The organism is Achromobacter sp. EG18 (assembly GCF_059759395.1).
In genome coordinates this window covers 2,533,128-2,588,783 of record NZ_CM186213.1, presented here as the reverse complement: position 1 = coordinate 2,588,783, position 55,656 = coordinate 2,533,128, and the positions used below count along the sequence as shown (strand labels likewise).

At 68.9% G+C, this 55,656-nt stretch carries 49 protein-coding genes (2 of these 49 running past the window's edge); 22 read left to right on the top strand and 27 right to left on the bottom strand.

The features are described 5' to 3' along the window. Positions 1-577, bottom strand: partial view of an elongation factor P maturation arginine rhamnosyltransferase EarP gene (earP, locus tag AC6CR5_RS11665; protein ID WP_498085648.1) — the 5' portion only. Its footprint begins 539 nt before the window's first position; the window shows 577 of its 1,116 coding nt (coding positions 1-577); the start codon lies at positions 575-577; the stop codon falls past the left edge of the window. A 9-nt stretch (positions 578-586) separates the two neighbouring features. Further along, complete coding sequence (locus AC6CR5_RS11660; protein WP_026383342.1) at positions 587-1,789, bottom strand: DUF2863 family protein; 1,203 nt, start codon at positions 1,787-1,789, stop codon at positions 587-589. A 244-nt stretch (positions 1,790-2,033) separates the two neighbouring features. On the opposite strand from AC6CR5_RS11660, the gene AC6CR5_RS11655 reads away from it, so the two are divergent. Beyond that, positions 2,034-2,807: a DODA-type extradiol aromatic ring-opening family dioxygenase gene (locus AC6CR5_RS11655; protein ID WP_498085647.1), complete on the top strand. Its 774-nt coding sequence runs from the start codon at positions 2,034-2,036 to the stop codon at positions 2,805-2,807. A 168-nt stretch (positions 2,808-2,975) separates the two neighbouring features. After that, positions 2,976-3,926 carry an OmpA family protein gene (locus AC6CR5_RS11650; RefSeq protein WP_498085646.1) on the top strand — a complete coding sequence of 317 codons (951 nt, stop codon included), beginning with the start codon at positions 2,976-2,978 and terminating at the stop codon, positions 3,924-3,926. Positions 3,927-4,027: 101 nt separating this feature from the next. Here the strand turns inward: AC6CR5_RS11650 and acnA are convergent, their stop codons facing one another. Further along, entirely contained in the window at positions 4,028-6,733 is a 2,706-nt protein-coding gene (gene acnA, locus AC6CR5_RS11645; RefSeq protein ID WP_498085645.1) for an aconitate hydratase AcnA, read from the bottom strand. A gap of 306 nt (positions 6,734-7,039) precedes the next feature. After that, positions 7,040-7,969 (bottom strand): LysR family transcriptional regulator, encoded by a 930-nt coding sequence (locus AC6CR5_RS11640; protein WP_498085644.1) that lies wholly within the window; start codon positions 7,967-7,969, stop codon positions 7,040-7,042. 117 nt (positions 7,970-8,086) lie between these two features. On the opposite strand from AC6CR5_RS11640, the gene AC6CR5_RS11635 reads away from it, so the two are divergent. From AC6CR5_RS11635 to AC6CR5_RS11625, 3 genes are all read left to right on the top strand, one after another. Beyond that, entirely contained in the window at positions 8,087-8,974 is an 888-nt protein-coding gene (locus tag AC6CR5_RS11635) for an SDR family oxidoreductase (protein ID WP_054507374.1), read from the top strand. After that, positions 8,971-10,482, top strand: coding sequence for an AMP-binding protein (locus AC6CR5_RS11630; protein WP_324613686.1), 1,512 nt, complete (start codon positions 8,971-8,973; stop codon positions 10,480-10,482). Before AC6CR5_RS11635 ends, AC6CR5_RS11630 begins: the two co-directional genes overlap by 4 nt. Positions 10,483-10,545: 63 nt before the next feature. Continuing rightward, positions 10,546-11,523, top strand: coding sequence for a Bug family tripartite tricarboxylate transporter substrate binding protein (locus AC6CR5_RS11625; RefSeq protein ID WP_188323901.1), 978 nt, complete (start codon positions 10,546-10,548; stop codon positions 11,521-11,523). A 10-nt stretch (positions 11,524-11,533) separates the two neighbouring features. Here the strand turns inward: AC6CR5_RS11625 and AC6CR5_RS11620 are convergent, their stop codons facing one another. Then, positions 11,534-12,442 (bottom strand): LysR substrate-binding domain-containing protein, encoded by a 909-nt coding sequence (locus tag AC6CR5_RS11620; protein WP_026383334.1) that lies wholly within the window; start codon positions 12,440-12,442, stop codon positions 11,534-11,536. Positions 12,443-12,560: 118 nt separating this feature from the next. Between AC6CR5_RS11620 and AC6CR5_RS11615 the strand changes: the two genes are divergently transcribed. Further along, the gene (locus AC6CR5_RS11615) at positions 12,561-13,535 is read left to right on the top strand and encodes a pirin family protein (protein ID WP_498085643.1); all 975 of its coding nucleotides are present in this window, start codon (positions 12,561-12,563) and stop codon (positions 13,533-13,535) included. Between the two features lie 284 nt (positions 13,536-13,819). After that, entirely contained in the window at positions 13,820-16,021 is a 2,202-nt protein-coding gene (locus tag AC6CR5_RS11610; RefSeq protein ID WP_437263388.1) for a TonB-dependent receptor, read from the top strand. Between the two features lie 61 nt (positions 16,022-16,082). Here the strand turns inward: AC6CR5_RS11610 and AC6CR5_RS11605 are convergent, their stop codons facing one another. The 6 genes from AC6CR5_RS11605 to AC6CR5_RS11580 form a co-directional block, all read right to left on the bottom strand. Further along, positions 16,083-16,850: an SDR family oxidoreductase gene (locus AC6CR5_RS11605; protein WP_498085642.1), complete on the bottom strand. Its 768-nt coding sequence runs from the start codon at positions 16,848-16,850 to the stop codon at positions 16,083-16,085. Then, the gene (locus AC6CR5_RS11600; RefSeq protein ID WP_058664931.1) at positions 16,847-17,842 is read right to left on the bottom strand and encodes an NAD(P)H-quinone oxidoreductase; all 996 of its coding nucleotides are present in this window, start codon (positions 17,840-17,842) and stop codon (positions 16,847-16,849) included. The genes AC6CR5_RS11605 and AC6CR5_RS11600 overlap by 4 nt, the downstream gene beginning before the upstream one ends. A gap of 19 nt (positions 17,843-17,861) precedes the next feature. Then, the gene (locus AC6CR5_RS11595; RefSeq protein WP_006387150.1) at positions 17,862-18,566 is read right to left on the bottom strand and encodes an ABC transporter ATP-binding protein; all 705 of its coding nucleotides are present in this window, start codon (positions 18,564-18,566) and stop codon (positions 17,862-17,864) included. Then, positions 18,559-20,340, bottom strand: a complete 1,782-nt coding sequence (locus AC6CR5_RS11590; RefSeq protein ID WP_148318502.1) for a branched-chain amino acid ABC transporter ATP-binding protein/permease — start codon at positions 20,338-20,340, stop codon at positions 18,559-18,561. Before AC6CR5_RS11590 ends, AC6CR5_RS11595 begins: the two co-directional genes overlap by 8 nt. A 22-nt stretch (positions 20,341-20,362) precedes the next feature. Further along, positions 20,363-21,229 carry a branched-chain amino acid ABC transporter permease gene (locus tag AC6CR5_RS11585; protein WP_006387153.1) on the bottom strand — a complete coding sequence of 289 codons (867 nt, stop codon included), beginning with the start codon at positions 21,227-21,229 and terminating at the stop codon, positions 20,363-20,365. A gap of 149 nt (positions 21,230-21,378) precedes the next feature. Then, positions 21,379-22,530 (bottom strand): ABC transporter substrate-binding protein, encoded by a 1,152-nt coding sequence (locus tag AC6CR5_RS11580; protein WP_211485570.1) that lies wholly within the window; start codon positions 22,528-22,530, stop codon positions 21,379-21,381. 380 nt (positions 22,531-22,910) lie between these two features. On the opposite strand from AC6CR5_RS11580, the gene AC6CR5_RS11575 reads away from it, so the two are divergent. From AC6CR5_RS11575 to kce, 3 genes are read left to right on the top strand one after another with little or no spacing between them, the layout of a single operon-like run. After that, positions 22,911-23,693: an SDR family oxidoreductase gene (locus tag AC6CR5_RS11575; protein ID WP_026383327.1), complete on the top strand. Its 783-nt coding sequence runs from the start codon at positions 22,911-22,913 to the stop codon at positions 23,691-23,693. Further along, positions 23,693-24,655: a 3-hydroxyacyl-CoA dehydrogenase gene (locus AC6CR5_RS11570; RefSeq protein WP_498085641.1), complete on the top strand. Its 963-nt coding sequence runs from the start codon at positions 23,693-23,695 to the stop codon at positions 24,653-24,655. Before AC6CR5_RS11575 ends, AC6CR5_RS11570 begins: the two co-directional genes overlap by 1 nt. Beyond that, positions 24,648-25,583, top strand: coding sequence for a 3,5-dioxohexanoate:acetyl-CoA acetone transferase (kce, locus tag AC6CR5_RS11565; protein ID WP_024069782.1), 936 nt, complete (start codon positions 24,648-24,650; stop codon positions 25,581-25,583). The genes AC6CR5_RS11570 and kce overlap by 8 nt, the downstream gene beginning before the upstream one ends. 124 nt (positions 25,584-25,707) lie before the next feature. Here the strand turns inward: kce and AC6CR5_RS11560 are convergent, their stop codons facing one another. Beyond that, positions 25,708-26,775 carry a glycerol dehydrogenase gene (locus AC6CR5_RS11560; RefSeq protein ID WP_200221646.1) on the bottom strand — a complete coding sequence of 356 codons (1,068 nt, stop codon included), beginning with the start codon at positions 26,773-26,775 and terminating at the stop codon, positions 25,708-25,710. A 9-nt stretch (positions 26,776-26,784) separates the two neighbouring features. Further along, on the bottom strand, positions 26,785-27,489 hold the full coding sequence (locus tag AC6CR5_RS11555) for a GntR family transcriptional regulator (RefSeq protein ID WP_006387160.1): 705 nt from the start codon (positions 27,487-27,489) through the stop codon (positions 26,785-26,787). Positions 27,490-27,666: 177 nt separating this feature from the next. Here AC6CR5_RS11555 and AC6CR5_RS11550 point away from each other — a divergent pair, with 177 nt between their 5' ends. From AC6CR5_RS11550 to AC6CR5_RS11520, 7 genes are all read left to right on the top strand, one after another. After that, complete coding sequence (locus AC6CR5_RS11550; RefSeq protein WP_269887554.1) at positions 27,667-28,482, top strand: transketolase; 816 nt, start codon at positions 27,667-27,669, stop codon at positions 28,480-28,482. Beyond that, positions 28,483-29,469 (top strand): transketolase family protein, encoded by a 987-nt coding sequence (locus AC6CR5_RS11545; protein WP_047991386.1) that lies wholly within the window; start codon positions 28,483-28,485, stop codon positions 29,467-29,469. A 56-nt stretch (positions 29,470-29,525) separates the two neighbouring features. Continuing rightward, positions 29,526-30,335 carry a shikimate dehydrogenase family protein gene (locus tag AC6CR5_RS11540; RefSeq protein WP_047991385.1) on the top strand — a complete coding sequence of 270 codons (810 nt, stop codon included), beginning with the start codon at positions 29,526-29,528 and terminating at the stop codon, positions 30,333-30,335. 19 nt (positions 30,336-30,354) lie between these two features. Further along, a complete protein-coding gene (locus tag AC6CR5_RS11535) occupies positions 30,355-31,953 on the top strand; it encodes a GMC family oxidoreductase (protein WP_498085640.1) in 1,599 nt (532 codons plus the stop codon). Positions 31,954-32,211: 258 nt separating this feature from the next. Next, on the top strand, positions 32,212-32,982 hold the full coding sequence (locus AC6CR5_RS11530; RefSeq protein ID WP_020928760.1) for an SDR family oxidoreductase: 771 nt from the start codon (positions 32,212-32,214) through the stop codon (positions 32,980-32,982). Between the two features lie 37 nt (positions 32,983-33,019). Further along, positions 33,020-33,874, top strand: a complete 855-nt coding sequence (locus tag AC6CR5_RS11525; protein WP_006387177.1) for a fumarylacetoacetate hydrolase family protein — start codon at positions 33,020-33,022, stop codon at positions 33,872-33,874. Between the two features lie 28 nt (positions 33,875-33,902). Then, positions 33,903-34,751, top strand: a complete 849-nt coding sequence (locus AC6CR5_RS11520; RefSeq protein ID WP_498085639.1) for an IclR family transcriptional regulator — start codon at positions 33,903-33,905, stop codon at positions 34,749-34,751. 58 nt (positions 34,752-34,809) lie between these two features. On the opposite strand, the gene AC6CR5_RS11515 is transcribed toward AC6CR5_RS11520, so the two are convergent. From AC6CR5_RS11515 to AC6CR5_RS11505, 3 genes are all read right to left on the bottom strand, one after another. After that, positions 34,810-35,946, bottom strand: a complete 1,137-nt coding sequence (locus tag AC6CR5_RS11515) for an AAA family ATPase (protein ID WP_026383313.1) — start codon at positions 35,944-35,946, stop codon at positions 34,810-34,812. Next, the gene (locus tag AC6CR5_RS11510) at positions 35,943-36,812 is read right to left on the bottom strand and encodes an RNA ligase family protein (RefSeq protein ID WP_054516179.1); all 870 of its coding nucleotides are present in this window, start codon (positions 36,810-36,812) and stop codon (positions 35,943-35,945) included. Before AC6CR5_RS11510 ends, AC6CR5_RS11515 begins: the two co-directional genes overlap by 4 nt. Positions 36,813-37,177: 365 nt before the next feature. Beyond that, complete coding sequence (locus tag AC6CR5_RS11505; RefSeq protein WP_498085638.1) at positions 37,178-38,224, bottom strand: alpha/beta hydrolase; 1,047 nt, start codon at positions 38,222-38,224, stop codon at positions 37,178-37,180. Between the two features lie 205 nt (positions 38,225-38,429). Between AC6CR5_RS11505 and AC6CR5_RS11500 the strand changes: the two genes are divergently transcribed. Next, positions 38,430-39,617: a serine hydrolase domain-containing protein gene (locus AC6CR5_RS11500; protein WP_498085637.1), complete on the top strand. Its 1,188-nt coding sequence runs from the start codon at positions 38,430-38,432 to the stop codon at positions 39,615-39,617. Between the two features lie 39 nt (positions 39,618-39,656). Here the strand turns inward: AC6CR5_RS11500 and AC6CR5_RS11495 are convergent, their stop codons facing one another. Continuing rightward, on the bottom strand, positions 39,657-41,102 hold the full coding sequence (locus AC6CR5_RS11495) for an HD domain-containing phosphohydrolase (RefSeq protein ID WP_045953642.1): 1,446 nt from the start codon (positions 41,100-41,102) through the stop codon (positions 39,657-39,659). A 149-nt stretch (positions 41,103-41,251) separates the two neighbouring features. Here AC6CR5_RS11495 and AC6CR5_RS11490 point away from each other — a divergent pair, with 149 nt between their 5' ends. Next, positions 41,252-42,025, top strand: a complete 774-nt coding sequence (locus AC6CR5_RS11490; RefSeq protein ID WP_047991378.1) for an alpha/beta fold hydrolase — start codon at positions 41,252-41,254, stop codon at positions 42,023-42,025. Positions 42,026-42,130: 105 nt separating this feature from the next. On the opposite strand, the gene AC6CR5_RS11485 is transcribed toward AC6CR5_RS11490, so the two are convergent. Beyond that, a complete protein-coding gene (locus tag AC6CR5_RS11485) occupies positions 42,131-43,462 on the bottom strand; it encodes an MFS transporter (RefSeq protein WP_498085636.1) in 1,332 nt (443 codons plus the stop codon). Between the two features lie 120 nt (positions 43,463-43,582). On the opposite strand from AC6CR5_RS11485, the gene pdxR reads away from it, so the two are divergent. After that, positions 43,583-45,085 carry a MocR-like pyridoxine biosynthesis transcription factor PdxR gene (gene pdxR, locus AC6CR5_RS11480; RefSeq protein WP_498085635.1) on the top strand — a complete coding sequence of 501 codons (1,503 nt, stop codon included), beginning with the start codon at positions 43,583-43,585 and terminating at the stop codon, positions 45,083-45,085. A 109-nt stretch (positions 45,086-45,194) separates the two neighbouring features. Here the strand turns inward: pdxR and AC6CR5_RS11475 are convergent, their stop codons facing one another. From AC6CR5_RS11475 to AC6CR5_RS11435, 9 genes are all read right to left on the bottom strand, one after another. Beyond that, complete coding sequence (locus tag AC6CR5_RS11475) at positions 45,195-46,523, bottom strand: aspartate aminotransferase family protein (RefSeq protein ID WP_026383307.1); 1,329 nt, start codon at positions 46,521-46,523, stop codon at positions 45,195-45,197. Beyond that, a complete protein-coding gene (locus AC6CR5_RS11470) occupies positions 46,520-47,599 on the bottom strand; it encodes a phosphotransferase (RefSeq protein WP_020928748.1) in 1,080 nt (359 codons plus the stop codon). Before AC6CR5_RS11470 ends, AC6CR5_RS11475 begins: the two co-directional genes overlap by 4 nt. Next, a complete protein-coding gene (locus AC6CR5_RS11465) occupies positions 47,596-48,894 on the bottom strand; it encodes an ArgE/DapE family deacylase (protein WP_020928747.1) in 1,299 nt (432 codons plus the stop codon). Before AC6CR5_RS11465 ends, AC6CR5_RS11470 begins: the two co-directional genes overlap by 4 nt. A gap of 160 nt (positions 48,895-49,054) precedes the next feature. Beyond that, positions 49,055-49,657, bottom strand: coding sequence for a DUF4304 domain-containing protein (locus tag AC6CR5_RS11460; RefSeq protein ID WP_047991374.1), 603 nt, complete (start codon positions 49,655-49,657; stop codon positions 49,055-49,057). A gap of 115 nt (positions 49,658-49,772) precedes the next feature. Beyond that, entirely contained in the window at positions 49,773-51,032 is a 1,260-nt protein-coding gene (locus AC6CR5_RS11455; protein ID WP_026383303.1) for a putative Na+/H+ antiporter, read from the bottom strand. After that, on the bottom strand, positions 51,029-51,538 hold the full coding sequence (locus AC6CR5_RS11450; protein WP_047991373.1) for a hypothetical protein: 510 nt from the start codon (positions 51,536-51,538) through the stop codon (positions 51,029-51,031). Before AC6CR5_RS11450 ends, AC6CR5_RS11455 begins: the two co-directional genes overlap by 4 nt. 66 nt (positions 51,539-51,604) lie before the next feature. Next, on the bottom strand, positions 51,605-53,119 hold the full coding sequence (locus AC6CR5_RS11445; protein ID WP_026383301.1) for a tripartite tricarboxylate transporter permease: 1,515 nt from the start codon (positions 53,117-53,119) through the stop codon (positions 51,605-51,607). 3 nt (positions 53,120-53,122) lie between these two features. Beyond that, on the bottom strand, positions 53,123-53,608 hold the full coding sequence (locus tag AC6CR5_RS11440; protein ID WP_020928744.1) for a tripartite tricarboxylate transporter TctB family protein: 486 nt from the start codon (positions 53,606-53,608) through the stop codon (positions 53,123-53,125). Positions 53,609-53,801: 193 nt separating this feature from the next. Then, a complete protein-coding gene (locus tag AC6CR5_RS11435) occupies positions 53,802-53,954 on the bottom strand; it encodes a hypothetical protein (RefSeq protein WP_200221629.1) in 153 nt (50 codons plus the stop codon). On the opposite strand from AC6CR5_RS11435, the gene AC6CR5_RS11430 reads away from it, so the two are divergent. Continuing rightward, positions 53,953-55,338: a sensor histidine kinase gene (locus tag AC6CR5_RS11430; protein ID WP_024069750.1), complete on the top strand. Its 1,386-nt coding sequence runs from the start codon at positions 53,953-53,955 to the stop codon at positions 55,336-55,338. The two genes, AC6CR5_RS11435 and AC6CR5_RS11430, sit on opposite strands and share 2 nt — an antisense overlap. Further along, on the top strand, positions 55,335-55,656 hold the 5' portion of the coding sequence (locus AC6CR5_RS11425; protein ID WP_026383300.1) for a sigma-54-dependent transcriptional regulator. The gene runs 974 nt beyond the window's last position; the window shows 322 of its 1,296 coding nt (coding positions 1-322); the start codon lies at positions 55,335-55,337; its stop codon lies off the right edge, out of view. Before AC6CR5_RS11430 ends, AC6CR5_RS11425 begins: the two co-directional genes overlap by 4 nt.

Sequence of the window (55,656 nt, the reverse complement as noted above, 5' to 3'; positions counted from 1 at the left end):
GGGACATGGTACGGGCGCCGTTGTGCCGCAGCGACAGATGCGCTTCGGTCACGCCCAGGCCGCGCAGGAAAGTGTCCTGGGCCGCCGTGTCGGCCTGGAACGCGTCGCGTTCGGCCGACAGGCCCGGTTCGCGCAGCAGGCCGCCGGTGGCCGGCGTGAAGCCCGGGAAGTAGAAGTGCTTGACCAGCCCGTCGGGCCGCTGCGACGGCAGGCCGTGGCAGCTTTCCACCCAGGCTTCGGCGCTCAGGTATTCCAGGTTGATCCAGGCCGGATGGCGCTGGCGCATGCTATCCAGGAAGGGTTCGGGCGGGTCGCAGGCGAAGGCTTCGATCACCACGTCGCGCGCGCCCAGCGCCGGGTCGGGCGTGTCCGACCAGCGCACGATATCCACGCCATTGAAGGCCTGGCGCGCCAGGCCGGCGTCGATGCCGGGCTGGATGCGCGCGAAGCTGGCCAGGTCGTCGACCCACAGGCGCACCTCCCAGCCATGGCCGTGCGCCAGCCGCCGCGCCAAGCGCCAGCAGACGCCGATGTCGCCGTAGTTGTCGACCACGCGGCAGAAGATGTCCGCTTGCATCGGCGCGGCTCAGTGGAACTTGGCGGGCGCGGCCTCGGCGTCCTCGGGCAGCTCGGCGTGCACCAGTTCGCCCAGCGGATTGGGGAAGTAGGGCGCGCCGCAATCCTCGCAGTATTCGGGCGGCAGCACGCCGGGAATGCGGCGCACGTCGCTCACGCCGTATTCCTTGAGCAGCGCGGCGATTTCATCGACCACGTCGGGCTGGCCCTCGTCGGCCGGCAGGTCTTCCTCGCGGCCGTACAACGGCCAGACGCAGCCGTAATAGACGTCGTTGCTGTTGCGCGCGGTGAAGCTGACGCGGTACTCGTCGACGCGGCTTTCGCCACAGCCGGCGATCACGGCGCGCAGCTGCGAGGCATCGAGGCTGACCGCGCCTTCGAGCCAGCTGATGGCGGCGCGCAGCGACAGCGGCCGCACGCGGCGGTCGGCCTCGCGGTTGCTGACGTAGTAGGCGTCCGGCAGCAGGGCCTCGAAACCGCAGCCCGGCAGCAGGCCGGCCAGCGTCGGCTGGGCCTGCGCGGCCCATTGCGCCAGGCAGGCGTCGCGGCTGGCGTCGGCCTCGCCGATCTGTTCCTGCCAGCGGAACACGGGCGCGAACTCGGGCACCGCCACGGCCGCCACGATGTAGCGCGTGTCGGCCAGCATGTTGGCGGTTTCGACTTCGGTGTTCAGCGCCGGCTTGGTGGTCTCGGCGCCCAGCGCCTGCGAGCCCAGCCGTTGCAGCCATTGCCAGGTTTCGGAGAACGTGCGCGGCATCTGGTCGACGCTGACCAGGTGCGGCATCAGCGCGCTGCGCGCCTGGCTCGACAGCACATGGCCATGCAGCTGCGCCAGCAGCGCCTGCTGGGCGCCGGCCGGGACCGGGCCGGTGGGGATGGCGTAGCGCGTCCAGGCGACGACGGGCGCGACGATCAGGAGGATGTCGTAGCGCACGCCGTTCTTGTCGATCTTCATCGACTCGGACAGCGTCTCGGCCTGCTCGATCAGGACTTCATACGCGCCCACGTCGCCCTGGGCCAGGTGGTCCAGCGCGGCTTCCAGCGGGGCATCCTGGCCTGCCTTGAGCAGCTTCGGAATCGCTTCGCCAAGCTGATTCTCCCAGTACACGTCTTCGACGCGGCTGCCCGAGCGGTTCAGCGATTGGGCAAGCGTGATGAGGCGGGTGGCGTCGCGGGTCAAGCGGGGAGCGGATTGGCTGCGGGATCGGGCCATAACTTCGGAGGGCGTCCAGTAAGTGTGCAACGACGTAGTTTAACGCCCGCCACGCTTGCGGTCGCCGTCGCCTGCCGGCGTGCGCGGGTCCGGCCGCTGGCGCGGTCCGTCGCCATCGGGCCGCTGTTGCGCGGCGTGCCTGCATTGGTGCTTATCTGGCAACAGACCATCCCTTTTGAAAGGGTTTATTGCCGATTGGAATCGCCCGACAATCAAGGCATCGATATTTCCTGGAGGCGCCGCCATGCGCTGGCCCACGCTTTTCGTTTCCCACGGTTCTCCCATGCTGGCCGTCGAGCCCGGCGCGACGGGCGCGGCGCTGGCCGCCTGGAGTCGCTCCCTGGGCCGCAAGCCCGGCGCGATTCTGGTGGTGTCGCCGCACTGGATGGGCCACGGCCTTGCCCTGTCCACCCGAGACCGGCAGGTGGCCTGGCACGACTTCGGCGGCTTTCCGCCCGAGCTCTACACGCTGCAATACGCCGCGCCCGGCTCGCCCGAGCTGGCGGCGCGCGTCCAGGCCCTGCTGGCCGAGGGCGGCATCGCCGCCGACCGCGATCCGCGCCGGCCGCTGGACCATGGCGCCTGGGTGCCGCTGCGCTACCTGTATCCCGAAGTCGACGTGCCGGTGGTGCAACTGTCGCTGGACATGGGCCGCGATGCCGCCGGCCAGCTGGAACTGGGCCGCGCCCTGGCGCCGCTGCGCGACGAGGACGTCCTGATCATCGGCTCGGGCTCGCTGACGCACAACCTGCGCGACGTGCGCATGCCGCAGGATGCGCCGCCCGCGCCGTACGTGCCGGCCTTCCAGGCGTGGTATGCCGATCGCCTTGCGGCCCACGACGTGCCGGCGCTGCTCGACTGGCAGGCGCGGGCGCCGGGCGCGGCGCAGGCCCATCCGCACGACGACCACCTGATGCCGCTGTACGTGGCGCTGGGCGCGGGCGGCCCGCAGGTCACGCGGCTCACGGATGAGATTTCGTATGGCGCATTGGCGATGGACGCCTATGCGTTCCACTAAGGCCTGTTGACGCCCCTCACCGCCGCCAACGTTTGGTTACCCCATGCGGTACCAAACCCCGCTGCGTCTATGCATAATGGCTGCCGCCCGCAATGCGGGCGTTTTCCTGTTCTGGACGCATGCCGGAGCCATCCGGCCGGGAGTGTAGAGATCGTGAATGCGCATATCGTGAAAGCCGCGAGTCTGGCCATCGTCGCCGCCACGCTGACGGCGGCTTCGCCCGCCTGGGCCGAGGACGTCGAGGGCTCCCGCGACCATCCCGCCCTGACCCGTTTCGCGGGTGCCGAGATCCGTGCCTACGAATTCAAGGATTACGACGAAGCCCTGATGCCCAACCAGCCCATCACCCGCGAAAGCGAGGCCAAGGGCCTGACGCTGGAAGGCAAGCTGACGCGCATCGCCTATCGCATCGACGGCAAGAAGTCGGCGCTGGAGGTCTATCGCAACTACCAGGGCGCGCTGCAGGCCGGCGGCTTCAAGACCGTGTTCGAATGCAGGGGCGACGAGCAGTGCGGCAGCGACTTCCAGTCGTTCGTCCTGAACAGCGGCAAGGTCAGCCAGCCCGGCCAGGGCGACGCCGCGTTCGGCGGCAAGTACTACGCGGTGCTGGCAAAGAAAGAGGCGCCCACTGGCGACATCTACGTGTTCCTGGACGTGATGGAAGACAGCTCCAACAACATCACGCCGGTGTTCCAGCAGGTGATCGAGACCAAGCCTATGCAGACCGGCCAGGTCAAGGTGCTGGACATGGCCGCCATGCAGAAATCGCTGGCCGAATCGGGCCGCGTCGCGGTCTACGGCGTGTACTTCGATACCGACAAGGCCGAGGTCAAGGCCGAATCGAAGGCGGCGCTGGACGAGATGGGCAAGCTGCTCAACGCCAACCCCAAGCTGAAGGTCTACGTGCTCGGCCACACCGACAACCAGGGCACGCTTGCCGGCAACCTGGAGCTGTCGCAAAAGCGCGCCGACGCCGTGGTCAAGGCGCTGGAGTCGGGCTACAAGATCCCGGCCGCGCGCCTGTCGGCGCGCGGCGTGGCCTCGCTGGCGCCGGTGGCGGCCAACGACGCCGAGGCCGGCCGCGCCAAGAACCGCCGGGTCGAACTGGTCGCGCAATGATGGGGTGAGCCTGCCACGCGCCGCGATGGCAGGCGGCGCGCGGCCATGAAAAAAGCCCCTGGAACCTCGGTTCCAGGGGCTTTGCCTTTGCGGCCCGGGCGTTACGCGGCCAGCAGCTGGCGCAGCACGAAGGGCAGGATGCCGCCGTGCTGGTAGTAGTCGACCTCGATCGGGGTGTCGATGCGCAGCAGCAGCGTCACGTCCTGCTTCGAACCATCCTTGCGGGTGATCGTCAGCGTCACGTCCTGCATCGGCTTGATGCCGTTCTCCAGGCCCGAGATGTCGTAGGTTTCCTCGCCGGTGATGCCCAGCGACTGCACGCTGTCGTTGCCCTTGAACTGCAGCGGCAGCACGCCCATGCCCACCAGGTTGCTGCGGTGGATGCGCTCGAAGCTGCGCGTGATGACGGCCTTGACGCCCAGCAGCTGGGTGCCCTTGGCGGCCCAGTCGCGCGACGAGCCGGTGCCGTATTCTTCGCCGCCGAACACCACGGTAGGCGTGCCGGCCGCCACGTACTTCATGGCCGCGTCGTAGATCGACATCTGTTCGCCGCTCGGCTGGAACAGGGTTTCACCGCCTTCGAAGCGGCTGCCGTCGGGACGCGCCGGGATCATCAGGTTCTTGATGCGCACGTTGGCGAAGGTGCCGCGCATCATGATTTCATGGTTGCCGCGGCGCGAGCCGTAGCTGTTGAAATCGGCCTTCATGACGCCGTGTTCCTTGAGCCACTTGCCCGCGGGCGAGGTTTCCTTGATGGAACCGGCCGGCGAGATGTGGTCGGTGGTGACCGAGTCGCCGAACACGCCCAGCGCGCGGGCGTTCTTGACGGTCGGCATCGCGCCCGGGGTCATGCCGAAGCCCTCGAAGAAAGGCGGCTCGGCGATGTAGGTGGAATCGGGCCAGTTGTAGGTCTCGCCCGTGACGCCCTTGATGTTCTCCCACAGCTTGCCGGGGTTGCTCTTGACCTGGCCGTAGTTGGCCTCGAAGGCCTTCGGGTCCAGCGCGTACTTGAGCAGCGCCTCGACTTCCTCGGTGGTCGGCCAGATGTCGCCCAGCCAGATGTCGCCGTTCTTGCCGCGGCCGACCGGTTCGGTCATCAGGTCGCGCGTCACGGTGCCGGCCAGCGCGTAGGCCACCACCAGCGGCGGCGAGGCCAGGAAGTTGGCCTTGATGTTCGGGTGGATGCGCGCCTCGAAGTTGCGGTTGCCGGACAGCACCGCCGAGCACACCAGGTCGTTGCTGGTGATGACCTCGTTCAGGTCGGGCGTCAGGTCGCCGGCGTTGCCGATGCAGGTGGTGCAGCCGTAGGCGGCCACGTCGAAGCCCAGCTTCTCCAGGTAGGGCAGCAGGCCGGTCTTGGTCAGGTATTCGGTGACCACGCGCGATCCGGGGGCCAGCGAGGTCTTGATGTGCTTGGGCACCTTCAGGCCGGCTTCGACGGCCTTCTTGGCCAGCAGGCCCGCCGCCAGCAGCACGCTGGGGTTGGAGGTGTTGGTGCACGAGGTGATGGCGGCGATCAGGATGTCGCCGTTCTTGACCTTGGTGCCGGTGCTGGTGGTGAAGGTCTGCTGCAGCTTCTCGGCCGGCTGGTTGAAGCCGTTCTCGGCGACCGGCTTGGAGAACAGGTCGATGAAGGTGCTCTTGACGTTGCCGATCTCGATGCGGTCCTGCGGGCGCTTGGGGCCGGCCAGGGACGGCGCCACGGTGGACAGGTCCAGCGTCAGCAGCTTGGTGTAGTTGATGTCCTGGGCGGCGGGCACGCCAAACATGTCCTGGGCCTTGAAATAGGCCTCGAACGCGGCGATTTCGTCTTCGGTGCGGCCGGTGCCGCGGAAGTAGTCGATGGTGCGTCCGTCGACCGGGAAGAAGCCCATGGTAGCGCCGTATTCGGGCGCCATGTTGCCGATGGTGGCGCGTTCGGCCACCGACAGGCTGGCCGTGCCTTCGCCACAGAACTCGACAAACTTGCCGACCACTTTTTCACGGCGCAGCATTTCGGTGATGGTCAGCACCAGGTCGGTGGCGGTGACGCCGCCGCGCAGCTTGCCCTTGAGTTCCACGCCGACCACGTCGGGGGTCAGGAAGTACACCGGCTGGCCCAGCATGCCGGCCTCGGCCTCGATGCCGCCCACGCCCCAGCCGACCACGCCGATGCCGTTGATCATGGTGGTGTGGCTGTCGGTGCCCACCAGCGAATCCGGGTAGTAGACGTTGTTCTTCTTGTCCTGGTGCACGCCGCGCGCCAGGTATTCCAGGTTGACCTGGTGGACGATGCCGAAGCCCGGGGGCACCACGCCGAAGGTGTCGAAGGCCTGCATGCCCCACTTCATGAACTGGTAGCGCTCCTGGTTGCGCTTGAATTCCAGCTTCATGTTCAGGTCCAGCGCATTCTTGGTGCCGAAGTAGTCGATCATGACCGAGTGGTCCACCACCAGGTCCACCGGCACCAGCGGTTCGATGCTCTTGGGGCTCTTGCCCATCTTGTCGGCCACCGAGCGCATGGCGGCGATGTCCGCCAGCAGCGGCACGCCGGTGAAGTCCTGCAGCACCACGCGCGCCACCACGAACGGGATTTCATCCTCGCGCTTGGCGTTGGCCTGCCAGTTGGCGAGCTGGCGCACGTGTTCCTCGGTCACCTTCTTGCCATCGCAATTGCGCAGCACGGATTCCAGCACGATGCGGATGGAGACCGGCAGCCGCTGCACGTCCACGCCCAGCGCCTTGCCCAGCGCCGGCAGCGAATAGTACTGACAGGACTTGTTGCCGATCTTGAAACTCTTGAGTGTATCGAGGGTGTTGTGCGGCATGATGGACTCCGTGGTTTTGCCCGCGTAAAGCCGGCATTTTCAGGCGTTTCGGCGCGTTTGTCATTCCGGGCGACAGCGGCGCGGGTTCGGTCTATGTCTTATATCTTATATAAGACTTGAGGGGCGCGTCAAAGTTCCCGCCCGCGCCGGCCTGCGGGTTGCGCGGCGGCCGCGCAAACCCCTACTGTGCGGCAGCCGAGCCATCCCTGCAAGTCCCCCGTTTTTTAACAAAGAAGTCCTACAAGCGCATGGCGGGGGGACCGGGGGGCCGCCGCCATGCGCGCCACCGGGTGGCAGCCCCCCCGCTCAGGCCAGGAAGGTGCGCAGCAGGGGTTCCAGTTCCCGTTTCAGGAAATCGACCAGAGCGCGTTGGGCGCTTGAGGGATAGGGGGTTGGCGAGGTCAGGATATAGAGCTTGTCGCCGGGGCCTTCGGCCTGGTAGGCGGGCAGCACCTGCAGCAGGCGCCCGGCCTCCAGGTCGGGACGCACGATGTAGGCCGGCAACAGCGCCACGCCCGCGCCTTCGCGGGCGGCCTGGGCGAGGAACGGGAAATACTCGGATTGCAGGCGAGTGGCCAGCTTGACTTCGTGCGGTTGGCCCTTGCCGCGCAGGCGCAGCGTGGCCTGCGGGCGGGGGCCGGGCGGCCCGAGGAAATCGAAGCGGCCCAGGTCGCGGGGATGGGCCGGCATGCCCATGCGCGCCAGGTACTCGGGCGCGGCGCACAGGTGCCACTTGATGCGGCCGAGTTCGCGCGCCACATAGTCTTGCGGCGGCACCGAGATGGCCCGCAGCGCCACGTCGATCTCCGAAGAAATCAGGTCGCTGACGCGGTTCGAGAACAGCACCCGCAGGCTCAGGCTGGGGTGTTCCAGGGCGAAGCGCACCAGCAGGGGCCGCAGCATGTCCAGTTCGCCCAGGCCGGTGGGCAGGCTCAGCCGCACGTGGCCGGTGGGTTCGGCGCCCAGCTTCTGCAGCGCATGGCGCGCGGATTCGACCTCGCGCGCCATGCGAGCGCCATGGTCGTACAGGACGCTGCCTTCGTGCGTCAGTTCCAGCCGCCGGGTGGTGCGGCGGATCAACTGCGCGCCGAAGGCCCGCTCCAGCTTTTGAAGGTTGCGGCTCACATGCGAGCGCGTCACGCCCTGGCGCAGCGCCGCCTCGCTCAGCGTGCCGGCCTCGACGATCGTCACGAACAGCTGGATCAGGTTCAGGTCGAGCGCGGGCGGGGTGTTCATGGGCAGTCTTCATTGTTGCCTGTGAGGAAACAGAGTTTACCCATCCTGAAGGATTGTCGCGGCAAGGGTTCGTGGATATTCTGAAAAAAACCAAGGAGACACCCCATGCGGCAAACCATGTTCCGCGCCGACCTGTTCCAGGGCCAGCGCATCCTGATCACCGGCGGCGGCACCGGCCTGGGCTATGCCATGGCCCGCCAACTGGCGGCGCTGGGCGCCACCGTGCATCTGTGCGGACGCCGCCTGGCGGTGCTGGAGCAGGCCGCCCAGGCGCTGCGGGGCGAGGCCGGCGGCCAGGTCCACGTCCATCCGGTCGACATTCGCGACGCCGGCGCGGTGGACGCGATGGTGGCGCGCATCTGGGACCAGCATGGCGGGCTGGATGCGCTGGTGAACAATGCCGCCGGCAATTTCATCAGCCCCACCGAAAAACTGTCCGAACGGGGCTTCAATGCCATCGCCGACACGGTCTTTCGTGGCACGTTCTACATGACCCAGGCCGTGGGCAAGCGCTGGATCGGCAGCGGCGCGTCCGGGGCGGTGGTGTCCATCGTCGTGACCTGGGTCTGGACCGGCTCGCCGTTCGTGGTGCCGTCCGCCATGTCCAAGGCCGGCATCGACGCCATGACCAAATCGCTGGCTGTCGAATGGGGCCGGCACGGCATCCGCCTGAATGCCATTGCGCCGGGCGTCATCCCGACCGAGGGCGCATCGGCGCGGCTGCGGCCCAACGACAGCGGCACCGACGCGCTGGTCAAGCAGAATCCGATGCAGCGGCTGGGGCAGGGCCAGGATATCGGCGAACTGGCCGCGTTCCTGCTGGCGCCGGGCAACGATTGGATCAACGGCCAGACCATCGCCCTGGACGGTGGCGACTACCTGGCCAATGGCGCGTACTTCAAGCAGTATTTCGATTGGTCGGACGACGATTGGGCCGCCGCGCGCGCCGCCATCGAGGCGCGCACCGCCGCCGACAAGGCGCAACGCTCGGCGGGCCAGGCATGAGCGCATCCGTCACGCAAGGGGCCGGCCGCATCATCGCCGGCGACTGCCAGTTGGACCGCGCGGCCCTGATGCGTCGCGGCGAGCAGGTCGCGGCGGGCCTGGCGGCCATGGGGATCGGGGAGGGCGACGTGGTGGCGGTGCTGCTGCGCAACGGCATGCCCTACCTGGAGATCATCCAGGCCTGCAAGCGCCTGGGCTGCTATTACTGCCCGATCAACTGGCATTACACGCCCGACGAGGTTGCCTACCTGGTGCGCGACAGCGGCGCGCGCCTGCTGATCGCCGAGGAAGACTTGTGGCAGGCCGCCAGAGCGGCGCTGCCGGCGGACCTGCCGTCGCGTCGCGTGGGCGCGGCTGCCGTGTCCGAGGATTACGCCAGCTGGCGCGAGGCGCAGGCGCCCTACGACGGCCCGGTGGTGGCGCCGCGCGGCCACATGGCCTATACCTCCGGCACCACCGGCCGGCCGAAGGGCGTGGTGCGCGCGCCGTTTCCGCTGGACCAGTTGGCGCAGCGGCTGGCGGCGGTCGAGGCGGTGGTGGAGCAGGCGTACGGCTTGCGGCCCGGCTGCCGCGCATTGCTGCCCGCGCCGGTCTACCATAGCGCGCCCAGCGTGTTCGCCCAGGTGGCGCTGCGGGTCTGCGAGACCCTGGTGCTGGCGCCGCGGTTCGATCCGCTGGAGGTGTTGCGCCTGATCGAGCGCCATCGCATCGACACGGTCTACCTGGTGCCCATCATGTACGTGCGCCTGCTCAAGCTGGATCCGGCCCAGCGTGCCGCCTTCGACCTGTCTTCGCTGCGCTTCGTGGCCTCGACCGGGGCCCCCTGCGCGCCGGCGCTCAAGCGCGCCATGATCGATTGGCTGGGGCCGGTGATCCACGAGACCTATGCCTCCAGCGAGGCCGGCATGGTGACGGTCATCGATTCGCACGAAGCGCTGGCCCGGCCGGGCAGCGCCGGCCGGCCGATCGGCGGCGCGCAGATTCGGATCTACGGCGACGACGGCGCGCTCTGCGCGCCCGGCCAGATCGGCCGCATCCATGTGCGCCAGCCGGCCTACGCCGACTTCACCTACCGCAACAACCCGCAAGCGCGCAGCCGGATCGAACGCGATGGATTGATCGGCCTCGGCGACCTGGGCTACCTGGACGACGACGGCTACCTGTTCGTGTGCGACCGCGAATCGGACATGGTGATCTCCGGCGGCGTGAACATCTATCCCGCGGAAATCGAACACCACCTGACGCAGTACCCGGGCGTGGCCGATTGCGCGGTGTTCGGCGTGCCTGACGACGAGTTCGGCGAACGCTTGCTGGCACTGGTTCAGCCGGCGGCGGACACCGCGCTGGCGCCCGAGGAAGTGCTGCGCTGGCTGTCCACGAGGGTGGCGCGCTACAAGGTGCCGCGCGAATTGCGGTTGCGGCAGACCCTGCCGCGCGATGACAACGGCAAGATCGCCAAGCGCCGCCTGCGCGACGCGTTCTGGGCCGAGCGCGACAGGAAGGTCTAGGAATACCAAGGCGGCGCGCATCCCGGGCCGTACGCCATCACCACAGGGGAGACAAGCATGTTCATGAAGAATTCTGGGATAGGCCGCGCCGCGGCCGCGCTGCTGTTGTGCATGGCCGCCGCATCGCCCGCCCTGGCGGCGTTTCCGGAACGGCCGGTCAAGCTGGTCGTGCCGTATACGCCGGGCGGCGCGGCCGACCTGTTGTCGCGGGTGCTGGCCGAAAGGCTGTCTCAGGAACTGGCGCAACCGGTGGTGGTGGAAAACAAGCCGGGCGCCAACACGATGATCGCGGCCACGCAAGTGGCGCGGGCCCAGCCCGATGGCTACACGCTGTTCCTGGCCAGCAATGCCAGCATGGTGCTCAACCCCATGCTCTATCGCAAGATCTCGTACGACGCGCAGCGGGACTTCCGGGTGCTGTCGGTGGTGGCGGAATTGCCGCTGGTGGTGGTCGCCAACAACAGCGTGCCGGCCTCGACGCTGGCGCAATTCGTCGACTACGCCCGCGCCCGCCCGGGCAAGTTGAACTATGCCTCCGTGGGTATCGGCAATCCGCTGCAACTGGCGACCGAACTGTTGAAGTCGCGCACCGGCATCGACGTGGCGCATGTTCCCTACAACGGCAGCGCGCCGGCATTGAGTTCGCTGATGGCCAACGACACCCAGCTGATGGTGGACGTCATCAGCACGTCATTGCCGCTGGTTCGCGAGAACAAGATCAAGGCCCTGGCCGTGACCGGCGCCCAGCGGTTGCCGGTGCTGCCTGACGTGCCCACCGTGGCCGAGAGTGGGTTTGCCGGCTTTCGCGCCGCGACGTGGTTCGGCGTGGCCGTGCCGCGCGGCACGCCGCCGGCCGAGGCGGACAGGCTGCGCGAGGCCGTGGCCGCGGTGATGCGCCAGGCGGATTTCCGCGACCGCTTCCAGGCGCAAGGCCTGGTGATCCAGGCGCCGCGCGGCCAGGCCGAGGTCGATGCCTATCTGGCCGAGGATCGCGAGCGCTGGAATGGGGTGATCCAGGCCAACCATATCCGCCTGGATTGAGCGGCGCGCGTCAGGCCAGCAGCGCCGGCATTTCGGCGGCCGCGAAATCCAGGAAGCGCCGCAAGGCCAAGGGCGCGCCGCGGCGGGCGGGCATGACGGCGTAGATGCGTGCCGGCGCGGCGCGCCAGGCGGGCAGCAATTGCGCCAGATCGCCTTTGGCCAGGGAGCCGGCGCATAGGTAGTGCGGCAGCAGCGCCACCCCCAGTCCGGCGCGCGCCATTTCGCGCAGCGCCGCCAGGTTGCTGCTGAGGCAGCGGGGGCGGAATTCGATCGATTCGGCCTCGCCCGCCGGGCCGACGAAGTGCCAGCTCTGCGGGCTGTCCTGGGTCGCATGGGCCAGCAGGGGCAGCGCGTTCAGGTCGCGCGGATGGCGCGGCGCGGCCCGGGCCATGGCGGGGGCTGCGACCAGGATCAGCGGCACCGGCGCCAGTTCGCGCGCCACCAGCCGCGAGTCGGTGAGCGAGGCGCCCTGGGCGCGGAAGGCCAGGTCGTAGCCTTCGCCCACCAGGTCGATGACCTGGTCGCGGGTGTCCAGCAGCACCCGCACGCCGGGATGCTGCAGGCAAAAGCGAGCCACCAGTTCGCCCAGGAGCGTCACCGCCAGCGCCGAGGGCGCCGTCATGCGCAGCAGGCCGCTGGGCGTGTCGCCCATGGCGGCCGCCAGGTCGAAGGCGCTGCGGGCCTCGCGCGCCATCGCCAGCGCATGCACGTAGATCTGTTCACCCATGGGCGTGAGCGAAACCCGCCGCGTGTTGCGCTGGAGCAGCCGCAGGCCCAGGCGGGCTTCCAGCTCGGCCACGCGCCGGCTGAGCTTGGAGCGCTGCATGTTGAGCACGCGGGCGGCGGCGGAAAAGCCGCCTTTTTCCACCACCTCGGTGAAAAGCAGCAGATCGTCGAGGTGATGGATATGGGAATGCATGGGGGTGGGGCGAGTGATTGTCCTGTGGGGCAGGACAATTATTCCTGAAATTTGGCTCTACTGTGCCGGTGGCGGAACCCATAAGCTCTGCGCCAATTTGTCATCAGGCCATACATCCTTGACCATCCGCCTCAGCCCGCCCGTCGCCCGCCCGTTCGAACCCGAGGGCGACATCTGTTCGTACCGGCATTTTCGGCATTCCGATTTCCCCCAGGGCATGTCGCCGCTGGTGCTGGTGGACCACTTCATCATGACCGGGCCGGCGGTCGCGCCGCACCCTCACGCCGGCATATCGACGGTGACGCTGCTGCTGGAAGACACCCAAGGCGGCCTGCGCATCCGCGACAGCCTGGACAACGAACACGAAGCCCGGGCGGGCGACCTGCACTGGACAGTGGCAGGCCGCGGCATCGTGCACGGCCACGAATTGGTGGGCGCGGCGCGGCTCAATGGCCTGCGGTTGTACGTCAACCTGCCGGCGCGGCTGAAATCGATGCCACCATCGGCAACGCTGGTGCGGGGCTGGGAAATGCCGGTGCTGCAAAGCGATGCGAGCCGGGTGCGGGTGGTGTCGGGCCGCTACGACGGCTGGGACGCGCCGCTGGCGACGCCCGAGCCGCTGCTCATCCTGGACGGCTGGCTGCGGCCGGGAGCGTCGCGCCTGGTGCCGCTGCCTGCGGGCTGGAACGCCTGGTTGTACGCGGCGCAGGGGGAATTGGGCGTGCGGGCACGGCATGAGACCACGCCGCCGCCGCGACCGCCGGTAGAAGCGGCGCCGGTCATTCCGGTGGCACGGTTCCGCCCCGCCGGGCGCGCGGCGACGACCGGTCGGCGCGCGGCCGATCCCGATTTCGCCGTGCTGCCCCCGGGCGCGGCGCTGACCGCCACGGCGGACCGCGACGGCTTTCTTCAACTCCTGGCCGCGGGCGCGCCGGCGCACTTCATCCTGGTGGCCGGAGCGGCCATCGACGAGCCGGTGATCCAGCGCGGCCCCTTCGTCATGACGGACGCGCGCGCCCTGGCGCAGGCCGTCGCGGCCTACGAAGCGGGCGACTTCGGCCAGCTGCGCCAGGAGAGCGGCGTGCCGGGCTGAGCAAGGCGCCGCCGGGTGACAGCGGGCTGTCAGGATAGGGGACAGATCTGTTGTGTGATGGCAACAAAATGGCTTTCTATATAAGGGACGCAATGAGAATGATTTCTCTTTATATAGAATTCAAAACGCACGATCTCAATCCCTCCCATGGTGAACGGGCTCGACAAGGCCGGCACGACCGGCCCTGCCGCAGTTCGAGTGGCAAGCCGTTACCCGCGTGACCCCCCATCGGGATTTTTGCGATTCCCAGCTTCTCGCGAAGCGCCCGCCTACTGACTCCCGATATGAAAATACGAACTCTTGCGTGCGTGGTTGCGGCCCTGCCGTACACCGCCGTCGTCCACGCCCAGTCCGCCGCGCCCGCCGCCGACGGTTCCGTCGTCTCGATGGAAGCGATCAAAGTCGAGGCCAGCGCCGACGCCTCGGCCGGCGGCCTGGCCCAGCCCTATGCCGGCGGCCAGGTGGCCCGCGGCGGCCGCGTCGGCGTGCTGGGCACGCAAGACATCATGAGCACGCCGTTCAGCGTCACCAGCTACACCAACGAGCTGATCCAGGATAAGCAGGCGCGCAGCGTCGGCGACGTGTTGCAGAACGATGCCGGCGTGCGCGTGGCGCGCGGCTTCGGCAACTTCCAGGAGTCGTACTTCATCCGCGGCTTCATCCTGAGCTCCGATGATGTGGCCTACAACGGCCTGTACAGCCTGCTGCCGCGCCAGTACATCGCCACCGAACTGTTCGAGCGCGTCGAAGTGCTGCGCGGCGCGTCGGCCTTCCTGACGGGGGCGGCGCCCAGTGGCGGCGGCATCGGCGGCGTCATCAACCTGGTGCCCAAGCGCGCGCCCAACGAGCCGCTCACCCGCTTCACCACCGGCGTGTCCAGCGGCGGCCAGTTCTCCGTGTCGACCGACATCGCGCGCCGTTTCGGGCCGGACGACAGCACCGGCATCCGCCTGAACGTGGCCAACCGCAGCGGCGACACCGGCATCGATGACGAACATTCCCGCACCAGCCTGGTGTCGCTGGGCCTGGACTGGCGCTCGGCCGACACGCGGTTGTCGGCGGATATCGGCTGGCAGGAAAACAAGCTCAAGCGCGCGCGGCCGAACGTCACGCTGCGCGGCGTGACCAGCGTGCCGGACGCTCCGGATGCCAGTTCCAACTACGCCCAACCCTGGTCGTACTCGAACGAACGCGATGTGTTCGGCACGGTGCGCGCCGAGCACGATTTCAGCGACAAGCTGACCGGCTGGGCCGCCTTCGGCATGCGCCGCAGCGACGAGGCCAATTCGCTCGGCAACGTCACCGTGACCAATGGCAGCACGGGCGACGGCAACTTCTACCGTTTCGACAATACCCGTGAAGACAGCGTGAACACGGGCGAACTGGGCCTGCGCGCCAAGGTGCGCACCGGCCCGGTCGGCCACGAATTCGTCGCGTCCGCGTCCTTCTTCGATCTCAAGAAGAAGAACGCGTACGTCATGGACTACCTGAACACCTTCCCGACCAACATCTACGACCCGATCAGCTACGACCGTCCCGCCTACGGCTCCAAGGCGCTGTTCGGCAACGACCTGGACGATCCGGCGCTGCAGGGCCGCACCCGTCTGAGCAGCTATGCGTTCGGCGACACCATGTCGTTCCTGGACGACAAGGTGCTGCTCACGCTGGGCATCCGCCACCAGCGCCTGTCGCAGCGTGACTACGCCTACAACACCGGCAAGGAGCAAAGCGCCTACGACGCCAGCCGCAACTCGCCGGCCGCCGGCATCGTCTTCAAGGTGGCGCCGAGCGTGTCGCTGTACGCCAACTACATTGAAGCCCTGGTGGCCGGCGATACGGCGCCGCAGACGGCCAACGGCAAGCCCGTGCCCAACGCCGGCCAGAGTCTGCAGCCCTACGTGTCCAAGCAGAAGGAGATCGGCGTCAAGTACGATGGCGGCGGCCTGGGCGCGGGCCTGGCGCTGTTCTCCACCGACAAGCCGCGCGCGGCCTACAACGCCAGCAACGCATTCACCGCCTCCGGCAAGGACCGCCACCAGGGCATCGAACTGACGGTGTTCGGCGAACCCGTCAACCGCGTGCGCGTGCTGGGCGGCATGACCTTCCTGGACGCCAAGCAGCGCTCCACCGGCAACAGCGCCATCGACGGCAACCGGGTCATCGGCGTGCCACGCTTCCAGGCCAACCTGGGCGCGGAATGGGACATTCCCGGCGTGCAGGGCCTGACGGTGGATGGGCGCGTGGTCTACACCGGCGCCTCCTATGCGGATGACGCCAACACCCTCAAGGTGCCCGGCTGGACCCGCTTCGACGCCGGCCTGCGCTACATGATGGACGTCGACGGCCACGTGGTGACGCTGCGCGCCCGTGTCGAGAACATCGCCAACCGCAACTACTGGTCGTCGGTGGGCGGCTACCCGGGCAACGGCTACCTGGTGCTGGGCGGCCCGCGCACGTTCTCGCTGAGCGCCAGCATGGACTTCTGAGCGCGGATGCCCGCCGCCAGGCGGGCGCCGCGCAGGCCAGGAAAGGCAACGCCCCGGCGGTCTAGGTCATCAGCCAGCCGCCGGCCACGTCCAGCACCTGCCCGGTCACGAACCGCGCCTGGTCCGAGGCGAAGAACAGGCAGGCGTCGGCCACTTCCTCGGGGGTGCCGAGCCGGCGCAGCGCGGTGACCTCGGCCACCGCGTCGTTGATCTCCTTGGGCACGCTTTTCAGCAGCGGCGTGCTGATGCGCCCCGGCGCCAGGCCGTTGACGGTGACGTCGTGCTCGCCCAGTTCCGCGGCCCAGTGGCGCGTCAGGCCCAGCAGCGCCGCCTTGGTGGCGGCGTAGTGCGCGGCGACGATGTCGCAATAGGCCTTGCCCGCCACCGACGACATGTTGATCACGCGCCCCTGGCGCTGGCGCACCATGTGCGGCGTGGCCAGGTGGGTCATGTAGAACACGCTGTTCAGGTTGACCGCGACCACCTTGTCCCATTCGCCCGGCGTCATCTCCCACACCTTCAGCGCGCGGCCGTCGGTCTTGGGCGAGATGCCGACGTTGTTGACCAGGATGGTGGCCGGCCCCAGGTCGCGCGTGATGCGCTCGTAGGCGGCCTGGCACTGGTCGAAATGCGAGACGTCGGCGTGCACGAAGCTCACGGCGTGGCGGCGCTTCTTCAGTTCCTTCTCGTAGGCCTGGCCGCCCTGCGAATTGAAGTCGATCAGCCCGACCTTGCCGCCTTCGGCCAGGAAGCCCTCGACGATGGCCGAACCGATGCCGCCGACGGCGCCGGTGACGATGATGACCTGATCCTGGAAGCGCGCGCTCATGCCCGCACCTTCAACATGATCTTGCCGATGTGCCGGCTGCTTTCCATCAGCGCGTGGGCCTGGGCCGCCTGTTCCAGCGGGAACACCTGGTGGATCAGCGGCAGGCAGCGCCCCTGTTCCATCAGCGGCAGCACCTTGTCGGCCAGCGCCTGGGCGATGGCGCCCTTGTCTTCGTCGGAACGCGGACGCAGGGTGGAGCCGGTGAACGACAGCCGCTTGGTCATGATGGGCAGGGCGTCGATTTCGGCCTTGCTGCCTTCCAGAAAGGCGATCTGCACCAGCCGGCCATTCACCGCCAGCAGGCGGAGATTCTTGTTGATGTAGGCGCCGCCAACCATGTCGAGGATCACGTCCACGCCCTGGCCGCCGGTGGCCTGGCGGATGTCGGCCTCGAAGTCGGTGTCGCGGTAGATCACGGCGTGGTGCGCGCCGGCCTTCAGGCAGGCCTCGGCCTTCTCCTGGTTGCCCACCGTGGTCCAGACCTCGGCGCCGAAGGCGCGCGCCAGCTGGATCGCGGTCAGGCCGATGCCGCTGGAGCCGCCATGCACCAGGAACTTCTCGCCGGCCGCGAGGCGGGCGCGCTCGAACACGTTGGTCCAGACGGTGAAATAGTTTTCCGGGATGGCGGCGGCCGACAGCAGGTCCAGGCCGCGCGGCACCGGCAGGCAATGGCGCTCGTCGGCCAGGCAGTACTGGGCGTAGCCGCCGCCGGGCGTCAGCGCGCAGACCCGGTCGCCGACCTGCCAGCGCGTGGCGTCGGGACCGACGGCGATGACGGTGCCCGCGACCTCCAGCCCCAGGTAGGGCGAGGCGCCGGGCGGCGGCGGATACGAGCCCGAGCGTTGCAGCACGTCGGGGCGGTTGACGCCGGCGTAGGCCACTTCGATCAGCACCTGGCGGCCAGCGGGCGCGGCCATCTCGCGCTCGGCCAGGCGCAGGCAATCGGGCGCGCCGCCGGTGCCGTGGTCGATGAATGTGCAGCGTAGAGACATGAATGCGGTCCTTCGGATTTCAGTGGCCCAGATAGGCCTTCTTGACATGGGGATCGGCCAGCAGCTCTGCGCCGGTGCCCGTGCGCACGATGGCGCCGTTCTCCAGCACGTAGCCGCGGTCGGCCAGGCGCAGCGTGCGGAACACGTTCTGCTCCACCAGCAGCACCGTGACGCCGTGGGAGGTGACGTCGCGGATGATGTCGAACATCTGCTGCACCAGCAGCGGCGACAGGCCCAGCGAAGGCTCGTCGAACACCAGCAGCTTGGGATCGGCCATCATGCCGCGCGCGATCGCCACCATCTGCTGCTCGCCGCCGGACAGCGAGCCGGCGTACTGGCCCAGGCGCTCGCGCACCCGCGGGAAGATCTGCAGCACTTCCTCCAGCTTGCGCTGCACGATGGGGCGGGCGGCGCGCTTGTACGAGCCCATCAGCAGGTTGTCGCGCACCGTGAAGTGCGGGAACAGCTGGCGGCCTTCGGGAATCATGGTGATCCCGGCGTCGACGATGTCGTAGGGCGTGCGGTTGGTCAGGTCGCGGCCCTCGAACTCGACCCGGCCGGCGGTGGCGGGAACCACGCCGCACAGCGTCTTCAGGGTGGTGGTCTTGCCGGCGCCGTTGGCGCCGATCAGCGTCACGATCTCGCCGGCATTGACCTCGAAGTTCAGGCCGTTGAGCACCTGGCTCTTGCCGTAGCCCGACGACAGATCCGAAACCTTAAGCATCCTGGTACTCCTTGCCCAAATAGGCCTCGATGACGGCGGGGTTCTCGACCACGTCCTTCGGCGCGCCGCTCACCAGCACCGCGCCTTCGTTCAGCACGATGATGCGGTCAGACAGCGCCATGGTGGCCTGCATCATGTGCTCGATCAGCAGCACCGACACGCCCGAATCGCGGATGCGGCGGATCATCTTGATCGACTTCTCGATGTCGGTGGGGTTCAGCCCCGCCATCACCTCGTCCAGCAGCAGGATGCGCGGCCGGATCGCCAGGGCGCGGGCGATCTCCAGCCGCTTCATGCCGCCCACCGTCAGGCTGCGGGCCTCGGTGTTCAGGTACTTGAGCAGGTCGGTTTCCTCGGCCACCTTGAGCGCGATCTGCTCGGCCTCTTCGCGGTCGGCGGTGCGGATGAAGGCGCCCAGCATGATGTTCTCCAGCACCGTCAGGCCGGTGAACGGCTTGGCGATCTGGAAGGTGCGGCCCAGGCCCTGATGCGCGAACTCGTCCGGCGTGCTGCACGAGACCCAGTTGCCCTTGGCGTCGACCATCGACACCGCGCCCTTGTCGGGCGACAGGAAGCCGGACAGCAGGTTGAACACCGTGGTCTTGCCGGCGCCGTTGGGGCCGATCATGCCCAGGATCTCGTACTGGTTCAGCGTCAGCGACACGTCGTTGGTGGCGCGCAGGCCGCCAAAGCTCTTGAACAGGTTCTCGGCCCTGAGCACCGGCTGCTCGCGCCGCGCCGCGTCGGTCGGACGGGCTGGTTCGACCAGTTGGCGCCGGGCGCGCGGCGTGCCCAGGTAGGGCAGGCGCGCCAGGGCGCGCTCGATGGCCGGACCGAAGGCGCCGGCCAGGCCGCGCGGGATGGTCAGCACCACCGCCACCAGGATCAGGCCGTAGATCAGCCCGTGCATGCCGTTGCCCACGCTGGACAGCCAGCCGCGCGCCAGCTCGGCGATCGGCAGCACCAGGAAGGTGCCGGCGATGGGGCCGGCCACCGTGCCCAGGCCGCCGATCAGCGCGAACATCGCCACCTGGATCGACAGTTCCAGCGAGAAGGCCGAGCTGGGATCGACGAACGTCAGGTAGGTGATGTGGAAGGTGCCGATGATGCTGGTCAGCATGGCCGACACCACCGCGGCGATGATCTTGACGCGCACCGTGTGGATGCCCACGGCCAGCGCCGCGTCCTCGCGTTCGCGGATGGCGATCAGGTAATGGCCGATGCGCGACTTGCGGATGTACCACGACACCCAGGTCACCAGCAGGAACAGCCCGAAGGCGATGATCACGTAGTTGATCTTCTCGCGGAACACGATCCAGCCCCAGCCGATGTTCAGCGGCAGGCTGATGCCGCTGGAGCCGCCGGTCCAGCTTTCCTCGTGGATCACCAGCAGCCGCACCACTTCGAGGATGGCGATGGTGGCCAGCGCGAAGAACGGCCCGCGCAGCCGCAGCGTGGGATAGCTGATGATGATGGCCACGGCCGCCGAGATCGCCGCGCCCGCCAGCATGCCGAACCACGGCGAGATGCCGAAGTTCTGCGTCAGCAGGGTGGCGGTGTAGCCGCCGATGCCATAGAACACCGCGTGGCCCAGCGACAGCTGGCCGGCGTAGCCGCCGACGATGTTCCAGGCCACCGACAGCGCGGAAAAGACGAACAGCAGGACGAACAGGTTGGTCCAGAACGGCGTGCCCGTGACGACGGGCACGATGAACATGACGATCAGCAGAATCAGGCTGACGTAGGCTTTGGGGCTTCGAAAGTCGGGAAACACGTCTCGCTCCTTGTGGTTCTGATCACTCTGTGCCGACGCCGAACAGGCCGGTCGGACGCAGGACAAGGATCAAGAGGAAGATCCCGAAATAGACGACCTCTTTGAGGTCGGGGGCGATGTAGTAGCCGGCCAGCGTATCGACGATGCCGATGATCATCGACCCGGCCACCGCGCCGTACAGGCTGCCCAGGCCGCCCAGCACCACGATCACGAAGGCGGTCAGCACGAAGTACGTGCCCACCGTCGGGAACACCGGATACTGCGGCGCCAGGAGGCCCGCGGCGATGCCGACGAAGGCGGTGCCCAGGCCGAAGGCGATGGCGTAGACGTTGTTGACGTTCACCCCCATCAGCGTGGCGGCGTAGCGGTGCTGCGCCACCGCCCGCAGCGCGCGGCCGAGATAGGTGCGGTGCATGAACAGGTGCAGCAGCACGGCCAGGCTCAGGCCGACCACGAAGGTCACCAACTGGCCGGTGACCATGGAGTAGTTGCCGACGTCCAGGGTGCTGGTGCCCAGTTGCACCGGGGCGCGGAACACGTTGGCGCCGAAGATCACCAGCGCCAGGTTCAGCAGGATGGTGGACACGCCCACCGTGGCGAAGATCTGGATGTGCTGGTCGGCGTTGAGCAGCGGCTGGATGATGCCTTTCTGCGTCAGCGCGCCCAGCGCGAACAGGATGACCGCCACCGGCACCAGGCCGATGTACGGGTGCACGCCGAACTGCGCCGCGATCAGGTAGACCGCGTACATGCCGATCATCAGGAATTCGCCATGCGCGAAGTTGACGACGCGGACCACGCCGAAGATCAGCGTCAGCCCCAGGCTGATGATGGTGTAGGCGCCGCCCAGCAACAGGCCATTGATGACCAGTTGAATGAAGATATCCATGGTGCAACCTCTTGGAACGGGGCGCGTCCCGGCCGCGCGCCGTCGCCGGCGGGGCCGGGGCCGCTGGCCCCAGTGAAACGCCGGACGCCCCCGAGCGTCCGGTTTGCTGGCTTGCCGTGCCGGGCCTGCCGGGGGGCGGCCCCGGCGTTCTATTTCTTGAAGACGGGCTTGCCCAGCGCGAGGTTGTCAGGCGCGATGGTGACCAGCTTGCCATCCTGCCACTGCATCACGTAGAAGGTCGAGGCGTTGTTCTGGCCGTCCTCGCCGAAGTCGAAGGCCCAGCCGTTGGCGGTCTGGCCGGCCGGCTTCTTGTACGCCAGCACGGCCGCGCGGATCTTGTCCTTGTCGGTCGACTTGGCGTTGGCGATGGCTTCGAAGAAGGCCTTGGCGCCGACGTAATTGGTCAGGCTGTGGCCGGACTGCGGGTCGCTCTTGTAGGTGGTCTTGTAGGCTTCCAGGAACTTGTCCAGACCGGGCGCGCCGGCCGGATTGATGGACGCCTGCGGGAAGTCCAGGTCGAACACGCCGTTCATGTCGGCGCCCACGGCCTTGGCGGTGTCGGCCAGCGAATAGCCGCCGCCGGCGCCGATCACCACCTTGGGCTTGAAGCCGGCGGCGCGCGCCTGGCTGAAGTACAGGATGGCGTCGTTCTGGTAGGCGGTCTGCAGCACCACGTCGACCTTGGCGCCCTTCAGGCGCAGGATCAGCGAGGACAGGTCGACCGTCTTGGCCGAATAGGGCAGCACCTCGGCCACGGTGTAGCCGAGCTCCTGGGCGCGCTTTTTCTCGGTGGCGGCCACGTCGGTGCCGTAGGGGCCGTCCTCGTGGATGATGCCGATGCGCACTTCCTTCGGGTTCAGGCCCATGCCCGGCCCGATGATGTCGTGCAGCGCGTTGACCACCGACACGCCGTACAGCGCGGTGTTGGGGTTGCTGCGGAACAGGTACTTGTAGCCGCGCGTGGTGATCTTGTGAGCGGTGGCGCCCAGCTCGAAGTAGGGCACGCCGGCCAGCTCGGTCACGGGCGAGGCCGCGTACGAGATGCCCGAGGCGTAGCTGCCGAACACGCCGACCACGTTCGAAGAGATCAATCGCTTGGTCTCGGACACCGCCTGGGTCGGGTCGACCGCGTCGGCCTTGATGATCTGGATCTTCTCGCCGTTGATCCCGCCGGCGGCATTGATTTCGTTGACGGCCAGTTCCAGGCCGCGATAGCTCTCCTGCCCCAGCAGCGCCAGCGCGCCGCTGAACGGGAAGAGGGCGCCCACCTTGATGTCGGCCGCCGCGGTGCCGCTGGCCATGGCGCCGCACAGGCCCAGCGCGATGGCGAATTGTTTGATCTTGAACACTGTCTACGCTCCTTTGTGGGTTTGGATGCGGACTGTTGTCTGAGTCGTCCGTCTGTTTTTGAATATATGATATATGCGCCGGCGGGGTGTGAGAACCTCGTCCTGGATTCTAGTGCCGGACTTGGCCGGCTGAATCGGGGATTTCCCTCAAGCCGCATGAATAAAGCGTTTGCGGGCGGTTTTTCGCTGCGTGGCAGGTCAAATTCCGCTGTCCGGGGGCTGTTTCACAGACCTTTTCATGGCCGCCTTGCTGGCAAGAAAGTTCCCCTTTGAATCATATATCCTATATGATCAAAAGGCGTTTGAGCATAAGAATCCAGGAGACAAAGAGCATGTTCGAGGAAGTGGATTTCGCCGGAAAAAAGGTACTGATCACCGCCGGCGCCGATGGGCTGGGCCTGGAAATGGCGCAGGTGTTCCACCGGGCCGGGGCGTCGGTGCTGGTGTGCGACGTCAACCGCGAGCGGCTGGCCGCGCTGCCGGCCGAATTGCCCGGCGTGCGCGCGGTGCACGCCGACGTGTCGGATGAAGACAGCGTGGCCGCTCTGTTCGACGCCGTGCGCCAGCAGCTGGGCGGCCTGGACATCCTGGTCAACAACGCCGGCGTGGCCGGCCCCACCGGTTTCGTCGAGACGCTCTCCAAGGCCGACTGGGATCGCACCCTGGCGGTCAACATCACCGGCCAGTTCCTGTGCGCGCGCCAGGCCATCCCGCTGCTCAAGCAGTCGCGCGCCGGCGTCATGATCAACCTGTCGTCGGCCGCCGGGCACCTGGGCTTTGCCGGGCGCTCGGTCTATTCGGCCTCGAAGTGGGCGGTGATCGGCTTCACCAAGTCGCTGGCGATCGAGCTGGGCGGCCACGGCATCCGCGTCAACGCCATCCTGCCGGGCGCGGTCGAAGGCCCGCGCATCCGCGCTGTGATCGAGGCCAAGGCCAGGACGCTGGACAAGCCGGTCGAGGAAATCGCCGCGCTCTACGAAAACCAGGCGGCGCTGGGCCGCATGGTCACGGCGCGCGACATCGCCAACATGGTGCTGTTCAACGCCAGCGAGGCCGCCCGCAGCGTCACCGGGCAGGCCATCGTGGTGGACGGCTTCACGCAGAAGCTCTACTGATGGCGGCCGATCCGCAGCGGCGCCACGCCGCCATCATCGGCACCGGCCTGATCGGCCAGGCCTGGGCCATCGTGTTCGCGCGCCAGGGCTGGCAGGTGCGGCTGTACGACGTCAACGCCGCCATGCTGGCCGAGGCCGGCGCGCTGATCCGGCGCCAGCTGGATGAACTGCAGGCGCATGGCCTGCTGCGCGACGCGGCGGCGGCCGCCGCCCGCATCGAGGTGGCCGCCAGCCTGCCCGAGGCGCTGGCCGGCGCCCGCTACATCCAGGAGAACTCGCCCGAACGTCGGGATCTGAAGCGCGATCTGTTCGCGCAGCTGGACGCGGCGGCCGATCCCGACGCCATCATCGGCAGTTCCACGTCCAGCATTCCCGCCAGCGAATTCACCGAAGGCCTGCCCGGCCGCCACCGCTGCCTGGTGGCGCATCCGGTCAATCCGCCTTACCTGATCCCGGTGGTGGAGCTGTGTCCGGCGCCCTGGACCAGCGAGGCCGCCATGCAGGCGGCGCGCGACATCATGCTGGACATCGGCCAGAAGCCGGTGACGATGCGGCGCGAGATCGAAGGCTTCATCCTCAACCGCCTGCAGGGCGCGCTGCTGCACGAGGCCTTCCGCCTGGCCGCCGCCGGCATCGCCAGCGCCGAGGACATCGACACCACGGTCAAGGACGGCCTGGGCCTGCGCTGGTCGTTCATGGGGCCGTTCGAGACCATCGACCTGAACGCGCCCGGCGGCCTTGCCGACTACTGCGCGCGCTACGGCGGGCTGTACCAATCCATCGGCGCCAGCCAGCGCGAACCCGTGCCCTGGGACGGCGCGCTGGTCGAGGCCCTGGCGGCCGAGCGGCGCGGTCTGCTGCCCGCCGAAGACCTGACGGCGCGCCGCTACTGGCGCGACGAACAACTGATGCGCCTGATGCGCCACAAGCAACAGCAAGACAACGGAGACGAAAATGGCTAAAGCCAAGCAGAAAGTCGTGATCACCTGCGCCGTGACGGGCGCCATCCACACGCCCAGCATGTCGCCGCACCTGCCGGTGACGGCCGACGAGATCGCCGAGGCCGCCATCGGCGCGGCCCGCGCCGGCGCCGCCGTGCTGCACCTGCATGCGCGCGACCCGCAGACCGGCAAGCCGTCGCAGGACCCGGCGCTGTTCGAGCCGTTCCTCAAGCGCATCAAGGCCGAGACCGACGCCATCATCAACATCACCACCGGCGGCAGCCCGCACATGACGGTGCAGGAACGCATGCGGCCGGCCACCACCTTCAAGCCGGAGCTGGCGTCGCTGAACATGGGCTCGATGAACTTCGGCCTGTTCCCGATGCTGGGCCGCTTCCAGGACTTCAAGCACGAGTGGGAGCGCGAGCACCTGGAGAACAGCCGCTCGCTGATCTTCCGCAACACCTACCAGGACATCGAGTCGATCCTGGAGCTGGGCAACGCCAACGGCACGCGCTTCGAGTTCGAGTGCTACGACATCAGCCACCTGTACAACCTGGCGCATTTCGTCGACCGCGGCCTGGTGAAGTCGCCGCCGTTCATCCAGTCGGTGTTCGGCATCCTGGGCGGCATTGGGCCGCACCCCGAAGACCTGATGCACATGAAGCGCACCGCCGACCGCCTGTTCGGCAATGAATACGAATGGTCGATCCTGGGCGCCGGCCGCAACCAGATGCCGCTGGCCACCATCGGCGCGGCCATGGGCTCGAACGTGCGGGTGGGGCTGGAGGATTCGCTGTGGATCGGGCCGGGCCAGCTGGCCGAGTCGAACCGCTCGCAGGTCGAGCGCATCCGCACCATCCTGGAGGCGCTCAACCTGGAAGTGGCCACGCCCGCCGATACCCGCGCCAAGCTGGGCCTGAAGGGCGGCGACAACGTGGCGTTCTGACGCCAGGCCGGGCAAGGGCGTGCGCGCCGCCGCCGGATTGATGCCCCCGCCGATGGGGAGGCGCGCGGCCCGCCGGATGCGGGTCGCGGCGCTCCCGGGCGCCGCCAGCGCGAGCGGCGGGGCATCAGGCGTGGCGGCGCAGGGCGGCGACGAGGGTCTTGATGTCCAGGGGACGATCGAAATTGGCGGCATGGCGCGCGGCCAGGGTCAGCTCGGCCGCCCGCGCCAGTTCGGCGTCGGACGGCGCGGCCGCGCCCAGCGCCGCCAGCGTGGTGGGCAGCCCCACCTGTTCGTACCACTGCGTCAGCGTGGCCAGCATGCCGTCCTGGCGCGCCTCCAGGTCCAGCTGCACCAGCAGGCCGACGGCCACCTGCAGGCCATGCGGCGCGCTGGCCAGCCCGGCGATCTTCGGCAGGCCGCGCGTCAGGGCGTGGGCGATCGACAGGCCGCCGCTCTCGAAGCCCAGGCCGCTCATCAGGATCATGGCTTCCACCACCCGTTCGAAGGCGGGCGTGGGCTGGCCGCTGCCGGCCACGGCCAGCGCGTCGGTGCCGTCGGCCAGCAGCGTGCGCAGGCAACCGTCGGCGATCAGCTGGGCGGTCAGTGGCGGGACGCCGTCGTACATGTTGCGTCCGCCGTTGCGGGCGCATTGTTCGGCTTCGAATTTCTTGGAGATGGCGTCACCCAGGCCGGCGCGGAAGAACGCCGCGGGCGCGGTGGCGATGACGGCGGTGTCGACCAGCACGATGGTGGGGTTGAACAGCATGTGCTCGACCGCCAGGAGGTTGTGATGGGCGTCGTACAGCACGTAGTTCTTGCTGGTGGGGGCGTCGTTGGATGCCACGGTGGGCACCGTGACCAGGTGGCAGTGCTCGGCCTTGGCCACCGCCTTGCCGGCGTCCAGCGCCTTGCCGCCGCCCACCGCGATCACCATGTCGACGCCGGCGGCCGCGGCCTGCGCGCGCAGCGCCGCGATCGATTCGGGCGTGATGTCGCCCTCGACCGGCAGGGCCGTCAGCGTCACGCCGTGGGCGCCGCACAATGCCTCGATTCTCGGGCCCAGCACGCCCTGCACGTAGCGGTCGATGACCAGGGCGGCGCGGCGGCCGAACAGGGCGGCGTATCCGCCCAGCGCGTCGAGCGCGCCGGCTCCCTGGATGTAGCGGCCGGGAGCGCCGAAAATCTTCAGCATCGAGTCTTCCTATTTGCGAGGCCCGGGCGGGCGGTAGTCGAGTTCTTTTTCGCGTTCGACCAGCCAGTCGATCATGATCTTGCCGCCCCACACCAGGTCGGCCTGGATCGCCTTGGTGGCGGCTTCGGGGTCGCGCGCCTCCAGCGCGGCCAGCACGGCCTCGTGGCGGTGTTCGTCCTGGGAGTAGTCCAGCCCCGCCGTCTTGATGTGGAACACCTTGAGGATCGGGCCGGTGATGACCCAGAACGATTCCACGGTGTTGCGCAGGATGGGCTTGTTGCTGGCTTCCAGGATGCCGAAGTGGAACTTGCGGTTCAGGTAGCTGGCGCGCTTGGGGTCGGTCGAGGTGCAGGAGATGAAGTCCTTCTGCAGCGCGATCAGGTTGTCCAGTTGCTTGCGCGTGATGTTCCTGGCGGCCTCGGCCGCGCCCATGCCTTCCAGGTGGAAGCGGATCTGCTGGATCTCGCGCAGCTTTTCCGAATTGACGTAGGGCACGTAGACCGCGGTGGCGGCCTGCATTTCCAGGCCCTGTTCGCTGATGAGGCGGAAGATGGCCTCGCGCACGGGCGTGATCGAGACGCCCATTTCCTGGGCCAGCTCGCCAATGATGAGGCGCTCTCCGGGTTCGTACTGCCCGTTGATCAGGGCGTTACGGATCTCGTTGTAGACCTTGACGGAGAGGTTCTCTTTTTTTACCGGTTTAAGGCTGGGCATGACGGTCGAGGCTTGGGTTCGATGGAATGGCGGAGGCCGTGAAACGGCGCCCGGCTGAATTCTATCCCGCCCTGGCCAATTCAAGCGCGATGGGTATATTATATATCATATATTCTGATAAGCGAAGGAGACGCCATGCGCCAGGACCGGGGAGACCCAAGCGAAGACGAGGTCCGGATGCTGCGGGAAAAGGCCCGCCACATCCGGTTGGAAACCATCCGGCTGATCGAGATCGCCAAGGTCGGGCACTACAGCTCGGTCTTTTCGTGCGCCGAGATCTTTGCCGCCCTGTATTACGACGTGATGCGGCTGCGGCCGGGCGAGCCTGGCTGGCCGGATCGCGACCGCTTCCTGATGGGCAAGGGCCACGCGGCCGTGGGCCTGTTCCCGGTGCTGGCCGACCACGGTTTCATTCCGCATGAACTGCTGGACGGCTACACCCGCCTGGGCAGCCCCCTGGGCGACCACCCTGACATGACCAAGGTGCCGGGCGTCGATTTCAGTTCCGGCTCCATCGGCCATGCGCTCTCGAACGGCGCCGGCATGGCGCTGGGCGGCCGCATGAGCCAGCGCGACTTCAACGTGTTCGTGATGCTGGGCGATGGCGAGATGCAGGAAGGGCAGGTGTGGGAGGCCGCGTTGTTCGCCGCGCACCACAAGCTGTCGCGCCTGGTGGCCATCATCGACCGCAACGGGTACCAGCTCGACGGCAAGGTCGACGACGTGATCGGCGTGGAATCGCTGCGCGACAAGTGGCAGGCCTTCGGCTGGGAGGTGCACGAGGTCGACGGCCACGACCTGGTGGCGCTGACCGCGCTGCTGCGGCGGCTGCGGGCGGACGAGGCGCGCGAGCGGCCGGCCTGCGTCATCGCCAAAACCATCAAGGGCAAGGGTGTTTCCTATATGGAAACCGAACCCGGCTGGCATCTGGGCTACCTGGCGCCGCAGGACGCGCAGGCCGCCATCGACGAAATCATGACCCGCGAGATCTGAATGGCACAGGCACAGACGCTTTCCCCCGATTCCTGGCAGTACCGCGCGCTGAACGCGGTGAACCCCGGGCTGTCGTATCTTTCCGACGCGCTGATCGACCTGGCGCGGGCCGGGCATCCGGTGGTGGCCGGCTCGGCCGACCTGCAGTATTCCAACGGTCTGAACCGTTTCGCCTCGGCCTATCCCGACCGCTACGTGCAGTTCGGCATTTCCGAGCAGAACATGGTGTCGGCGGCGGCCGGCCTGGCCACCACCGGCGCGATGCCGTTCGTGGCGACCTTTGCCTCGTTCCTGGGCCTGCTGTGTTGCGAGCAGATCCGCATGGACGTGGCCTACACCAAATTGCCGGTGCGGCTGATCGGCCATCACACCGGCATCAGCCTGGGTTTCTATGGCACCTCGCACCACGCCACCGAGGACATCTCGACCATGCGCGCCATCGCCGGCCTGACCGTGGTGTCGCCGGCCGACGGGCCGCAGCTGGCCGCCGCCATCAAGGCCTCGGTGGACTGGCCCGAGCCGATCTACTTCCGCACCGGCCGCGGCCGCGACCCGCAGGTCTACGAGGACGGCGCGCCGTTCGCGTTCGGCCGCGCCATCGTCCACTCAACCGGCAGCGACCTGAACATCATCGCTTGCGGCATCACGCTGCACGCGGCGCTGGAAGCGGCCGCCCGGATGCGCGAGGACGGCCTGTCGGTGGGCGTGATCGACATGCCCACCATCAAGCCGCTGGACCGCGAGGCGGTGCTGGCGGCGGCCGGCCAGGCGCGCGCGCTGCTGACGGTGGAGGAACACAATGTGATGGGCGGCCTGGGCTCGGCGGTGGCCGAGGTGCTGGCCGATGCCGGCAGCGGCACGCGGCTGCGGCGCCATGGCATCTATGACGAATACAGCCTGATCGCCCCGCCCACCACGCTGTACGCGCACTACCAGCTCGACGGCGCCGGCATCGAGGCGGTGGCGCGCGAACTCATCGCGCGATAGGGCGTGCCAGCATTCAAGGGGGCCGGGTGCCGGCGCCCCGACAAGGAGACAGAGCAATGAAGGAAATCAGCGGCAACACCCGCCTGTTCGGCATCCTGGCCGACCCGATCTATCACGTCAAAACCCCGCAGCGCATGAACGAGCATTTCGCCCGCATCGGCTTTGACGGCGTCTGCGTGCCGTTCCATGCGCGGCCCGACAACCTGGCCGAGGTGGTGGCCGGACTGCGGCGGCTGGAGAACCTGGGCGGCCTGATCGTCACCATGCCGCACAAGGCGGCGATCCTGGCCCTGGCCGACGAGGCCACGCCGGTGGCGCGCAAGATCGGCGCGGCCAACGTGGTGCGGCGCGAGGCCGACGGCCGCCTGGTGGCGCACATGCTGGACGGCGAGGGCTTCGTGCGCGGCCTGCGCACGCACGGCGTGGCGCCCGAGGGCAAGAGCGCCTATCTGGCCGGCGCCGGCGGCGCGGCCAACGCCATCGGCTTCGCGCTGGTGCAGGCGGGCGTGTCGCGGCTGACGATTGCCAACCGCACGCCGGCCAAGGCCGAGGACCTGAAGGCGCGCATCCTGTCGCTGCATCCCGGGGCCGACATTACGGTCGGCACGGCCGATCCGTCCGGCCATGACCTGGTGGTCAATGGCACCTCGCTCGGCATGAAACCGGACGACGCGCTGCCGCTGGACGCGGCGCGGCTGACGCCGGACCAACTGGTGTGCGAGGTCATCATGCAACCGGCCGACACGCCGCTGCTGGCGGCGGCGCGGGCGCGCGGCTGCAAGGTGCACTACGGCGCGCCGATGCTGGCCGGGCAGATCGAGCTGATGGCGGAAATGATGGGCGTGGCGCCGGCCGCGCAGGGCTGAGGCGGCGACGGACGAGACGATGGGCGACTACGACTTCATTATCGCGGGCGGCGGCACCGCCGGCTGCATCCTGGCCAACCGCCTGACGGCCGACGGCCGCCACCGGGTGCTGATGCTGGAAGCCGGGCACGAGGCGCGCAGCATGTGGATCTCGATCCCGGCGGGCTTTTCCAAGCTGTTGGTGAACCCGGACTACAACTGGCGCTTCGCCACCGAGCCGGAGGACAACGTCTACGGTCGCACCATCGCCGTGCCGCGTGGCAAGGGCCTGGGCGGCTCGACGCTGATCAATGGCATGATCTACGTGCGCGGCCGGCCGCAGGACTACGACGGCTGGGAGGCGGCCGGCGCCAGCGGTTGGGGCGCGGCCACGGCGCAACGCGTGTTCCGCAAGATCGAGTGCTATCCGTCCGGCGGCGAGACCCGCGGCAAGGACGGCCCGATGCACGTGGAGGAAGTGGCCGAGCGCTTTCCGCTGTCCGACGCCTTCCTGCGCGCGGCGCAGGAAGACGGGCTGCCGCTCAACCCCGACTACAACGCCGGCAGCCAGGACGGGGTCGGCTACTACCAGGTGGTACAACACCACGGGCGCCGCTGGAGCGTGGTGGACGGCTATCTGAAACCGGCCGCCGGCCGCAAGAACCTGACGGTGGAGTGCGGCGCGCACGTGACGCGGCTGCTGTTCGAGGGCAAGCGTTGTGTCGGCGTGGCCTATCGCAAGAACGGCCAGGAGTTCACCGTGCGGGCGCGGCGCGAGACGCTGCTGTGCCTGGGCGCGGTGCAGTCGCCGCAGATGCTGGAGCTGTCGGGCGTGGGCAATCCCGCGCTGCTGCAGTCCTTCGGCATCCCGCTGGTGCACGCGCAGCCGCGGGTGGGCGAGAACTACATCGACCACTTCGCCACGCGCATGAACTGGCGGGTCCGGAACACCGTGACGCTCAACGAGATGTCGCGCGGCTGGCGCCTGGCGCGGCAGGTGGCGCGCTACTACACCCGCCGCAAGGGCATCCTGACGCTGGGCACGGGGCTGGTGCACGGCTTCGTCAAGAGCGCGCCGGACCTGCCGGCGGCCGACGTGCAGTATTTCTTCGTGCATGCCAGCTACGCCAACGCGGCCGAGCGCATCCTCGACCGCGAGTCGGGCATGACCATCGGCGTGGCGCAACTGCGGCCGGAGTCGACGGGTTCCATTCATATCAAGTCGCCCGATCCCTTCGCCGCGCCGTCGATCCGTCCCAACTTCCTGTCCGCGCAGATCGATCGCGACAGCCTGGTGGGCGGCATGCGGGTGGCGCGGCGCATCGTGCAGCAGCCGGCTCTGCAGCGCTATATCGAGCGCGAGATGAGTCCAGGGCCAGACGTGGACAGCGACGCGCAGTGGCTGGATTTCGCGCGCCGCAACGGCCAGACCATCTATCACCCGATCGGCACCTGCCGCATGGGCTCGGATGGCGGCGCGGTGACCGATCCGCGCTTGCGGGTCAACGGCATCGACGGCCTGCGGGTGGTGGATGCCTCGGTGATGCCGAAGATGGTGTCGGGCAACACCCAGGCGGCGGTGATGATGGTGGCCGAGCGCGGCGCCGAGATGATCCTGGAGGATGTTGCGGCGGCGTGATGCAGTGTGGCGGCCGGTGAATCGGGCGGCATGCGCAAGCGCGGAAATTTCATTGATAAAATTTATTTTCCATATTTTGGCCCCGCGAAATTTGTTTGAAAGCTCAGGAGTGAGAAGAAATATAGGGTAAATACTTAAAATCCCTGTCTTGTTGGGGCGTTGAAATTCTTCTAATGTTATTTCATTAATAAAATTGAATTTCACGATAATGCACGCCGCTCCGGCGCCGCGCCACGTTCCCCACCGACGAGACGAGACATGACCCTACGTTTGCAAGACAAGCGCGCATTGGTGACCGCAGCCGGCAACGGCATCGGCCGCGCCAGCGCCCTGGCCATGGCGCGCGAGGGCGCCCAGGTCTGGGCCACCGATATCAACGAGGCGGCGCTGGCCGACCTGGCGAAGGAGGCGCGCGAGGCCGGCCTGGACGGATTGCGCACTCGCGTGCTGAACGTGCGCGACGGCGCCGCCGTGGCCGACTGCGCGCGCGAGACCGGCGCGGTCGACGTGCTGTTCAATTGCGCCGGCTTCGTCCACGCCGGCACCGTGCTGGACTGCGACGAGGCCGACTGGGACTTCAGCATGGACCTGAACGTCAAGGCCATGTACCGCACCATCCGCGCCTACCTGCCGCTGATGCTGGAACGCGGCGGCTCGATCATCAACATGGCCTCGGCCGCCTCCAGCGTGAAGGGCGTGCCCAACCGCTTCGTCTATGGCGCCTCCAAGGCCGCCGTGATCGGGCTGAGCAAGGCGGTGGCGGCGGACTTCGTGGCGCGCGGCATCCGCTGCAACGCGATCTGCCCCGGCACGGTCGAGTCGCCCTCGCTGCGCGAGCGCATCGCCGCGCAGGCGCGCCAGCAGGGCAGCGACGAAGCCGCGGTGCGCGCCGCCTTCGTGGCGCGCCAGCCCATCGGCCGCGTCGGCCGGGTGGAGGAGGTGGCCGCGCTGGCGGTCTACCTGGCCAGCGACGAATCGGCTTTCACTACCGGTACCATCCAGGTTATCGACGGCGGCTGGTCCAACTGAGCCGCCGCCCCGCTTTGTTCCCTTTCAAGGATTCCGCATGAAACTCGTACGCTACGGCCAGCCCGGCCAGGAAAAACCCGGCCTGATCGACGCCCAGGGCGCGCTGCGCGACCTGTCGGGCGTGGTGGCCGACATCGACACCGCCGCCATCGCCCCGGCGATGCTGGCCAGATTGGCCCAGCTCGACCCCGCCAGCCTGCCGCGTGTGGACGGCGCGGTGCGCTACGGCTGCCCGGTCAACGGCGTCGGCAAGATCGTCTGCGTCGGCCTGAACTACGCCGACCACGCCGCCGAATCGGGCCTGCCGGTGCCGGCCGAGCCGGTGCTGTTCCTCAAGCCCAGCTCGTCGCTGAGCGGCCCGAACGACCCGGTGATCATCCCGCGCGGCTCGGTCAAGACCGACTGGGAAGTGGAGCTGGGCGTGGTCATCGGCAAGAAGGCCTCGTACGTGGAAGAAAGCGAGGCCATGGACTACGTGGCCGGCTACACCGTGGTCAACGACGTGTCCGAGCGCGAATACCAGATCGAGCGCGGCGGCCAGTGGGACAAGGGCAAGGGCTGCGACACCTTCGCGCCGGTCGGCCCGTGGCTGGTGACGCGCGACGAGGTCGCCGATCCGCAGAACCTGGACATGTGGCTGGAAGTGAACGGCCATCGCTTCCAGAACGGCAGCACCCGCACCATGGTGTTCGGCGTCAAGACGCTGGTCAGCTACATCAGCCGCTTCATGTCGCTGATGCCGGGCGATATCATCAGCACCGGCACGCCGCCGGGCGTGGGCCTGGGCCAGAAGCCGCCGGTGTACCTGAAGGCGGGCGACGAGATGCGCCTGGGCATCGCCGGCCTGGGCGAACAGCGGCAGGCCCTGCGGGCCTGGAGCCGGGCCGAATAAAATCGGGTTTCACTCCAACGCCGACGCCATGACCGCTTCCAAGATTTCCCCCGCCGATTCCACGCCGACCGAGGCCGACGCCGCCGACGCGCCGGGCGCGCAACGCTACGCCGCGCCCGCCCTGGAAAAGGGGCTGGACATCCTGGAGGCGCTGGCCGCCAGCCCGGCCGGCTACACGCTGGCCGAGCTGGCGCAGAAGATCGGCCGCAGCGTCAGCGAGATCTTCCGCATGGCGGTGACGCTGCAGCGGCGCGGCTTCGTGCAGGTCGACGACAACGACCGCTACACGCTGACGCTGAAGATGTTCGAGCTGGCGCACCGCCAGCAACCGCTCAAGTCGCTGGTGAGCGTGGCGCTGCCGCTGCTGCGCGAACTGGCCAACCGCGCGCGCCAGTCGTGCCACCTGGCGGTCTACCAGGCCGGCCGGGTGGTGGTGATCGCGCAGGTCGACAGTCCCGAGCGCTGGTCGTTCGGCCTGAAGGTGGGCGTGATGATGGGTCTGACCGACACGTCCTCGGGCCACGTGCTGCTGGCGTTCCGCGACGAGGTCGAGCGCACCCGCATGCTGGCCGCCCACATCAAGGTGGAAGGCGAGCTGGAATCGGACCCGGGCGAACTGTTCCCGATCCTGGCGGACGTGCGCAAGAACGGCTGCGCCTGCATGCCCAGCCGCCAGATCCGCGGCATCACCAACGTCGCCTATCCGGTGATGGGCGTGGGCAACCTGGTCATCGCCGCCATCAACGTGCCCCACATCGAGCGCATCGACCGCAAGGAATCGCCCAGCATCGCCCAGGTGCAGGAGATCGTCGGCAACGTCGCCCAGCGGTTGTCCACGCTGATGGGCTACAGCGGTTATCTGCCGGAGCAGGCGTAGGCGAATGGGCGTTCGCGCTCCGCCGCCGCGCGCGTCGAACGCGGTGGTGGCTGGCCGGCTAGACCGCGTACACCACCCGGTGCGCCTCCGTCGGCAGCGGCAGGTCCCAGCGGTGCAGCATGCCCAGCAGGGTCTTGTTGGGCAGCGACGTGTCGCGCCGGGCATTGCGCCGCAGCAGCTCGGCGCGCGGCTGCTCCAGGTACACCAGCTCGACCTCGGCGTGGTAGGCGTACAGCAGGTCCAGCGTCTTCTTGCGCATCAACTGGCTGAGGTTGGTGGCGTTCCAGACGAACGGGCGGTGCGCGCGCAGCAAGGCCTTGGCCCGGTCGATCGCCAGGTGCGCCACCTTGCCTTCGTTCTTGCCGTGCGCCAGGCCGAGCGCTTCGCGCGCGTCGTCGAACGACACCACCGGCAGGTCGGGGTGATGCGCCGCCACCCAGCTGTTCTTGCCGCTGGCTGGCAGGCCCGCCATGACGATGACGCGCGAGCCTGGCTCCTGGAACAGGGGATAGTCCGGATGCACGTCGGCGCCGCGAAAGTAGCTGACGGCGGTGTGCGCGTCGGCGAAGCGCCGCGGCTGGCCGTAGCAGTCTTCCTCGCGCGCGGCCTCGCGGAACAGCGCGATGTTGTCCAGCACCTGCTGCTGGTCGCGGCAGATGCGGCCGCGCATGTCGGCCTCGGCCAGCATCGCCAGCAGCGGAATGCTCAGTTGCCACGACAGCTCGCGCACGATGAATTCCACCGATTTGCCGCGACGGGAACCGGACAGGGCGAAGAACGGCACCTGGTGCACGGCGATCAGGCGGCAGATGGCCTCGCGCACGGCGAAGGGCACGCCCGCGTCCCACAGCGCGATGCGCGCGTCGACCGCGCCCCGGGCGGAATGGCCCGGTTGCGAAATCGCGCCGCTGACGGGATCGATCACCGTGGTGGCGTGCTTGGCGACGTCGTGCAGCAGCGCCGCCAGGAACACGATCTCCTGATCGGCGCGGCTGGCTGCCTGATAATCGGGCAGCGCCAGCAGCGATTCGACCACCATGCGCGTGTGGGTCCAGACGTCGCCTTCGCCGTGGTAGCGCGGGTCCTGCGGCGTGGCCTTGGCCAGCTCCAGCGCCGGAAAGGCCGCCAGACAGGCCGCGAAGTCCGGCGCCTGGCCGGCGGCGGGCGCCAGGGCCCGCAGTTGCTCGTAGTTCATGATGCCTCCTTGTCGCCGCGCAGCGTGTCCCAATCCACCCGCGGACGCGGGGCGTACAGGTCGACGCCGGGCGCGAGCTGGTTGGGCACGTAGGGCTGCTCGGAATGGTGCTTGTCGGCGGCCAGGATGGCCTGGACGAAGTCGGCGCGCACCCATTTGTATCGGCCCAGCGTCCTGCCGTCGGCCTCCACCTTGATGTACAGGCCTTCCGACAGGTCCGACTTGTCGCATTGCCGCCAGGCCAGCGCCAGGTCCAGGCCCTCGCGCCGCACGGTGGCCTCGAACGCGTCGCGCCAGCGCGCCGTCTTGGCCAGCGAGGGCCGCAGCAGGGCCTTCAGGTCGGCCAGGCGCGCGGGCGCCAGGCCGTCGTACAGGACGGGCACGGACAGCACCGGGCCGCCGGCCAGCAGTTCGCGACGCGCCGCGGTGGACAGGAAGGCGCCGGTGCGGCGGTCGAGCACGTCGAACTCGAAGAAGTGGTGCGGCAGCGCGTCGTAGAACACCGAGTGTTTTTTCGACAGCGTTTCGCCGTACATCACGTAGCGGTCTTCCAGCCGTTGCAGCAGCCAGCCGGCGTGGGCCTGGGCCCAGGCCTTGATGAAGTTGAATTGGCGCTCGCGCCCGCCGCCCACCAGGTAGTGGCCGCGCGATTGCAGCAGCAGGTCGCCCGCGGGGCTGAAACTGATGCCGGTGTTGGCGCCATCGAGTTTCTCTTCCACCACCAGGCGCAGGCCGCGCAGGTCGCGGTAAGGCACGTGGTCGTGGCCGTGGTCGCCTTCCTGCAGCCGCGAGCCTTCCAGGTGCGGGGTGCGGGGGTAGCGGAACAGTTCAAGGGATTGCGCGCAGGCGCGGAAATCCGGCGTCATGGGTCTTCTCCAGGAAAAGTGGGGAAGCCGACGACGCGGTCTTGCGGGGAAGGGAAGCGAGGGGGGATGTGTTGCGCGTTCCGGAACCGCGCCTGCCGCGGGTCGCGCTCAAGACCGGGAAGGTCGAGCCGCGTGAATGGACAGGCTGACCGCGATTACCGGAAGGTAGTCGTCGGCGTTTAGGCGAATTGACGAATGGCAGACACGTTGGCACCCGGAAAGAAAGGGGTTGTTGAAAGGCAAGGGCGCATCCTAAGGCAACGATGATGACGCTGTCAACGCCGTGTCCGCCGGTTGTTGTCCGGCGGACACGCGGCGCTATCACTTTACTATCACATTGCTATCACAATCGTGCTTTCTTCACGTCACAGCCGCGTCACCTGCAGCACCGCGTCGGCGAAGGCCTCGGGCGCTTCCTGCGGCAGGTTGTGGCCGATGCCGCCGGTGACGTCGACGTGCCGGTACTTGCCGGTGAACTGGCCGGCGTAGGCGGCGGGCGCGGGATGCGGCGCGCCGTTGGCGTCGCTCTCGAGCGTGATGGTCGGCACCGCGATCTTCGGCGCGACGGCCAGGCGCCGCTCCAGGTCGTCGTAGCGCGCCTCGCCCTGGGCCAGCCCGAGGCGCCAGCGGTAGTTGTGGATGACGATGGCGACGTGGTCGGGGTTGGCGAAGGCGCGGGCGCTGCGCGCGTAGGTGGCGTCGTCGAAGCGCCATTGCGGCGAGGCCAGTTGCCAGATCAGCTTGTTGAAGGCGTCGACGTTGGCGGCGTAGCCGGCCGCGCCGCGTTCGGTGGCGAAGTAGAACTGGTACCACCACTGGAATTCGGCCTGCGGCGGCAGCGGCTTGCGGTTGCCTTCCTGGCTGCCGATCAGGTAGCCGCTGACCGACACCAGCGCCTGGCAGCGTTCCGGCCACAGGGCGGCCATGATGTTGGCGGTGCGCGCGCCCCAGTCGAAGCCGGCGATGACGGCCTTGCCGATCTTCAGCGCGTCCATCAAGGCGATGATGTCGACCGCCACCACCGCCTGCTCGCCGTTGCGCGCGGTATCGGCCGACAGGAAGCGGGTCGAGCCGTAGCCGCGCAGGTACGGCACGACGACGCGGTAGCCGGCGGCGGTCAGGCGCGGCACGACGTCGATGAAGCTGTGGATGTCGTAGGGCCAGCCGTGCAGCAGGATGGCGACCGGGCCGTTGGCCAGGCCGGCGTCGACGTAGCCGATGTCCAGGTCGCCGGCGCGGATCTGGCGGATGCCGGCAAAGGGAGCGGCGCTGGGGGTGGTTGTGCTTGGGGCGGCGGGGGTGACCTGCGCCATGGCGCGGGCATTCAGGCCCAGGCTCAGCAGGCTGGCGCCGGCCAGGGCCGAGGTGGTGCCGAGCAGGCGGCGGCGTTGGGTGTCGATGGGATCGGGCATGGCGGGGGACTCCGGTCAAGGTGAGTGAAAGGGCGTGGAGCCGTTGTAGCCAGGCGCGCGGGGTCGGAGGTGTCGCAATGTACGGAGCGGGCGGGTTGATACATTGGGACTTGAATCTCCCGGCCGACGAGGCCGGCGCCATGCGCGGGCGGCGATTGCGCGGCGCCTGTTGTGCAATCGGCGCGGACTTGGCATGATCCGCGCCATGGCAACGGACCCGACCTCCCGCATGACGCCCGCGCGCGCCCGCCGCCCGGGCCGGACCGCTTGGCGGCTGGCCCTGGGGCTGGCCGCGATGACGGCCGCCGCCTATGCGGCGACCGCGGTAATGGAGATCCCGCCGCCGCACACGTTGTGGCGGCTGGAGGCGTCGGCGCCGTCGCGCCGCGGTGATCTGCTGCCGGTGCGGGTGGTGCCGGCCTCGGCCACGCCGTCAGCGCTGGCGGCCAGCGCCTGGCCGCCGCCCGCCACGGTGCCGTGGAAAGGCGCCGAGATGCCGTTCGACCAGTTCCTGCGCGGCACCGCCACCAATGCCCTGGTGGTGCTGCGCGACGGCCGGCTGGTGTACGAGTGGTACCGGCCCGGCGTGAACGCAACCGACCCGCAGTCGTCATGGTCGATGGCCAAGTCGGTGGTGTCGCTGCTGGTGGGCCAGGCGATCGCGCGCGGCGAACTGCGCGAGGACGACCGCCTGGTCGCGCTGCTGCCCGAGCTGGCCGGCGCCGGCGACTACGACCGCATCACCGTGCGACAGCTGCTGGACATGGCCTCGGGCATCGACGTGTCGGAGAACTACCGCGCCTACTGGCCCTTCACCGGCACCGCGCGCATGTACCTGACGCGCGACCTGGCCGGCTTTGTGCGCGCGCATCGGCGCATGCATTTCACGCCGGGCAGCGCGGGCGACTACCGCAGCATCGACACCCAGCTGCTGGGCATGGCGCTGGCGCGGGTGACCGGCCGCCCGCTTGCCGACCTGCTCGCCGAGCGGCTGTGGCATCCGATGGGCGCTGAGTCCGCCGCCACCTGGAACCTGGACCGGCCAGGCGGCATCGAGAAGGCATTCTGCTGCCTGAACGCCACCGCGCGCGACTTCGCCCGCATCGGCCAGCAGGTGCTGCTGGCGGCGCAGGGGCAGGGCGTGGTGCCCGCCGCCTGGCTGGCGCGCATCGCGCGGCCGGCGCCGCATGCGGTGGATGGCTGGGGCTATGCCGCGCAATGGTGGCAGCGCGATCCGGCGGGCGGTCCCGACTTCGCGGCGGTCGGGATCCACGGCCAATACCTGTATGTTCATCCGGGCAGGCAGGTGGTGATCGTCAAGCTCAGCGATTACGGCGAGAACCAGGACGAGCGCGAAACCTACGACGCGTTGCGCGCGCTGGCGCAGCGCTGAGCGCTGTCCGCGTCCGTCATCGCGGCGCCTGGCGGCGCCCTACAGCAGCCCCGAGGTCAGCGCCTTGAGCGTGGCCGCCGCGCGGGTGGAGCAGTCGAGTTTGCGGAACACGCTTTCGAGGTGGGTGCGCACGGTGCTGGGGCTGATGTCCAGGGCGCGCGCCGCCTCCTTGTTGCTGGCGCCCAGGCTGACCTGCCGCAACACTTCCAGTTCGCGCTGCGACAGCGGCGAGGCCGCGCGGCGCGGGGCTGCCGGTTCGCCGCCGGCCGCGGCGATCGCGGCTTCGGCGACATCGGCGTCGTAGCGGCCGGCGGCGGCCTCGTCGCGCAGCGCGCGGGCCGCGTCCCGCAGGGACAGGGCGCGGCGCCAAGGGCGGTCCTCGAGCAGCGCCTGCAGTGTCACGGCGGTGGCCAGCACGCGTTGCGGGCGGTCGAGCGCGGCGCCCGCCGCGCCCCGGAAATAGCCGCTGCCGTCGAGCCGCTCGTAGGCGTACGAGGCCAGTTCGGCCGCCGCGCTCAAACCCTTGATCTGGCGAGCGGCGCGGGCGGTCCAGTAGGGCATCAGGCGCACCTGTTCCCATTGGTCCGGCGTCAGCTTGCCGGCGGTGTTCCACAAGCGGTTCGGCAGCGCCGCGCGGCCAATGCCGTGGACCAGCGCGGCCGCCTGCAGCCGCGCCTGAGTCGCGGCGTCCAGGTCGAGGCGCGCGGCGGTCGCCACGGCCAGCGCCGCGACCCGGCGTGAATAGCCCGCCAGCCACGGCAGCTTGAGCTCGGCCACGTCGGCCAGCAGGGTCAGCGCGGCGGGCGCGGCGGCCTGGCCGCCAGCGAGATTCCAGGCGGCGCCATCGGGCGGATCGGCGTCCATCTGGTCGAGCCAGGCCGGACCATGGCGAATCGCCAACGCCGCGATCTCGGCCGGATACTTGGCGCCGGCCTGCTGGCGCAGGAAGTCCAGCGCGCTGTCGCGGCCATGGGCGCGGCTGAGGATTTCCAGGTCGCTGGCGGCGTTGACCACATAGGCCAGCGGCGAGACGGCCGCGCCGTCCAGCGCCAGCGGCATGCCTTTGCCGTCGTGGCGTTCGAAGGCGTGGCGCAGCCCGGTCACGACCGCCTGCGGCATGCCCAGGCTGACGGCCACGTCGCCGGAAATCTCGCAATGGATCAGCGCCAGCGGCACGATCAGCGACTGCGTGCGCGCGTCCAGCGGCGGCAGCGTCTGCGCCATCATGGCCTCGCGCGAGGCGACGTCGTCGCCCAGCAGTTCGGCGAAACCGCCGGCGTTGGCGGTGCAGCCGGACCAGCGCAGCAGCGCCACTGCGCGGGCGTGGTCCTGGCCGGCCGCATCCATGCCCTGCGCCGCGGCCAGCAGGCCCGCCAGGCAGGCGGTGCGGCGCGAATGGTCGGTGGCGCGGCCCATGCTGAGGTCGCCGATGAAAGCCATGGCCAGCACGGCGTCGGTCAGTTCTATGGCGCTATCGGCGATCATGGGGACGGGCGGGGCGATGAAGGGGGCGGCGGGCAGGGCGGGGAGACGGCGCATCGGTCAATCATCCGATACCGCGCCATCGGCGGGAAAACGACACTGGCATCCAGCAAGCGCCACGTCGGCGTTTGATCCCGAAAAAAGGAATCGTCATGAAGCGCCATATTATCGCAGCCTCCCTCCTGGTAGCCGGCCTGTTCGCCGCGCCCGTCTCGCAATCGTTCGCCGCCGAGCCGTCCGCCGCCCGGCCGTCCGTGGTGATCGTGCACGGCGCCTTCGCCGACGGCTCGGACTGGGCCAAGGTGGTCGCCCTGCTGCAGGCCAAGGGCGTGCAGGTGCAGGCGGTGCAGAACCCGCTGGAGTCGCTGGCCGGCGACGTGGCCGCCGCCAACCGCGCCATCGACAACCAGCCCGGCAAGGTGGTGCTGGTCGGCCACTCGTGGGGCGGCACGGTGATCACCGAGGCCGGTAACCATCCCAAGGTCGCCAGCCTGGTCTACGTGGCCGCCTTCGCGCCCGATGCCGGCCAGTCGGTGGCGACGCTGACCGAAGGCACGCCCAAGGCGCCGGGTTCGGACAGCATCGGCGCCGACAGCCACGGCTGGCTGAGCCTGTCGCCCGCCGGCCTGGCGCGCGATTTCGCGCAGGATGTGCCGGCCGCGCAGGCCCGGGTGATGGCGGCCACGCAGGGCCCGATCAAGGCCAGCGCCTTTGGCGAGGCGGTGTCGACCGCCGCGTGGAAGACCAGGCCGTCGTGGTTCGTCGTCAGTAACCACGACCGCATGATCCTGCCGGCGCTGCAACAGCAGATGGCCAAGCGCATCGGCGCCAAGGTCACGGAGCTGCAGGCCAGCCACGTGCCGCAGCAATCGCAGCCGGAAGCGGTGGCGCGGGTGATCCTGGATGCGGTGGCGAGTGTGAAGTGAGGGCGGTGACAGCCCGGTGATGTGGCATCGGGCAGGCACATATGAACGCCGCGCCGGCGGGCATCGAATCCCGCCGGCACCGCGTCATGGTCAATGCATCGGACACTACAGCGCCCGGCCCTGCGGCCGTGCGCCCAACGCGCCGCCCCGCATGCGCGCCGCCTCCCGCTCCGGCGTCGGCAGGTAGATCGCGCACAGCAGGTTGGCGCCGGCGATGATGGCGAACATCAGCGCCATCGGCTGCCAGGTCAGGCCGAAGGTGTGCGCCACCCACAGGCCCACCAGCGGGGTGGTGCCGCCGAAGATCGCGCCGCACAGCTGGAAGCTGAGCGAGATGCCGGTGTAGCGCATCTCCACGGGGAAGGCCAGCGGCAGGTAGGGCGCCAGCACCGCGTAGTAGGCGCCGATCAGGAAGATCGCGGTGAGGATGCCGATGGCGATGTTCTGGATGTCGCCGGTCAGGATCAGCATCATCATCGGCACCGCCCACAGTGTCGACAGCGCGGTGACCCAGATCAGGAAGCGGCGCTCGCCGACGCGGGTGGCGATGTAGGAAGCGATCGGGAAGCTGATCAGCTCGACCACGCCGGCCCAGGTCACCACGTCCAGGATCTGGCTGCGCGTGATCTTCAGGTAGGTGGTGGTGTAGGTGATCATCAGCGTGGTCACGAAGTAGAACCCCGAGATGCCCAGCAGGCACAGGCCGATGCCCAGCAGCAGCGCGCGCTTGCGTTCGCGCAGCACCATGCTGATGGGAGCGGTGCTTTCCTTTTTCTTTTCCTTCAGGCGCGCTTCCAGTTCGGGGCTTTCGTTGACGCCGCGGCGGATGACGAAGGCCACCAGCACCAGCACGCCGCTGATGATGAAGGGCAGGCGCCAGCCCCACGACAGGAAGTCCTCTTTGGGCAGGTCGGACACCAGGCGGAACACGCCGGTCGCCAGGATCAGGCCGATGGGGCTGCCGTACTGCGGCGCCGAGGCCAGGAAGGTGCGCCACTTGGGCGGCGCGTGTTCGGCCGCGATCAGCACCGCGCCGCCCCATTCGCCGCCCACCGCGATGCCCTGCACCAGCCGCAGCGCGACCAGCAGCACCACGGCGGTCAGGCCGATCGAATGGTATGACGGCAGCAGGCCGATCAGCGTGGTGGCCAGGCCCATCAGCAGCAGCGTGATGACCAGGCTCTGCTTGCGGCCGACGCGGTCGCCGAGATGGCCGAACAGCACCGCGCCCACCGGCCGCGCGAAAAAGCCGATGGCGAAGGTGCCGAGCGAGGCCAGCGTGCCCATGAAGGGATCGTTGGTGGCGAAGAACACGTCGCCGAACACCAGGGCGGCCGCCGTGGCATAACAGTAGAAGTCGTACCACTCGATCATGGTGCCGAAGAAAGCGGCGGCCGCCGCCCTGACCGGCTGTCTGCGGCCATTCTGGTCTTGCATGGAATTCCCCTTGTTTGTCGCGGCTTTCCACGGTGGCGCCGCATTGGATACGGCGTTGACGATAGCAACTACTGGCTATATCTTGTATAGCCACAATCCAATCAGAGATAGGTCCACTTCATGAAGGAAGTCCTGCTCGCCGACCTGCTTTCCGGCGCGCTCTCGCGCGAGTCGGCCGACCCGCTGCAAAAGCAGATCTACGACATCGTGCGGCGCGGCGTGCTGGACCACACGCTGGTGGCGGGGCAGCGCTTGCCGTCCTCGCGCGTGCTGGCGCAGGAGTTGGGCATCTCGCGCATCACGGTGACACTGGCGTACGAACGCTTGATCGCCGAGAACTACCTGAGCGCGCGCGGCGGCAGCGGCACCTTCGTCGAGAAGACGGTGGACCGGCCGCTGCTGCCGCCGGCCTCGCCAGGGCTCGCGCAGCGCCACGTGCCGGGCCTGTCCACGCGCGGCGAGGGCATCGCCGGCGGCGCGGCCGGACTGGGCCAGCACACCGGGGCATTCGTGCCGGGCGTGGCCGACGCCAGCCTGTTTCCGTTCCACCTGTGGCGCCGGCTGGTGTCGCGCCATCTGGGCAAGTCGAACCTGGCGCTGTCGGGCTATGCCAAGGACGGCGCGGGCTTTCTGCCGCTGCGCGAGGCCATCGCCAGCTATCTGAGGCTGGCGCGGGCCGTGGTGTGCGAGCCGGAGCAGGTCATCGTCACGGCGGGCACGCACCAGTCGGTGGACCTGTGCGCGCGCATGCTGGCGGGGGCGGGCGACGCCGCGCTGGTGGAAAGCCCGTGCCACTGGGCCTTTCCGCCGGTGTTGGGGGCGGCGGGCGTGCGCGCCCATGCCGCCGTGGTCGACGAGCAGGGCCTGGACCTGGCGGCCAGCAAGCTGCCGCGCCGCGCGCGGCTGTTGATTACGAGTCCGTCGCATCAGTACCCGACCGGCGTGGTGATGCCGCTGGCGCGGCGCCTGGAACTGTTGCAGGCGGCGCGGGCGCGCGGGCTGTGGGTGCTGGAGGACGACTACGACAGCGAGTTCCGCTACGACGGCGCGCCGATTCCGTCGTTGCAGGGGCTGGATGCCGACGGCCGCGTGATCTACCTGGGCACCTTCAGCAAGACCATGTTCGCCGGCCTGCGCATGAGCTACATGGTGGTGCCGCCGCAGGTGGCCGAGTCGTTCTCGCGGGCCTGCGCCAGCATCTATCGGCCGGGGCAGTTGCATCTGCAGGCGGCGCTGGCGGATTTCATGGCGGACGGCCATTTCTCGCACAACATCAAGCGCATGCGCACCGAGTATGCCGGCCGCCAGATCGTGCTGCGCGAGGCGATGGCGGCGCGCGTCGGCGACCAGGTGCAATTGTCGCAAGCGCGGGCCGGGCTGCATGTCTATGCGCAGCTCGACCGCAAGGTGTCGGTGCCGCGTCTGGCCGAGGCGGCCCGCGACGAAGGCATCGTGCTGGGGCAGCCGTACTATCTGCCCGATGCCGCCAGAGCGGCGGCGCCGGCGGTGGTGCTGGGGTATGGCGGCGTGCCGTGCGAGCGCATCGACGATGGCGTGGCCCGCTTTGCGCGGGCGCTGGGGCGGGCCGGCGAGAACCGGCCCGCGCGCCGGCCGCGGCGTTGAGCCTTGCCGTTGAATCACGGCGGCGGACCAAGGCAGCCAGGGACGGTGGCCGGCGCCCCGCATCGGCGGGGCAGCGCGGGAGCGGTCACGAGGGGCGCCGCTTCGCCCGCTACAGTTCCGCCAGCGTCTGGTCCGCCGCCGCCAGCAGCAGGTCGGCATGCTCGCGGGCGAACGGCAGTTGCGGCCGCAGCTTGAGCACGTTGCCGTGCAGGCCGGTGGCGCTGAGCAGCACGCGGCGCTGGCGCATCAGGTTGACGAAGCGGTGCGTCTCTTCCTTGGCCGGCGTCTTCGCGGCGCGGTCGCGCACCAGTTCGACGCCGATGAACAGGCCATCGCCGCGCACGTCGCCGATCAGCGCGTGGCGCTCGGCCAGCGCGCGGAAACCGTCGCGCAGGTACTGGCCGGTGCGCGCGGCGTTGGCCTGCAGGCCTTCTTCCTCGATGACCGAGAGCGTGGCCTGGGCCGCGGCGCAGGCCACCGGATTGCCGCCGAAGGTATTGAAGTAGCGCGCCTCGCGGCCAAAGCGCTCCATGATGTCGGGACGCGACACCATGGCGGCGATGGGATGGCCGTTGCCCATCGGCTTGCCCATGGTGACGAGGTCCGGCACCAGGCCGTGGCGCTGGAAGCCCCACATGCACGAGCCGGTGCGGGCGAAGCCGGCCTGCACTTCGTCGGCGATGAACAGGCCGCCCGCGTCGCGGATGGCCTGCGCCGCCGGCGCCAGGAAGCCGGCCGGATCGCTGTAGACGCCGTCGCTGGACAGGATCGTGTCCACCAGCAGCGCGGCCGGCTTGATGCCGTGGCGCCGCATGTCGTCGATGGCGGCCCGCACCTGCTGGCCGAACCATTGCCCGAGGGTGGCCGGATCGTGGCGGTAGCTGTCGGGCGCGGCCACGGCGCGGGTGTCCACGCCCAGCGGCACGGCCTGGCCGAGCGACGGCGACACAGCGGCCACCGCGGCGGTGACGCCGTGGTACGCCAGTTGCGTGACGATGACGCCGGTGCCGCCGGTATGGCTGCGCGCCACGCGCAGCGCCAGGTCGTTGGCCTCGCTGCCGGTGCAGGTGAAGATGACCTGCGACAGCGGCTGCGGGAACGTCGCCAGCAGGCGCTCGGCGTAGTCCAGCACGCCGTCGTGCAGATAGCGGGTGTGGGTGTTCAGCACCGCCGCCTGCTCGGCGATGGCGCGCACCACGCGCGGATGGCTGTGGCCCACCGAGGCTACGTTGTTGTAGGCGTCCAGGTAGCGATCGCCGTCGGCGCCGTAGAGCCACACGCCTTCGCCGCGCACGATGTGCAGCGGCTGGTCGTAGAATAGGCGGTAGGCCGGCCCCAGCACGCGCTGGCGGCGGGCGATCAGCTCGCGCTCGGCCGGCGGCAGCGCGTCGGCCGCGGCGGGGTCGAAGGCGTTGAGCATGGCTTGGTCTCGGCTCATACAAGAGTCTCCATCGGGGTCTGGCTGGCGGCCAGCAGGATGTCGCTGGCCTGCTGCCGGGGCAGGGCGTCCAGGCGCGCCAGGCCGGTCCAGGCCAGGCCGTTGTTGCGCAGGATGTACTGGCGGTTCTCGGGGTGCTGCTGCGCGCGCCAGCCGGTGATGGCCACCGTGATCAACAGGCGCGTGGCGATCAGGTCGGGCAGCAGCGCGATCTCGGTTTCGGTCAGCGGCAGCGTCTGGTGGTAGCTGGCCAGGCACTGGCGCAGCGCCAGCGACAGGGGGTTGGGGGCGTCGTCCAGCAGGTAGGCGCCGGCCACGGCCAGGTCCTGCGCCAGCGGCGCGCGCACCATGTCGCCAAAGTCCAGCAGCGCGGCGACCTGGTCGGGCCGATCGCGCGCCACCATGACGTTGTAGGGGTTGAGGTCGTTGTGGATGACCTGGCGCCGCAGCGCGCCCAGGCGGGGCCGCAGGTCGGTGACGAAGCGCTCGAGCTGGCGTTCGGCCAGCCGGCGGCGGTCCGCCTGCGGGATCTTGGGCAGCAGGTCGGCCAGTTGATCGGCCCGTTGCAGGTCCCACATCAGTTCGTGGCCGGCCATGGCATGGTCGAAGTCCGCCAGCGCCAGGTCGAACTGGGCCAGCGCGCGGCCCAGCGCCCGGTGCTGCGCCGGCGTGCGCGCCACCTGGTGCAGCGGCACGCCATCGACGAAGGTCATCAGGCGGATGGCGCGGCGGGCGCCGCTGGCGTCGTCGTGCCAATGCACGTAGTCGCCCGCCAGGCGGGGCAGCAGGTGCGGCACCGGCGGCTGGCCGCCGGCGCGCATCAGCCGCAATTGCGCCTGGGTGTGGAAGTCGGTGACCGCGGGGTCTTCGGCCGGATGCGTGGCCTTGAGCACGTAGGCGCGGCCGTCGGCGCCGCGCAGCAGGAAATTCTGGTCGCGCTCGCTGGACAGGATGCTGGCGCGGACCGCCAGGCCGTAGTGGTCGCGCGCCAGATCCTCGGCCTGCGACAGGGACAACTTGGGCGGCTCGGCCGCGAACAGCGCCTGGTCGGCGCTGGAGAGGTTGCTGCGGTTCATGCGTGGCGCTCTTCCAGTCCGCACCATTGGGCGATGAATAGCGCAATGGTCTGGGTGACCTTGCGCACCGATTCCAGGTTGACCGCTTCGTCGTAGCCGTGCGGCATGCGGCATTCCGGGCCGTAGACGATGGCCGGGGTGTCGGCGTACAGGCCGTAGAAACGGGCGTCGGTGGCGGCCGAGGTGGCGTATTCGCGCAGCGGTTCGCCGAACACCTGTTCGTGCGCGGCGCGCAGCGCGGCCTCGGCCTCGTCGGCGTTCCGCAGTTCGTAGCCCTCGGCCATGAAGCCGTGGTAGACCACCTTGGGCGGATGCTTGGCCAGGAACGGATCGCGCGCCGCGGCCTGGGCCACGAAGGCTTCGATCTCGGCGCGCGCGGCCTCCAGGCTCTGGCCCGGATAGACAGCCACGCGCATGTCGAAGGTGCACCAGGCCGGCACGCTGGACGGCCAGTCGCCGCCGGCGATCTTGCCGAGGTTGAAGCGGATGGGGTGGGGGTGGTCGCAGAAGTGGCGGTGGTCGCGCTTGTTGGCGTTCCAGCGCGTTTCCAGTTCGTCCAGCGCCTGGATCAGGAAGATCGCCTTCTGGATGGCGTTGGCGCCGGCGCCGGTGAAGGCGGCCGAGGCGTGCTGGGGGTCGCCTTCGACCTGCACCTGGAACCACATCGGCCCGACCTGGGCGCGCATCAGCATGGGCAGCAGCGGCTCGGGGATGAAGGCGGCGTCGGCGCGGTAGCCGCGCGCCAGGCAGGCCAGGGCGCCGTTGCCGGTGCATTCTTCTTCCACCACCGACTGCAGGAACACGTCGCCGGCCGGCGCCAGGCCGATCGCGGCGAGCGCGTCCATGGCCGACAGGCAGGCGACCAGGCCGGACTTCATGTCGCCCGCGCCGCGGCCGTGCATCCAGCCGTCGACGATGGCGGGGTCGTACGGGTCGCGGCTCCATTGCGCCAGCGGGCCGACCGGCACCACGTCGATGTGGCCATTGAGGATCAGCGAGCGGCCTTTCAGGCTGCGGGCGCGGTGCGCGCCGACCACGTTGTAGGCGTTGTCATAGGAAACCGCCACCGGCGAAAAGCCGGGCAGGTGGCGAATGGCGTCGACGTCGATGCGCCAGCGGTCCACCGCGTAGCCGCGTTCGGCGTAGCGCGCCGCCATGAAGTCCTGCGCGGTGGCTTCCTCGCCGCGCTGCGAGGGCAGGCGCACCAGTTGCGCCGTCAGTTCGGTCTGGGCCGCGAAGCCCGCGTCCACGGCTTGGAGGATGCGCTGGCGCAGAGCCGGGGTCAGTTCTGGCATGGATGTGCTCGGGGTTGACTGTGTACCCGGCCATCCTAGGCAAAATTGGATCGGTGAAAAATAGCCAATCCGGGTTATTTGATATGGCCACTTTTCGGTTGCCGCCCGGGGCCGGCGCCGCGCGGGCGCCAGGGATGGGGCAGGCCGCGGCCGCAGGATCCTAGCCTGCCAGGAGCGCCTGCAGCTTTTCCTGCAGCGAGGTGGCCCGTTCCGGCGCCCGTGCCAGCCCCGAGCGCGCGAAGGCCTGGGCCCGCTCCGCGTCGCCCAGGTGCCGCGCGATGCGCGCCAGGTGGAGCGTCCTCGCTGGGTGGATGCCGTCAGGATCGGTCTGCCGCAGCAGCCGTTCGCAGCTGGCGGGGTAGGCGTCGTGGTCAGCGAAGAAGGCATGGCCCTGGCGCGCCCATTCGCTGACGATGAAGGCGACGTTCTCCTCGGCGCTGGCCTGGTCGGGTCCATAGGCCCAGCCGAACGCGGGGCCGGGCGGCGGATCGATGCGTTCGCGGAACACGCAGTGCGATTCCTCGATCTCGGCCGGCGGCACCAAGGCGCCGCCTTCGCACGGCAGGAAATCGTAGTGCGCGCCCAGGTTCAGGTAGCAGGCCTTGCCGCCGCTGGCGCCCTGCACGTTGAAGACGTGCACGATGGGGCCGCGGATGCGCCGCAGGGTCTGGCCCGAGCCCTCGAACCCCTCGGCCTTCAGGACGGGGTAGAGGTGCCTGGTCAGTAGCTTGAGGAACGCGCTGCGGGTCATCGTGGTCGCCATGTCGGATCGCCTGTGAAAGGGGCGGGCCATTGGACCGCGGCGGCGGGCGCGACGTGCGCCAAATCATGTCAGTTGCAACGAGAATTGGCCCCCGGGGCGGCAACCCCGGGGACGGTCACAGCAGGAACAGGAGCGACGCGGCCACCGCGGTGGGCGCCAGTGCGCCGGCCAGCAGCGCGGGCATGCTGACCGCGCCGTTGCTGAATCCGCCGCGCAGCAGCGCCACCCCGGCGGGGTTGGGCGCGTTGGCGATCACCGTCAGGCCGCCGCCGGCAACCGCGCCCGCCACCAGCATGTATTGCGCCTGCGCGGAAATGCCGTCGATCAACGATCCCAGGTAGGTCAGGGCGGCATTGTCGGTGACGGCGGTGAGGGCCAGGGCGCCGAAGAACAGCACGCGTGGTTCGAGGGCGCTGACGATGGGCTGCAGCCACCATTGCTGCATGCCGCCCAGCACGACCAGGCCGGCCAGGAAGAAGCCGACCAGCAGGGCTTCCTTGATGATCAGCCGGCTCTGGTGCGCCTTGTAGGCCTGGGTGTAGCCCAGGAAGAACAGGAACAGCCCCAGGAAGAGGATGGGATGGTGGGCGAACAGGACGACCGCCGCCAGGAACAGCAGGTGCACCGTGATGACGGTGGACGACATCGGCTTGGCGTTGCCGCCGACCGTCAAGACATCGCCGTCTTGCAGGTGGGGCCGCAGCAGCCAGGTGACCGCGGTGGCGTTGACCAGCACCGCCAGCGCGGCTTTCCAGCCGAAGGTCTTGAGCATGAAGGCGCTGTCCCAGCCCCAGGTCGCCGCCACCATCAGGACGGGCGGGGCCGCGTACGAGGTCAAGGTGCCGCCGATCGAGATGTTGACGAATAGCACGCCCAGCGCCAGGTACTTCAGCCGTTCCGGCATGCCGCGGTGAAAGACCTGCGGCGCCAGCATCATGGCGGCGATCGTCATGGCGGCCGGCTCCGTGATCAGCGACCCGGCCAGAGGCACGAGCGCGAGGCACAGCCACGCCTTTGCCGTCCGGTCGGCCGTCGGAAGCCATCTGGCCAGGCGGTCCACCAGCCGCATGACCGCCGTGAGGACGGGCAGCGAGGCGGCGATGACCATGACCACGAAGACAAACGCCGGCTCGGTGTAGTTGCGCGACTCGGCGTAGCCGAGCGCCGCCTCGCCGGAGGCGGCGAAGGCCATCAGCAACAGCAGCACCGCGGCCCAGAAGCCGAACACCACCTCGACCTCGCCGAGCAGGTGCAGCAGGCCTTCGTGGCGCTTGTTGCGGTGCGCCAGCCGCAGGAACAGCGGCGCGGAAAAGGTATGCAGCAGGGCGACCGCGAATACGGCCGCGGCGATGATTTCAATGGGTTGGTCAGTCATGCGCGGGCTTCCTCGATGGCGGGTTCATAGCGCGCGACCTCGATCCACAGCCGCGCCATCACCACGTGGCGGACCAGGTCATACAGGTGCGCGGGGGCATCGGCCGGCACCAGAACACGGCGGATCAATGCCTGCAGATCGACGCGCAGCCAGGGTGGTGGCGGCGCGCTGTCGTGCTGGCGCATCGTGGCCATCAGGCGAATGAGGTCGAGCGACGGCATGTCGATCCTGAGTTCGGCATTGTCTGGCGGTAGCACGGCATCGCGCAGGGCCTGCAGGGTCGAACAAATGTAGACGCCGGCGGGATCCAGGCGATTGCCATCGACATGCCTGCGCCAATCCTGGGTGCCGATGAGCGCGGCACTGGCGCCCGCACTGGGAGCCTCGAAGCGCAGCCGGCTGAACTCCAGCAATTCCATCAATTCCACGAAGGACAGCCCGCGGGCGACCCCCAACGTAGGGTCCTGGGCCGCGGTCAGCGCGTGTTCGTCCTGCAATCCCCTCATGGCGTACTCCGGTGTAGCGGCGGGGCCGCCTTGCGGCGACCCCTGATCGTGCAGTTTTCCGTGAAATCAGGCCTGCGCCTGTTCCAGCGCGCGCACCTTGCGGCGATTGCGCACGGTCGAGTAGACCAGCCACAGCGCGAGCGCGAAGATCGCGTAGATGAAACCCGCGCTGATCGGGCGGTCGATGAAGATGCCCATCTGCCCGCGCGACAGCAGCAGGGCGCGGCGGAAGTTCTCCTCGACCATCGGCCCCAGCACGAAGCCGAGCAGCAGCGGCGCGGGCGAGAAGCGCAGCTTCAGGAACAGGTAGCCGACCATGCCCAGCACCAGCACCATGCCGACGTCGAACAGGCTGTTCTGGGTGCTGTACACGCCCACGCAGACGAAGAACAGCGCCGACGGGAACAGGTACTTGTAGGGCACCTTGAGCAGCTTGGCCCACATGCCGATCAGCGGCAGGTTCATGATCACCAGCATCACGTTGCCGATCCAGAAGCTGGCGATCAGGCCCCAGAACAGGTCGGCGTGCTCGGTCACCATCTGCGGTCCCGGCTGGATGCCGTGGATGATCAGGGCGCCCAGCATCAGCGCCATGACGGAGTCGCCCGGGATGCCCAGGCTCATGGTCGGGATGAAGCTGGTCTGCGCCGCCGAGTTGTTGGCCGCCTCGGGGCCGGCGATGCCCTCGATCGCGCCGTTGCCGAAGCGCGCGGGCGTCTTGGAGACGCGTTTTTCCACGGCGTAGGACATGAACGACGCGATGGTCGCGCCGGTGCCGGGCAGGATGCCCAGGACCGCGCCGATGGCGCTGCCGCGCGCGATCGGCATGGCCGACTGGCGGATGTCGCCGGGCTCGGGCCGCACCGACATGCGGGCCGCGCTGCCGACCGTGCTGGCCTTGCCGATGCGGTTGACGTTGGCGAAGAAGTCCGCCAGCCCGAACAGGCCCATCGCCAGCGCCACCAACTGCACGCCATCGCTCAGTTCGAGGATGCCGAAGGCATAGCGGATGGTGCCGGTGTTGACGTCGGTGCCGATCACGCCGATCAGCAGGCCCAGGAACACCATGGCCACGCCCTTGATGGCCGAGCCCTTGGCCAGCGTGGCGCCGGCGAACAGGCCCAGCATCATCATCGAGAAGTACTCGGCCGGCCCGAACTGGAAGGCCACTTCCACCAGGATGGGCGAGAACAGGATCATGACGATGATGCCGACGCTGGCGCCGACAAAGGACGCCAGCACCAGCATGAACAGCGCCGAGCCGGACTTGCCGCGGCGCGCCAGCGGGTTGCCGTCCAGGCAGGTGACGGCATGGGACGGCGTGCCGGGCAGGTTCAGCAGGATGCAGGTGATGCCGCCGCCATACTGGGCGCCGTAGTAGATGCCCGCCAGCATCATCAGCGCCGCCACCGGCGTCATGGCGTAGGTCAGCGGCAGCAGGATGGAGATCGCGGCCAGCACGCCCATGCCGGGCAGCACGCCGATCATGTTGCCCATGAAGACGCCGAACAGCGACCACAGCAGGTTGTCCCACTGGAAGGCGACGCTGAAGCCGTGCAGAACGTTATCGAGGATATCCATGGTTCAACCCCAGCGCAGCATCGGGAACTGCAATTGCAGCGCCCAGGAAAAGACAATGGCGCCGAACAGCGTCATCGCGGCGGCCAGGATGGCAGCGCTTTTGTATGTGTTGGAGGTGTCCCCCAGGGCCGACACGAACACCAGCGCGAAGGTGGCTGGCAGGAAGCCCAGGTACTGGCCGATCACGATGAACAGCGCGATGCCGGCCGCGATGCAGGCCATGCCGCGCAGGCGCTCGCGCCGGGTGGGCTGCGGCAGCTGTTCTTCGAGCTGTTCTTCCTGGATTTCGTCGGGGTCGGGGCTGAGCGGGATGAGGATGCCCAGCGCCACGAGGAAGGCGCCCACCAGCATCGGGAAGTAGCCCGGCCCCATGCGGGCCAGTTCGCCGATGTTGTAGGAGGTGGCCTGGAAGATCGTCAGCGCGCCGCAGAGGGCGATGAAGGCGCCTCCCCACAGATCGCGTTTTCTAGAGAATATGGTGCTGCCCATGGCGTGCTCCCCGTTATTGTTGATGACAGCCTGCCGGCCTTGCCTGTTGCGGCCGGAAGGAGCGGGGGACTTTAAGGAGGGCGGCTTGCATTCTGCTTTCGTCCGGCAGCCGCTGTATTGCGGGATAACCATGAGTCCGGCGCGCGCGGCGCGGCGGGTGTCTGGAAAGGTGAACGATCGCAGACGCCGATGTTCACAAAGCTGAACATCTGGTCGCGGAATCCGGCCAAATAACCAGGGCGGCACGCTTTTTGCCGCGCATCGGCGCGCTTGCGAAATCTTGCACATTGGTGGGCCCTTGCTGCCACGGCATAATCTCGTTTTGCCGTCCGACGCCGTCGATCATGTTTCGCTTGCCGCTCACCGCGCGTATCCCGCTGGCGGTTTCCCTGTTGTTCCTGGCCATCTCCGCCACGTTGATATCGCTGGCGCTGCATGGTCTGTCGCGTCAGTTCGACACGCAGATTTCCAACCTGGGACAGGTCTACCTGGATGGCCTGTCCGCCGCCATCCTGCCGGCCGTGCGTGCCGGCGATGGCGAGCAGATGACGGAGGTGCTGAACCGCGCGCTGGATACGCACCTGGGCGTGGTCGACCGGACGCTTGCGGTGGTGGCCGCCGATGGCCGCATGCTGGCGCACGTGGCGCGCTATCCCGAAGTCGAACCGGTGCCGCTGGCCCTGCTGCGCGAGACCCCTGGCAGCCGGGTCAGCCTGCGCTCGGAAGGCGTCTGGACCTGGCGGCTGCTGGACAGCGCGCGCCCCGAACTGGGGACCGTGGTCGCCAACCTGGACGTGAGCGATTTCCTGTCGCAGCGGCGCGGGCTCGCGCTCGAGCTGGGGCTGGTCGGGTTGGCCATCGGCGTGCTGGGGGCGGCGCTGTGCTACGGCATGGCGCGGCGCCTGCAGCGCCCCATCATCTCGTTGACCCAGGCTTTGCGGGCGGCGCGCGCGGACCGGCCCCGCACGATGGACGTGCGCACCCGCGACCCGGAGTTGCGCGAACTGCTGGCGGCCTACAACTGGATGGCCGAGAGCGTGCGCGAGCGCGAGGCCCTGGCGCGGCGGCACGCCCACATCGAGCGCGAAGCGGTGCTGGGCCGCATGTCGGCAGCGCTGGCGCACGAAGTGCGCAACCCGCTGGGCGGATTGCGCACCGCCGTGCAGACCCTGCGGCAGTTCGGCGAGCGCGCCGAGGTGCGGCAGGAATCGCTGGGATTCATCGATCGCGGCGTGGAAGCGCTGCAGGCGGTGGTGGACGCCAGCCTGCGCACCTTCCGGCCGGGCGACGCGCGCTTGCGGCAGGCCGATGTGGAAGACGTGCGCCTGCTGGTGGCGGCGCAGGCCGGCCGGGCCGGCGTCGAGGTGTCGCTGGCCTGCGCCGGGATGGGGCCGGACACGCTGCCCTTGCCGGCGGGGCCGGTGCGGCAGGTGTTGCTGAACCTGGTGCTCAACGCCGTGCAGGCCGCGCCGCCCGGGAGTCCGGTGCGGATCGTGGCGCGCGCGCATGCGGGCGCCCTGGCCTTGCACGTGGCCGACCGCGGCGCGGGCCTGCCGCCGCAGGCGCGCGCCGCGTTGGCCGGCGAGCCCTCGGGCGGCGACGGCATGGGGCTGGGCATCGTCGCCGGCCTGGTGGCGGGCCTGGGCGGGCGGGCGCGGGTGTGCAGCCGCGGCCAGGACACGCGCATTTCCGTGCGCATTCCTTTACCACGCGAAGGGCAAACGCTGTGAACGATACCCAGGTGTTGTTGATCGAGGATGACCCGGTGCTGGGCGGCGCGCTGCTGCAGCGCTTGCGGCTGGAGGGCATGCGGGCGCAATGGGTGCAGAGCTGCGCGCAGGCGGTGGAATGGTTCCGCCGCTCGCGCCAGCGGCCGGCTTTCGTGCTGGCCGACATCCGCCTGCCGGACGGCTCGGGCGAGGATCTCTACCGGCGCCTGATCCCGTACCTGGCGCATGCCACCGTGGTGTTCGCCACGGCCTATGGCGACATCGCCCAGGCGGTGCGGCTGGTGGCGGCGGGCGCCAACGACTACCTGACCAAGCCCT

Excerpts from the sequence above, each read along its gene's own strand:
- AC6CR5_RS11660 (WP_026383342.1), bottom strand. The coding sequence starts at position 1,789 with ATGGCCCGATCCCGCAGCCAATCCGCTCCCCGCTTGACCCGCGACGCC.
- AC6CR5_RS11655 (WP_498085647.1), top strand. The coding sequence starts at position 2,034 with ATGCGCTGGCCCACGCTTTTCGTTTCCCACGGTTCTCCCATGCTGGCC.
- acnA (WP_498085645.1), bottom strand. The coding sequence starts at position 6,733 with ATGCCGCACAACACCCTCGATACACTCAAGAGTTTCAAGATCGGCAAC.
- AC6CR5_RS11640 (WP_498085644.1), bottom strand. The coding sequence starts at position 7,969 with ATGAACACCCCGCCCGCGCTCGACCTGAACCTGATCCAGCTGTTCGTG.
- AC6CR5_RS11635 (WP_054507374.1), top strand. The coding sequence starts at position 8,087 with ATGTTCCGCGCCGACCTGTTCCAGGGCCAGCGCATCCTGATCACCGGC.
- AC6CR5_RS11630 (WP_324613686.1), top strand. The coding sequence starts at position 8,971 with ATGAGCGCATCCGTCACGCAAGGGGCCGGCCGCATCATCGCCGGCGAC.
- AC6CR5_RS11625 (WP_188323901.1), top strand. The coding sequence starts at position 10,546 with ATGAAGAATTCTGGGATAGGCCGCGCCGCGGCCGCGCTGCTGTTGTGC.
- AC6CR5_RS11620 (WP_026383334.1), bottom strand. The coding sequence starts at position 12,442 with ATGCATTCCCATATCCATCACCTCGACGATCTGCTGCTTTTCACCGAG.
- AC6CR5_RS11610 (WP_437263388.1), top strand. The coding sequence starts at position 13,820 with ATGAAAATACGAACTCTTGCGTGCGTGGTTGCGGCCCTGCCGTACACC.
- AC6CR5_RS11605 (WP_498085642.1), bottom strand. The coding sequence starts at position 16,850 with ATGAGCGCGCGCTTCCAGGATCAGGTCATCATCGTCACCGGCGCCGTC.
- AC6CR5_RS11600 (WP_058664931.1), bottom strand. The coding sequence starts at position 17,842 with ATGTCTCTACGCTGCACATTCATCGACCACGGCACCGGCGGCGCGCCC.
- AC6CR5_RS11595 (WP_006387150.1), bottom strand. The coding sequence starts at position 18,566 with ATGCTTAAGGTTTCGGATCTGTCGTCGGGCTACGGCAAGAGCCAGGTG.
- AC6CR5_RS11585 (WP_006387153.1), bottom strand. The coding sequence starts at position 21,229 with ATGGATATCTTCATTCAACTGGTCATCAATGGCCTGTTGCTGGGCGGC.
- AC6CR5_RS11580 (WP_211485570.1), bottom strand. The coding sequence starts at position 22,530 with ATGGCCAGCGGCACCGCGGCGGCCGACATCAAGGTGGGCGCCCTCTTC.
- AC6CR5_RS11575 (WP_026383327.1), top strand. The coding sequence starts at position 22,911 with ATGTTCGAGGAAGTGGATTTCGCCGGAAAAAAGGTACTGATCACCGCC.
- AC6CR5_RS11570 (WP_498085641.1), top strand. The coding sequence starts at position 23,693 with ATGGCGGCCGATCCGCAGCGGCGCCACGCCGCCATCATCGGCACCGGC.
- kce (WP_024069782.1), top strand. The coding sequence starts at position 24,648 with ATGGCTAAAGCCAAGCAGAAAGTCGTGATCACCTGCGCCGTGACGGGC.
- AC6CR5_RS11560 (WP_200221646.1), bottom strand. The coding sequence starts at position 26,775 with ATGCTGAAGATTTTCGGCGCTCCCGGCCGCTACATCCAGGGAGCCGGC.
- AC6CR5_RS11555 (WP_006387160.1), bottom strand. The coding sequence starts at position 27,489 with ATGCCCAGCCTTAAACCGGTAAAAAAAGAGAACCTCTCCGTCAAGGTC.
- AC6CR5_RS11550 (WP_269887554.1), top strand. The coding sequence starts at position 27,667 with ATGCTGCGGGAAAAGGCCCGCCACATCCGGTTGGAAACCATCCGGCTG.
- AC6CR5_RS11545 (WP_047991386.1), top strand. The coding sequence starts at position 28,483 with ATGGCACAGGCACAGACGCTTTCCCCCGATTCCTGGCAGTACCGCGCG.
- AC6CR5_RS11540 (WP_047991385.1), top strand. The coding sequence starts at position 29,526 with ATGAAGGAAATCAGCGGCAACACCCGCCTGTTCGGCATCCTGGCCGAC.
- AC6CR5_RS11535 (WP_498085640.1), top strand. The coding sequence starts at position 30,355 with ATGGGCGACTACGACTTCATTATCGCGGGCGGCGGCACCGCCGGCTGC.
- AC6CR5_RS11530 (WP_020928760.1), top strand. The coding sequence starts at position 32,212 with ATGACCCTACGTTTGCAAGACAAGCGCGCATTGGTGACCGCAGCCGGC.
- AC6CR5_RS11525 (WP_006387177.1), top strand. The coding sequence starts at position 33,020 with ATGAAACTCGTACGCTACGGCCAGCCCGGCCAGGAAAAACCCGGCCTG.
- AC6CR5_RS11520 (WP_498085639.1), top strand. The coding sequence starts at position 33,903 with ATGACCGCTTCCAAGATTTCCCCCGCCGATTCCACGCCGACCGAGGCC.
- AC6CR5_RS11515 (WP_026383313.1), bottom strand. The coding sequence starts at position 35,946 with ATGAACTACGAGCAACTGCGGGCCCTGGCGCCCGCCGCCGGCCAGGCG.
- AC6CR5_RS11510 (WP_054516179.1), bottom strand. The coding sequence starts at position 36,812 with ATGACGCCGGATTTCCGCGCCTGCGCGCAATCCCTTGAACTGTTCCGC.
- AC6CR5_RS11505 (WP_498085638.1), bottom strand. The coding sequence starts at position 38,224 with ATGCCCGATCCCATCGACACCCAACGCCGCCGCCTGCTCGGCACCACC.
- AC6CR5_RS11500 (WP_498085637.1), top strand. The coding sequence starts at position 38,430 with ATGGCAACGGACCCGACCTCCCGCATGACGCCCGCGCGCGCCCGCCGC.
- AC6CR5_RS11495 (WP_045953642.1), bottom strand. The coding sequence starts at position 41,102 with ATGATCGCCGATAGCGCCATAGAACTGACCGACGCCGTGCTGGCCATG.
- AC6CR5_RS11490 (WP_047991378.1), top strand. The coding sequence starts at position 41,252 with ATGAAGCGCCATATTATCGCAGCCTCCCTCCTGGTAGCCGGCCTGTTC.
- AC6CR5_RS11485 (WP_498085636.1), bottom strand. The coding sequence starts at position 43,462 with ATGCAAGACCAGAATGGCCGCAGACAGCCGGTCAGGGCGGCGGCCGCC.
- pdxR (WP_498085635.1), top strand. The coding sequence starts at position 43,583 with ATGAAGGAAGTCCTGCTCGCCGACCTGCTTTCCGGCGCGCTCTCGCGC.
- AC6CR5_RS11475 (WP_026383307.1), bottom strand. The coding sequence starts at position 46,523 with ATGAGCCGAGACCAAGCCATGCTCAACGCCTTCGACCCCGCCGCGGCC.
- AC6CR5_RS11470 (WP_020928748.1), bottom strand. The coding sequence starts at position 47,599 with ATGAACCGCAGCAACCTCTCCAGCGCCGACCAGGCGCTGTTCGCGGCC.
- AC6CR5_RS11465 (WP_020928747.1), bottom strand. The coding sequence starts at position 48,894 with ATGCCAGAACTGACCCCGGCTCTGCGCCAGCGCATCCTCCAAGCCGTG.
- AC6CR5_RS11460 (WP_047991374.1), bottom strand. The coding sequence starts at position 49,657 with ATGGCGACCACGATGACCCGCAGCGCGTTCCTCAAGCTACTGACCAGG.
- AC6CR5_RS11455 (WP_026383303.1), bottom strand. The coding sequence starts at position 51,032 with ATGACTGACCAACCCATTGAAATCATCGCCGCGGCCGTATTCGCGGTC.
- AC6CR5_RS11450 (WP_047991373.1), bottom strand. The coding sequence starts at position 51,538 with ATGAGGGGATTGCAGGACGAACACGCGCTGACCGCGGCCCAGGACCCT.
- AC6CR5_RS11445 (WP_026383301.1), bottom strand. The coding sequence starts at position 53,119 with ATGGATATCCTCGATAACGTTCTGCACGGCTTCAGCGTCGCCTTCCAG.
- AC6CR5_RS11440 (WP_020928744.1), bottom strand. The coding sequence starts at position 53,608 with ATGGGCAGCACCATATTCTCTAGAAAACGCGATCTGTGGGGAGGCGCC.
- AC6CR5_RS11430 (WP_024069750.1), top strand. The coding sequence starts at position 53,953 with ATGTTTCGCTTGCCGCTCACCGCGCGTATCCCGCTGGCGGTTTCCCTG.
- AC6CR5_RS11435 (WP_200221629.1), bottom strand. The coding sequence starts at position 53,954 with ATGATCGACGGCGTCGGACGGCAAAACGAGATTATGCCGTGGCAGCAA.